Genomic DNA, 48,067 nt, shown 5'->3' with positions numbered 1-48,067 from the left:
GGGGCAAGGGGATATTGTGGGCAGAAGTGGGTATTTCAGCCTCAATTTATCTGCTAATTCAGTGATGAGAGGACGTTTAGACGCAAGAAGGACGCTGAAGAGCTTAGTTGCGGATTTGAGGATATAGACTTTGCCGCTATCGCCCTCACCACCGGAATTGCCTCCGTTTTCGATATCATCGGAGCAACCCGTAACCGCCAGCAAGAAAGCGGCAGCCGCACTTAATAAATAATTCTTTTTCATGTTTCTCATCCGTTTTTATATTTGACACTCATTATTATCATCCTACGATCACGACTCTCGTCATCAATCAGCCAGTTCCTCCCGCTTCGCGGCGATCTGCCTCAAGTTCTCCTCAACCTGCGAGGCTACGGAAGGATCGTCGGACAACTTACCCAGCAGAGCCTCCGCCTCGTCCAAGCGGTTCTCCAGCATGGCGATGGCCGCCTCCGCCAAGGTACGCTCCGCGGAATCGGAAGTCTTCGCCAGATAACGGTGGGCCGATTCCAGGCGACCCGCGTCGATCGCCGTAAGGGCGGCGTTCAGGTTCGATACCGGATCGTCCGGATACATGCGCACGGCAATCTCGAACACCTCGCGGTAAGCGTCGCTACCCGGTTCCATCGTCTGCGCCACCCGGAACATCTCGTTTAGACTCAACTGCCTAGGGTCCGAATAGATCAACTCACGGGCCTCTTCTACCGTAAACGAACGGATCGTGTAGCGCACCGCGTAATCCGAATGGCGCAAGGCTGGATAAATATCGCGCAAGAGCACCCGATACGAGGCCCCCCCGTTCAACGCCTTCAGCTTCGCCTCGCGGCGGTCGTAATCCTTCGGTTCGTCCGCACGGATGATGGCCAGCAGCTCCTCCTTGTCCGCAAGCGAGGAGTTCTCCACCCGTTTCTCCAATCCGGCCCAGTCCTCCGGCTCGAAATCCACCGTGAAACGGGCCTGCTCGAAGTGGTAAAGACCCTTCACATATTCGATCAACGCCTTGGCGCGATGCTCGGCCAAATAAGTGTTATGCTTATAGGTACCTTCCGGCGACGCGAAACCCTTGATATATACCTCCGTGATGGTAGCGTAAGGATCCTCCTTCACCGATGACACGGTCTCGAGGATCTTGCGTAACTCCGAGGGATTGTCGCGATACTCGGGATATATCTCCGTGCGGTTTACCGGGAAGTCGAGGAAGGCGCTTCCTTCCTTCACACGCTCTTTCACACGTTCCGCCTCCGGCGTGACGTAGGCCAAAAGCGGCCGCAATACCACAGGCTCCGCGATCCGGATCGGGAAAAGCGGCGACTTGTCATTACTCAACGCCTCCCAGCCGCAACCGCAAAAATCGGCTACCAGCGACACCTCCGAACGCTCCATCCACTTGGCGAAAGGAATGGAGACATGGTAATCGAACGTCTGCTCCTTCCCATTGTAACGGCGTAAGACAAACTCCCCGTTCGCTGCCGCGTCGCGCCCGGACCGGTCGTACTGGATCTGGCGGTTACGCCCGTTCACGATCACGGGAGGCAAAGCCCTTACGCTATCGCCCCGCTCGATCAGCGGCGTACAGACCAAACTCCGGTTGGCCGGTAGCGACAACTCGTCCAACGCTAGTTTCATATCAATTATCAAGCGATCGCCCACATGCTCCACCAACCGCTCCTTCACGACGATGGCGGTAGCCGTCTGCTGCGCCTGTACGGGAATCGTAGTACCCACACAACCGGCCAAACAAGCGATCCCAAGTATCATCCATCCTTGTAGATTCTTCATTTTTCAGTCCTCCATCGATTTAAAATTGGTAAATGAGATTGATCGCCGCCTGCGTAGGCCCGAAGTAATGCTTCTTGATCCCTTCTTGCTTGCGGCCGCAATTTGCGCAGGGATACTTGTCCGACTTCAAGTACAGATAGCCCACGCCCACCGTGGCCTCCAAGTTCCAATGGCGAGACAGCAGCCACGAGTATCCATAACTGATACCGGCTCCCGCGCCCCATCCCTGGTGACGCTCGCCCTCTGTACCCAGCCATTTGATATCGGCTACATTATATAATAGGTACGGAGTATGCACGCCGAGGAAATGGCCGTTAAACGTCTCGCAAAACCAATACCTCAACTCCGGGTGCAGACGCAAATGCTTCAGTGAGCGGCCATAACTCCCATCATCGTTCTTGCCGCTGAACGGATTCAAGCCTGCCTCCAACTCAAGTGTCCAATGACGGGCGAGATAAACTTCAGCCCCCAAATTAAACGTGGCAGTAGCCCAATAAGGAATATTGCTCTTGATCCCAATCATGGAGCCTTTCCCTTCGACCGGCACCCCCTGCGCTCTCGAAAGAAACGGGACTGCCAACAAGAATAGCATGAAAATCGTCTTCTTCATTCTTTCTTATTCATTATGGTTGTTAATCTTATATCTTTTCACCCTTCTGCCCCTCAAGACCCAACTTCCTAAAATCAACTAACAGCAAGAATGGCCCGTGGACTTATTTATGGAATAAGGTTTAGCGTTTCAAAAACGTTAGAGGAGAATAAGCGTTAAACAACATCTTATTGTCGTTTATATAGTATATCAATAAACCACACGGAACGTTTCAGAAAAACATGTACATGTTTTCCTGAAAAGACGTACATGTTTTTTGGAAAACACGTACATGAAATCCAATAAATATTATGGTGTTTCTATACAGCTACCAATCAATGGCTTACATATAGGCCTATCCAAACGAGCTTATTGTATTATTTGTTTTTGATATTCAGGAGGAATTTGTAGAGTATAGAAATTCCTCTTTAGTTGAGAGAGTGAATCAATGAAGGTGAATATGGTTCATTTTAAAGACATAGCTTCCCCTAAATTCCTTATTTGGTGAAAAGAACTTGACAATTTTAATGCAGAAAAGTTGTGATAATAAAATATTTATTATGTATTTTTGTGAACTAATAGGGAGGAAAAATCCGATTTACAGAGCCTATCACCTTCATGTTCGCATGAGCCAAACGTGATATATCCAATTCTTCCAGATAAAAACGAGTCGTTTTCTCCGACGAGTGCCCCAACGCCTGGCTGATCAAGGCCATCGGCATATCGCAACGTAAAGCTTCTGATGCCCAGCTATGGCGAACAACATACGACGTAAACGGATTCGGTAACCGTAAAGTTTGCCCAATCCGTTTCAGCCGGGCATTATGCCGAGCCAAGCTACGCTTATACCTCAAATGGTCCGGATTCCCGGGCGGAAGAATCGGGAACAAATACGACGATCCGGTCGCTCGCTGCCGATCCGCGTATTTCCGGATCAATTGCAACATACTACTGGTTATCTCCAACCGGATCATACGTCCTGTCTTATGACGGTGATATACCAACTCATTCCCCCGGATATTCTGCCTCGTCAAGTACGCTATATCCACAAAAGGCATCCCGCAAGCCATAAAACTGAATAAGGAAAGATCTATCGATAATTCCACTTGCGGGTCATCCACCACCTTGATCTGAGCGATTTGCTGGAACAAAGATGCGGGAATCGCACGCCTCGCCGTCATCGCACGCCGGAGTTTCAAATTCTCAAACGGATAATATGACGCAGGAATCAACGCCTCTTGGCAAGCCATATTATAAAGCGCCCGCAAACTACTGATATACGTATTTACCGTATTAGTAGCTAATCCTTTTCCCTGAAGATACGTGATGAAATCTATCACCAACGCACGATTCAAATCGGCCAAACAGAACCCCGGGTTCTTCACGAATCTTAAAAAATGCCTTACGGCCACCTCATACAACTCAGCTGTCCCTTCTTTCTTTAACTGCCGTTTCATGTCTCTTCGTTTTCCCATATAATCCATCAATGAGATTGCTAACTTTTTCTTACGTCCTCGTTTCATACTCCTTTCACTAAATTATTTATACTTTACACGAACAAATTAATTCAAATTATTACTTTTGCTCCCGAAAATAAGAAAATAGGTAACAATTAAAAGCATAAAAGCAACAATAAATAATATGGCAAACAATCGAGTCACATTCGGTAGTAAATTGGGCGTAGTACTAGCTACCGTAGGATGCGCCGTCGGATTGGGAAGCGTATGGCGCTTCCCGTATATGCTGGGAGCGAACGGAGGTGCGGCCTTCCTACTGGTCTACATACTTTTCATGATATTCTTGGGCATTCCGGTAATGATAACCGAGTTTTTCATCGGCCGGCATTCCCGCAGCAATACGGTGGGTTCTTTCAAGAAAATGGCTCCCGGTACAAAATGGTGCTGGATTGGGTACAACGGTATCTTGGCCGCATTTTTGATCTTAAGTTATTACTCGGTCGTCTCCGGTTGGACGCTTGAATATGTTTGGCAAACGCTAAGTGGCCGTTTGTATGGACAGCCGGATATAGACTATACGGCCGATTTTCAGGATTTCGCTTCCAATGTCTTCCGTCCGATCTTTTGGATGGGCGCTTTTATCGGGTTGACTCACTTCGTGATTGTCTCGGGTGTAGAAAAAGGTATCGAACGGGCCTCTAAGATCATGATGCCGCTTTTATTCTTGATCTTGCTGATCATGTGCGTACGTTCCGTGACCTTACCGAACGCTGAGGCCGGATTGCTTTTCCTTTTCAAGCCAGACTTTAGCAAATTGACTTCCTCAGTGGTCTTGAGCGCACTAGGACAGGCTTTCTTCTCTTTGAGTTTGGGTATGGGCTGCTTGATCACTTACTCCTCTTACTTCGGGAAAGATACGAATATGCAGGCCACCGCTTGGCAGGTGACAATCATTAATACGCTTGTCGCCGTATTGGCCGGTATCATGATATTCCCGGCGGTATTCAGTTTCGGCATCACCCCTTCCGCTGGTGCGGAACTCGTGTTTATCACGTTGCCGAACGTATTTGGACAATTACCGCTGAGTGGCTTGTGGTCCTGTATTTTTTATATCTTGCTAGCGATGGCGGCACTGACTTCCACGATCTCTTTACATGAGGTAGCTACGGCCTACGTTCTTGAGGAGTTCCACATGACACGCAAGAAAGCGGCTTTAATCGTTTCCTTAGGGGTATTTTTCTTAGGAATTTTCAGTTCTCTCTCATTCGGGGTGATGAAAGGATTCACGATTGGAGGCTTGGCCTTTTTCGACGCACTGGATTACCTGACCGCCAAGATCATGCTACCGCTGGGAGGTATGCTCACTTGTATTTTCGTAGGTACACGTGTCGATAAAAAAGTATTGAAAGCCGAGTTGACCAATGAGGGGACTCTTAAGTTCCGTCTTTTCGGCGCTTACGTATTCTTTATGAAATACGTGGCCCCAATCGCCATCGGTATCGTATTCTTGAACGAATTAGGGATCTTGAAATGGATTACCGGTAAATAATACCGAGAATTCCTTGTCAATAGAAACGGAACTTCTACCTTTGTCGGTGGAAGTTCCACAAATCAAAACATAAGACTATGAAATGGCGTGATTTACTTTATTTCTCCAAGGGGGAAAGGCAGGCTCTTACCCTACTCCTTTCCTTAATAGCGATGGCATGGATCGCAATTATCGGGACGGATTTCTACCGTTCCCAATTTCAAACAGTTCCATTGGTAAACACCGGAATCAAACAAGATTCCTCACGGATCTATTCGAATAAAACACCTTCAAATTCCATTCGGAAAGAAAAAGAATCCCATTCGAACGAAACTAAAATCCCTTCCGAATGGAAATCCAAACGCATCCGAAAGGAATCAAAGCCCCATTTTCCCTCTTATCCCCAAGCAGAAAAATGGCCGCAAGGAACGGTTGTCGAATTAAACTCGGCTGATACCACCGCCCTTAAAATGGTTCCGGGAATTGGTAGCGTTTTTGCCAAGCGGATCATTAAATACAGGGACTTACTAGGAGGATTTTATTCCGTGGAACAACTAGGAGAAGTATATGGTATTGACGAGGATCGCTATGAAGCGATGAAATCGTGGTTTTCCGTGGACCCGTCAGTTATTAGTCATCTATTTGTCAACCAACTGTCAGCTAAAGAACTGGCCAGTCACCCATATGTCAGTTATAAACAAGCTAGGATCATCGAAAAAATGATCCGGAAAAAAGGGAAATTACAAGGTTGGGAGGATTTATCCCTATTGGAAGAGTTTCCGGAGCACGAACAACAACGATTACGATATTATCTTTCATTCCATTGATATTTTCACTATGTTTGTAACAAAACATATTCTGTATGATCTATCTGAAGCAAGTAAAATTACTGGACCCGGACTTGGTAGCCGGCAATCCCGAGGAGCTAAAGTATCCCTATAAAGCTCCGGCGGTACGTTTTACGGAATCATTCATTTTCCGCAAGCCGGTTACTTTCCTCGTGGGAGAGAACGGGGCGGGAAAATCCACCCTGCTGGAAGCGATGATGAGTAAATATGAGGAGAGGGATGAGGAAGAACCGGGTATGCTCTATGACGGAACCGAGGCCTACAAGATTTACGCCAATGTCTTACCCGAGCATATTAAGCTGATCGAGACCCGAAAACCGGAAAAGCATTTCTTCTTCCGGGCAGAATCCTTTTTTAACCATGCGGCCGAATTGGATAGGCAAGCCCAACTGGAATTACGTAAGTACAGCAAGATCTACGCCTATAAAGCTTACGGTGGCAGGAGTTTATTGGAGCAATCGCACGGCGAGAGCTTTCTCAGCGCTTTCCTGAATTATGCCAGCCGCAATACATTATTTATATTAGACGAGCCGGAAGCCGCACTCTCTCCACAACGGCAGCTGGCCCTTTTGGTGCGTATCCATGAACTGGTGAATAACGGTTGCCAACTGATTATCTCCACGCACTCCCCGATCTTGATGGCTTATCCGAACGCGGACATTTATGCCATCGATGATACCGGAGCACACATCACCCCGTATGAGGAAACAGAGCATTACCAGCTCACTAAATATTTCCTCACGCATACGGAGCAAATGATGAAAGAACTGCTTGGGTGAGATTACTTCTCCCAAGCATTTACGATCTCGGCAATGTAAACGATATGCGCATTGCCGTTCTTCTCATCATACCAACGAGGGAAAACGCTAGGATCTAAAAACTTAGTCTCCTCGATCTCGGACTTATAGACCACTTTACATTCCAACGTAAGGCGAGCTTCCTCGAATACAGGATTACCAGCCTCCGTAAAGAACGGTGTCAACCCCGTAGCGGCCACTTTATCAATCTCCCGGCCGGATTTAGAGCCACAAATGCTATGGGCTTTCCGGTGCTCCGGTCCTAGGAAAGTAATCGTGAACTCATTTTTAGCGTCGATAAACTCACGGGTATAACGCTCCGGACGAATAAAAGCAAACACCACCGGACGGTTCCATAACACTCCCACGCCGCCCCAACTGGCAGTCATCATATTAAACTTCTCCTTATCACCGGCGCTTACCAGCATCCACTCCTTACCAATCAACTCGATAAAGTTGTCTTTGATCTCATTCGGATTAATCGCTTTCATATCTCATTTTATTTTCCCTCAAAGATATAAAATATTCCCTTATTTACCGGTACTCATTACCCCCGAGTCATTATCGGCATTATTCACTTTCTTCTGACCAGCGCTAAATTTACGGCCGAAAGAGAAGTTATAGGAAATCGTCGCCACAAACAAACGGGAACTTTCCTTGATGTAATTCGAACGGTGGAAAGAGGCGTATTGGTTCCAGTTCTCGGTCTCCTGCTTATAGTTATCCGTAAACGGATTAAAGACACGCAAGCCAACCATCAAGTCTTTATGCCTATAACCGAGCTGGATTCCTTGGATATTCTCACCCCCACTCATCGTCTCGCCCTTAAACCAGTTCCAATTCGTCATCAACATATACATGAGTGACCAATTCTTCCAAGTAACGGAAACATTCGCATCGCACCACCAGTTCGTATATCGATGCGTGTAGGTATTACCGTTACTCATATAATGGTTCATACCACCATTGACTGAAAATTGCAAGATGTCCTTGATCGGACCGACCCGCAAGTTGACGGAAGCGACAACCCGTTGCCAGTTTTTCTGATTATCCCAAGTCTGGATGATCTTATTCCCTTCCAGATATTTCTCGTCCATGATAGCGTCCGGCTGATACTCATAAGCGCCCAAGGCATTCACGTAAAACAGACCTTTGCGAAACTCGTAATTCAATTCCGTATAATAACTCATATAAGACTTCAAGTTAGGATTACCCCGCTGTATTTGCAAGGAATCGATCACTTGGTCGATAGCGCTCAGCTCACCCAAAGAAGGAGTCACATTCCCCATCGTTGATTTCAAACGGATGGAAGATTCCCCGGGCAAAGCATAAAACAAGGTCAACCGGGGACTCACCGTATAACGTTCATAATCCGCATCCTCACCCCGTTGGCTATAAGACGATCGATTCACGGTCACACCCAATGAGTAATCCAGTTTTTTCACCTTTCCCTTGAATTCCGCATATACGGAACTCTCCATCTGTTCCATATGTGTCTTATAGTTATGCCCATTGATATAACTGTTATCCGAGAAAGATTGGTTATGGCGTAAACCGCCGCTCAACCGATTACCATTCGTTAATTTCTTCTCATAGATAGCCTCGCCGATAATCGAGTATTTATCACCATCCACCACATTATTCACATCAGTCAACAATTGTTCATGTTTACTCTCTTGATAGATACGGGTCGATTTCGTTTGGTTATAAGTCCCTACCACGTTAAACACCAAGGTCTGGTTATGCTTCAAATCCCGTTGGTAATATAAATCCAGCGCAGGAGCTTGATAAGCGGATCCCGATAGATCGATCATATCCACTTTATCCTCCGGATTCGCCTTATTCATCAAGACTCCTTGATAATCCCAATGCGGTTGATGATTATTCCGGTAGCGGAACGTGGCGTTAAACATATACTTATCCGGCTTTTGATAGCTATAGTTCACATTCAGGTTATGCATGAACAAACGAGCGCGCGAAGGTTCGCCTATTTCCACACGGTTCAAGGTCGTTCCATTCGCTAAATGGAACTCTTCCTCGTTATTCCGTTTCATTCCATAGAAATCACGAGGACCGATCCGATAAGAAGCGCCCCATTCCGAGTTCTTATGATTGATCTTTCCCCAAGCATTATGTTCACCCCACATGGAATTGATACCTTGCGCCATGTCCAGACCGAAACTACCTCCCGTATCCGGCCGGCGAACGATATAATCCAGCACGATATCGGCATTGCCATAACGCAAGCCCGGGTTATCATGATATTCTATACGGATGATATCCGAGGGATTCAAGGCCTTGATCTCATCCTGCTCCACCTTCACACCATTGATACGCGCTTGGACTACCCCATTTCCCGTGGCCTTGATCTCACTGTTCAACAAATCCACCTGCACTCTCGGTAGCATCATCTGCTGCAACAAATCCATACCGTTTCCCGAAGCCTTCATCTGGCGATCCGATGGGAAGATCACTTTTTTATCGGCATGGCTCGTCTGGGCAGAGGCGCTAACCGTCACCCCGTCTAAGGATACCGCATCATCATTTAAGGATATTTCTCCCAAAGAAATATTCTTGGACAAGCCTTCCAAGGAAATATACTCCGTCTTAAAGCCTAGACTAGAGACAGATAGAATATAACTCCCTTTTTTAATCTTATTTAATAAAAAATGCCCCTTCATATCCGTAGTCGTACCCGCTACAAAAGAAGAGTCCATCGTTTGCAATACCACATTTGCAAATTCCAAGATTTCTTTGTTGCGAGCGTCCCGCACCATTCCCTTTATCTCCAAGTTCTGAGCAAAAGCTCCCTGTACCATACCACCTAGCAGTATGATCCAAATCATCATCCGTTTCATTTTTATCGTATTTTTTCCGAATATAGCAGGGTGGCCTTTCCCGCTTATCATTTGTTTCTAACTATAAGACGACAGCCGTTTGGAAAACGTTACAAGAAAATGATAAAAAAATAATATTTCGATGAATTTGCTTCGTAGATACGTATCTTTGTAACCAAACAACAGATTATAAATCATGGAGCTATTGAATAATTGGATCAACGGAGTCAACGATATATTATGGTCATACATCCTTATTATCATGTTATTGGGATGCGCCGTATGGTTTACGATAAAAAGTAGATTCGTGCAATTCCGCATGATTGGCGAGATGATCCGATTATTAGGCGATTCTGCCGGGAAAGGAGAAAAAGGGGAAAAGCATATCTCCTCTTTCCAAGCCTTCGCCGTATCTTTAGCCAGCCGTGTAGGGACCGGAAACCTAGCCGGTGTAGCGACAGCCGTAGCGATCGGCGGGCCCGGATCTGTATTCTGGATGTGGCTGATCGCTTTATTGGGTTCTTCCAGCGCATTCGTGGAGTCTACGTTAGCTCAATTATATAAAGAAAAAGGGAAAGACTCGTTCATTGGCGGTCCCGCTTACTATATGCTACATGGTTTGGGGTTACGATGGATGGGCGTATTATTTGCCGTATTGATTTCGATAACTTTTGGTTTTGCCTTTAATTCCGTACAAAGCAATACCATCTGCGCAGCTTGGGAAGGCGCTTTTGGCATCGATCATGCTTGGATCGGGGCGATTCTTACAGTACTTACGTTAATCGTCATATTCGGAGGTATTCAGCGCATTGCGAGAGTAAGCAGTATTGTCGTACCGGTCATGGCATTAGGATATATAGCATTGGCGTTGGGAATCGTACTGTTTAATATTACCCGCCTACCCGCTGTTATAGAAACCATTCTGTCAAACGCTTTTGGTTGGGAACAGGCGATAGGCGGCAGTGTCGGAGCGGCGTTGATGCAAGGGATTAAACGAGGCCTATTCAGTAATGAGGCCGGTATGGGATCGGCACCGAACGTAGCGGCTACGGCGCATGTCTCCCATCCAGTCAAACAAGGATTGATCCAAGCATTAGGCGTATTTACCGACACGCTGATTATCTGTACCTGCACGGCGTTCATCATCTTGTTTAGCGGAGCGCCATTAGACGGCTCCATCAATGGAGTCCAGCTCACGCAACAAGCTTTGAGTAACGAGGTGGGTAGCATCGGTAGTACGTTTGTCGCTTTAGCGATCCTTTTATTCGCGTTCAGTAGTATTATCGGTAATTACTATTACGGAGAAGCGAATATTCGTTTTATCACGTCCAAGAGAAGTGTCTTATTTATTTATCGTATATTAGTCGGTGGAATGGTCATGTTCGGCGCGTTGGCTAGTTTAGACTTGGCTTGGAGCCTAGCGGACGTGACCATGGGACTGATGACGATCTGCAATTTGATCGCGATCTCATTGTTGAGCCGTCAGGCGTTCCTATTATTACAGGATTACGTAGCCCAAAAGAAAGCGGGTATTAAAAGCCCTGTATTCGATAAGAACAAGATACCCGAGTTGAAAGACAAAGCGCAGTGTTGGTGATCAGACAAACGTATTGAAGTATGATAAAAAGCAAGATGATAAGCTTTTACATAGCGGTCATGATGATATGGACCTGTACGGTAAAAGCTCAAGATGATAATAAATCCCTAATCCACAAAATTGGATTCGACGTACGTCCCTCGTATGTCGCCCCGACTAGCAAATTCCTAAAAGATGATGGCTATGGAAACGGGCTTACTTTACGTAAGGCGGCTTCATTCCATTTGAAATACGGGTTCCAACTGAATCCTAACTCTAAGGAGGGCCAGCTCTATCCGCACACTTACCAAGGAATAGGCATCTCTTATAATACCTTTGGCAATCGGCAGGAAGTAGGTAATCCTTGGGCGGCATATGTTTTCCAAAGCTCCCGCATCGCCAAGATCTCTTCCCGGTTATCCTTCGATTATGAATGGAATTTCGGAGCCTCATTCGGGTGGCATCCGTATGATGAAAACAATAATTACCGTAATAAGATCATCGGTTCTAAGATCAATGCCTATATCAATCTGGGATTTTTCCTCAACGCGAAACTATCCCGTTATTGCAACCTGCTCGTCGGGGCGGATTTAACGCACTACTCAAACGGAAATACTCATCTTCCGAATGCGGGATTGAATACGATTGGCGGCCGGATCGGACTCGTCTACACGCTCAATCCTATCGAGGAAAGCCATCATGAGATAGGTACCGCACGTTCCTTACCGGCAAATCAATTATACCTCTCCAGCTTTTGGCAACGTGTCAGTTACGATGTCATCCTATATGGCGCGACCCGGGCAAAAGGAGTTATGCTTGGTGACGAGGCTCATATCTTTCCAGGTCAGTTCGGCATCCTCGGATTCAACCTCAACCCGATGTACAAATTCAACCGGTTCCTAAAAGCAGGTATCTCCCTAGACGGCCAATATGACGAAAGCGCGAATATTTATTCCGACGAGATCATCCAAGTCGGCGAAGAACCCCGATTCTACCGCCCGCCCCTACACGAGCAAATCGGTATCGGCCTCTCCGCCCGTGGCGAGTTCACGATGCCATTCTTCTCGATCAATATAGGAGTCGGACATAATTTATTTTACAACAAAGGCGATCTGAAAGGATTATACCAGATCCTAGCCCTCAAGGTATCAGTCACACGAAATTTATTCCTGCATGTCGGATACCAACTGCACAAGTTCCATAATCCGAATAACTTGATGTTGGGAGTTGGGTATAGGTTCCATAATAAATAAAAGATAATATCCCGCTTGCTAAGATTATAAAGTTCAATCGTTCATAAAATCTAAGAAAACATATCGATCAAACTTCTTTTTGAAAGTAAAATTGAAGCTGTGCCTTTCATCTTTACTTGTAAGTGGTATAGCTCTATATCCTTTTTTTCTATAATAAGCTTCGTAGAGAAGAAGTTGTCTCCCGATACCGTAACAATAGAATCTTCTAACCCTTCTATTTCCGCTTTCAATAATCCATACTCTGATGAGGCGTACCCTTCAAACTCAATATCGGCCGACATACCTTTATGAACTTTCGTGATAAACCGGTAAGGTACAAGTGCCGTCACTTCCACATACCGCTCATCTACCTGTGTAACAAAAACACTCACCGTCACATTCTCCGGATAAGGTATAAAGCATGCTACCAACGCTAAACAGACAAGCACTGTTGTCAACATCCCGATGCCGTCACGCACGATTCCACCTGGAGCCTTACCAATTATCTCCTGTACCTTCTCACTACGCAACTCTATATTATCATACTCTGCCATACGCATATACCTTTCTCATTCTCAAGACCCTAATTCCAATTGATTCTCCACTAAATTATAATAAGCACCACGTTTTTCACACAATGATTTGTGATTCCCAACCTCAACGATTTTCCCGTTATCAATCACAATGATCTGATCCGCATTTTTCACGGTACTCAGCCGATGAGCGACAACAACTACGGTCTTACCTCTATAAAAATCATTCAAGTTCCCCACGATAACCCGCTCGTTCTCGGCATCCAACGCATTAGTGGCCTCATCCAAGAAAATATATTCCGGATTTTTATAAACAGCCCTAGCTATCAAGATACGTTGTTTCTGTCCTTGACTAAGCCCAACACCATCCGGACCGATTTGTGTATTGTATTTCAATGGCAGTCTCATAATAAAACTTTTTATATTCGATATATCTACGGCCCGGAGTAACCGCCCCGCATCAATCTCTCCATCATCCACGGCAATATTTCGTGCGATCGATTCAGAAAAAACAACCCCATCCTGCATAACGACACCGCATTGACGCCGCCACCATTTCAGATTCAACTCACTAATTGGGGTATTCCCGATACAGATCTTCCCTCCTGATACCGGATAATAACCTAATAACAATTTAATCAACGTAGTTTTACCACTGCCACTGGTACCGACAATAGCGGTCACCTTCCCTCCGGGAACCGTAAAACTCACATCATCTATCGTCTTTCGGAGACTGTGCGGATCATACTTAAAATCGACATTCCGAAAAGACAAATCCCGGTTATCATCCGGATAAGTAGCCAAAGAGTCGGAATGGTCCTCCTCATTCATTTGCGCATGGATCTCATTGATACGATCCAAGCTGATCTTCACATCTTGAGACGCATAAATGAAGTTCATCAATTGTTCAACCGGCCTGTTCAACTGCCCAATAATATATTGTACCGCCAGCATCATACCCAAGGTCATCTGTCCCTCCAACACCGAGGTAGCTGCCAAAATCGTTATCAAGATATTCTTCACTTGGGTAATACATACTCCACCGGCCTCTTGTGCCTGTTTCAACTTCAAGCTACGCATTTGCAAATGAAATAATCCAGCCTGTACATCCTCCCACTCCCAACGGCGACGTTGCTCGCAATCCTGCAACTTGATCTCCTGCATAGTGGTGATGAACTGGTAAGTCTTATTATTATTCTCCGCCTGTTTCTCAAATAGTTCATAATCCAGCACCTTACGCTTACGCAAGAAAAATGCGATCCATACGCCGTACAACACGCTCCCCATCACGAAAATCAGAAATATCATCTTATCATATATCAATAGTACGATCCCGAAAACAACAAATGTCAAAAACGAGAACAAAACCGTCAATGACTGAGTTGTGAGAAATTGCTCCACCCGCTTATGATCACCCATCCGTTGTATCAAGTCTCCCATCAACTTTGTATCGAAAAAACCCATCGGGAGCTTTAGTAACTTAATAAAGAAATCCGAGATAAGGGATATATTGATGCGCATGCTGATATGGAGCAAGATCCATCGCTGGATAAAATCCAAGATCGTTTGGCTGAAAATAAGGGTAAGTTGTCCAAGCAAGATTAGCCAGATAAAGCTCAAATCCTTATGTGTGATACCCACATCAACAATCGCTTGTGTCAAGAAGGGAAAGATTAGCTGCAAAACGCAGCCTACAATCAACCCTAAGATAATCTGTCCGAAATAATATTTGAATTGCTTGAAATAACCAAGCAAAAAAGCGAAAGTACGTTTTCCCGCAGCCTGAGTAGATTCTTGTTGATAAAAAGCAGGCGTAGGCTGTATGATCATGGCAACTCCCTTATCCTCTCCTTTCGAGCGGACCGTTATCCAACGATCCACAAAATCCTTCTCCTGATATTGCATCAGACCATTTCCCGGGTCCGCCACGTAGTAAACACTTTTCCTCCCTTTTCTGGATTTGATCTTGTAAAGAACTACAAAATGATTCTGGTTCCAATGTAAGATCACAGGTAACTCAACTTTCGCTAACTGATCGATAGACATTTTTCCGCAAGTTGTTTTCAAACCTAATTCACCTGCCGCCTCGCTAATGCCCAGTAAGGATACACCGTCCTTACTGGCAAAGCATATCTTAGAGAGAGAATCTATCGAATAATTCTTCCCCAAAAAGGCACAAATCATCCGTAAGCATGCGATACCACACTGCATCGCATCGTGTTGTCGATAGAAAGGGAAACTACGCATAAGAATATTTATTTACAATCTGTTTATAACGTCTTGTCCTGCTCCCGAACCTTTGTATTTATTTCGTCCCATATTAAATTTAAACCGAACTGTTAGCCTGACAGACTCACTATCCAATTTAGCTCTTTGATAGGCAGTATTGATACCACTATACAAATCTATATTCTGTCGGCTTAAATGCCCTACATCAAACCATTGGAGATTAAAGCTCAAACGATCCTGCAAAAATGATTTCCGTAAACTTAAATCAATTTCCCCTGTCTGATTTAATATATAATTTTGTGATGCACCTTTTGTCTGATAAGAGAAATCAGCACGCACCACAAAACCTTTTGGCAAACTAAACGCATTATTGAAGTTAAACATCAACATCGGCTTATTCATAGCTTTGAAACCGTCCATCCAAGGAGTATCGAACCATTGTTTCCTAAGCCCTATATATGCCATTGGCTCCCAAAGACCAATTTTAGGAGATAAAGAGAGGGATGCGTTCAAACAATCCAGCTGTCCTTCGTTACGATAGGTTACGAACACTATTCTTGGATCCTTATCATAAGGATCTGCCACATTCAATATTACATCGTTGAATCGTTGATAATCCAAAGATAGTTGAACCCACTGATAAGATAAATCCAATCTCAAACTATGAATAATCTCCGGCTGTAACTTTGGATTTCCACCTTTATAGGAAAAACGATTTATATATACAATATTATTACTTAAATCCCCATAGTCCGGACGATGGATTTTCTCTGAATAGCTCAACTGGCTTTGAACTCGTCCTATAGGATAAGACAAAGAAACAAAAGGAAACAAGTTATCATAAGTCCGCCTAAGATCTGAATCTCCGGAAAACTTATCTTGGAAAGAATAATTCACATGCTCATATCGAACTCCCGCAGAAACATCCAGATTTCCCCAAGAACGAGTATAATCCAAGAAAGCCGTTTCCGTCTTCTCCTTTGCCACATTACCCGTACTTGGTAATATAGCTTCCTCATTTTTATAATACTCGTTTTTTTTCATGCTTGCAAATTCACCTCCAAATGAGAAATCCCCCCCCCATAAAGGATGGGATAAGATTAGTTTAGCAGCAAATAAATGAACTGAATTATCTGAAAAAGAACAAATTGCGCGATCATCAAAATGTAAGCTACTCTCCTCTGCATAATCCTCTGCATAATCTTTATTCCATAATAAATCTGCGTTAAAATCAATATTTAATTTCCCGATCATTCCTGTATAATAAGCATTTAATTGTTGTTTAGGACCTCTACGTTCATTTGTCCGACTGTTATTCTCCCAGTAGTCGTACTGACTCTCATTCGCATATACCTGACTCCTCACAAAAGACACTTTCGAGTTTTTAGGCATAGCATTGATTGAATAGCGGACTCCTGCCGAATGCCTTTCATTAAACTGATTGTTAATCCCAATATTCCCGTCATAAATATGCCGCTTATAATCCGTATCAAACGTATAATTTTGTCGCCACAACGTATCTAAGCATGTAATCTGCTCTAACGTACTTTCTTGATAAAAATTCCGCAATGTATAAGCGAATCCCCCAAATAGGTCTAATCCATTTTTGCTATATTTGAGATTAAATTGCTCCATGAGTCCGGACTTATGCGACTGTTCCACACGGGAACGTACATCCAGCCCCAACCCTTCACCAACCGGACGAGCCGTCCGAATTCGTATAACCGCTTTAACACTTGCATCATATTGGACTCCTGGATTATTCAACACTTCAACCCTAGCAATATTCTCCGATCCAAGCCTTTCCAGTTCTGACAAATCACGAACCAAGCGTCCATTCAAATAAATAGAAGGTGTACCTTTTCCAAACACGGAATAGGCACCATCTTTACCTTGTACACCGGGTATATGATTCAACACATCACTAGCTGTTCCTATTTTACTCAGCAAGGAATTTTGTACATTTGTAATTAACTTCCCATTTTTCAATTCATATACAGGACGATGAGCTATAACCACCGCTTCTCCCAACACCAATGATTGCTCTGGGATCACGATAACGCCTAGGGAACCAATCGTACAATTTCTAAAAACAGTTTGGAAACCAACAGATGATATCTTAAGTAAATAATTATCATCAGACGGAACCGGTATAAGAAAACCTCCATCCTTATCACTTACCCCTCCATCCACAAAAAAAGAATCTGTAGTCATAACAACCACATTCGCATAACTTAATGGGGCATTATTGTTATCTTTCAAAGTACCTGAGATTGCCTGAGCCCCTAAAGTGAACACAGTCATCCACCAACCTGCAAAAAATAGCAAAAACCATCTTTTTTCTTTCCCACCCATTTTCATATTGTATTATCTAATCATTATTATTAAATCTCTAAAGCGTTTCGCTTGCAATAAGAGACAGAGGAAGTAAATTTCTTGCCCTCAAAGACGGGCTTAAGTCTACAATTTTTCAATGCACATTGTTTTTTAAACTGACATTTTGGACAATCATCCAAATCATTCAGTCGAGTTATTCCTCTGAATCTATCCAATTTAGAAGATCTCCAAATATCATCTATACTTTCATGTAACAAATTTCCAATGACATATTCCTCATGATCAAAAGCATAAAAACATGGATATATATCAAGATTTTCATCCATAGCCAAAATACTATTCCCCGCTGAACAAGCGATAATATCACTCTTTTCTTTTTCTACCAAAGAAAGGTCGTCGGACAATTCAAGTCTACGACCATATTTCTTATGGGCTTCATTATACACTCTATATACTTCTTGACTCTCATCCTCACTCAAAAACAAATTTTTATTATCACCAGCTCTTCCTACGGGACGCAAACAATTCAAGAACAAGACCTCTGCTCTCAAGAAATCTAATGTAAAAGAAATCATATCCCGTATTTGATAAAAGTTTCTTTTATTAATAGAGCAAGTTATTCCAAATTTAACACCTGCATCTCTCAATCTCAATAGTTGCCGAGAAATTACATCAAAAGCTCCCTTTCCCCTAGTGAAATCATGAGTCTCACTATCCAATCCATCCAATGAAATCCCTAAATGGATATCACCCAACCGGAGGATTTCAATATCTCTATCCTTTATTAGCATACCATTAGTCAAAACAATTGTCTCAAAATGCCTTTTAGATAATTCAAGAAGAATCTGATCAAAATTAGGTACCGTGAAAGGTTCTCCTCCCGTTATTTTCAAAGTTTTCAAATTAATCCTATCAAATTCACTGAAAATGCGGGAAAATACATCTATACCATATTCTCGTATCCCAAATTTTGGAGAAGCTCCTTCAAAACAATGTTTGCAAGCTAAGTTGCAATGTTTAGTAATAACAAAATCTATTCGTCCTGGACTTATTTCTGTCAATGGTGACAAATTCTTCTTATCTTTATAAGAATCAGGTATACAAAATGATTCCTTTGTCGGAACTAATAAGTCTATGAACTCCGGATTTCTCAGAAAAACCAAAAAATCATCCATATTGATACCCATATTCTCGAATTTTTCTTTCACGTATCCCAAAGAAAGGGACGAATGTCTAAATAAATTTAGAATAAAGAATAGCTTGTATGAGAGTTCATAACGTTTTTGAATAGACTTATTATATAATGAATACTGATCATCAAGCCCTTTTCTTAGTACATAATTTTGATTTATAGTCAATTCATCTTTCATAATTTATTCTATATAAAATTCCATGGATTCAAAGCACGTTCCTCAACCCATGGAATTTAATTAATATTTACATGTATTATTTCCACATACGCCATAAAATGGATTACAAATTACGACTCCTTTTCGTCATCTTTTTTCCCATTACAACAGTTGCCGATGACAGACCCATCACCATCCTTCGCGACCTCAAACTCTGTTTTCAGAATTCTGGCCTTCCCGCCTTTAAGCAATTCTAAAGACTCATTGTCGATTGCTTCAAAAAGCTCTACAGTCATGTGTTTTGTTTCCATGTCTCTTCAAATTAGATTTTCGTCCTACTCATAAGCTTTTCGGAATTCGCTCCTATGTTATACAGATAGGTTCTGTTTCTATTTATAAATTACCGGTAAATCAAAAATCACCTAAATAATTTTGGCTCTTAATCGGATAGCCTATGTCATCAATAACATGATCTTCTATCCATATCCATTCTCCATCCACATTTACCCATTCCCCTCCACGAATCTGAGATAACTCAAATTCTGTAAGTTTTTTAAATTTCAAATTTTCCATATTCTCTGTTCTTTGTTCATAATGTAAAGGAAGAGGTTTTCAAACAAATCATTTATAACGAAAACATAATATTTATATCATTATTTTCAAACTCTTTGGTTATATTTGCGTAATCAAATCAATTATAAGATGAAAAAATTCTATTATATAACACTAATAGCCATGACTGCAATTACCTGTATACAAATAGGTTACACGAATAACCTATATAATAATTATAAGAAAAAAGAAATAATCATGATAAATAATCATTTACTGATCGCTATTGACGAGGAGCTTCATCTACGAAAATTAGTTCCTAAATCAACTGATAAACGTCTTATAACATATAAAAGATTAGAAGACATGACTCCCCAAGAAAGGGATAGCCTATTAAAGATAACCAAACCAGGGGATACGATCAATATAGATCAAGCCAGAACACAGAATATAGGCACAAGTGTTGGAGAAATGATAGGGCAGCTACGTCAAGATATGGCCTTTAGCGAAGGAAATCCTTTAAACTTAGATACCCTTAACCATATCTTCTCTGATTCTATCCCCCAAAATTTAGCCTATCGTATCGTACAATATGATAAGGATACGTTAGCCATCGATTCTGTCGGGTATAGCGGAAAGAAATCGTGGAATTATGTCTCAGAGCTATTTCCAATAGGAACCAAGGGACATGTATTCTTACAGGTTAAAGCGGCCATTCCCTGGTTTGAATTTGTCTGGCATCAATTATGGGATTTGATCACCTCTTTATGTATCATGTTGGTTACTTTCATATGTTTGGCCATCCAATTGATAGAGATTAAACGGCAGAATGAGCTATTACGTAAGCGAAAAGCTACAATAAACGGTACCATCCACGACTTAAAGTCCCCACTAAATAGCGTGGTCACGATGTTAAGCTGGTTCAAGGCCACCGAGAATGATCCGCAAAAGAGAAAAATGATAGAGACCGGGCTTTCCAGCATAAAGCATCTGGTATATACGATCGAATCGCTGCTGGTAATCGCCCGGAAAGACGAGCACCGGATCGTTCTCAATAAAACGAGGGTGGATGTCCCGAAGCTAGTGGAGAAAAACAAACAGGAATTGGCATTTCTCTATCCGGAGAAATACGAATATATCCATATCATAAATCAATTGCCGGAGGGCTTCACCGTACCGGCCGACAAGATGTACATAGACAACGTCATACGGAACCTGCTGGAGAACGCCTTGAAATACTCGGACGAGGAGGTGGAAGTGACGGTGACAATGGAGACAAAGGAGCAGATACTCGCCGTTTCCGTGAAAGACAATGGCTGGGGAATCGCTCCTCAACACCAGAAAAAGTTGTTCACCCAATTCTACCAAGTTCCTCGCGACGAGGATAAACTCCGAAGAGGATATGGAATCGGCTTGGCGCAAGCCAAATATATTATAGAGGAGCATCAAGGGGAGATAAAGGTAAGCAGCGAGGAAAATAAAGGTAGCCTATTCACCTTTACGGTCCCACTTCAATAAATCAAGAAAAACAATCGATCATGGGAAAAATAAAAGTCTTATTCATCGATGATGATATAGCATTGGGAAATGTCGTTACGGTAGCATTGGATAGTCTTGGCTATGAGACTTATTACCAGACATCCCTTGTAGCCATCCGATCTGTCATTAAAGAATTATGTCCGGATATCCTCATACTGGATGTAGAGATCGGGCAAAAGAATGGTATCGAAGCTACACCCGAATTGAGGCTTATCTTACCGGATATACCCATCCTTTTCGTATCGTCGCATACCGAAAGCTCTTTTGTGACGCAGGCATTGGATGCCGGAGGGATCGCATATCTGAAGAAACCTTTCGAGATTGATGAGTTAGTGGCTTATATCAAGAGACATACAAATACCTCATCGCATGCTTCCTTCCTACAGATAGGACAGCTCACTCTCTATACGCAAGACTATATCCTGATGAAAGGAGAACAAATCGTAAAGAGGCTCACCCTATCCGAGGGTAAATTATTGACACTCCTCGCCAATCATCCGGATGAAACCATCAGCCGACAAGAAATGGAGCAGGAACTCTGGGAGGATGGCTATACGAACGAACAAAGCTTGAATAATTTCATGGCGAAACTCCGCAAGTACCTGTCCGAAGACGATACCCTGGAACTAACCACTATACCCAAGGTAGGCTACAGGCTGGCAACAAAACATAAGCCCGGGATTTGAGCATAAGTTCCATAATCCTCGCTAGCCACTCATCGGATAATCGGGAGAAAACGCATCATACATTTTGTATGATACATTTTGTATGATATTTTCGTTATCTTTGTAAGCAAACAAAAGCGTATAAGACATGGCAACTTCTAAAGTAAATCCATTTCCTACAACAGGTTATATGGGGAGAGAATATTTTTGCGACCGGGAAGAGGAACTTTCATCCTTGAGGAAATTCGTGGAAAACGGAATGATATCTATGCGAGTCAGTCCATAAAGGAATTTACGGAAAGTTTGTCACAAGCCATTTTGCAGCAAATCCCGGAGCAGAAAAGTATTGGGAAACGCTTTCTGGATCTACTGAAAGGTTTCCATCCGATCCTTTCTTACGATGCGCTAACAGGACAACCGGAAATCAGTTTTGAGTTTACCGAACAAAAAGGTGCCGAGAAAACCTTGGCGGCCATTTTCCAGTTTCTGGAAACCCAAGATCGAAGAATATTGATCGCTATCGACGAGTTTCAACAAATAGCCAACTACCCGGAAACCAATACGGAAGCATTATTACGCTCCTATATCCAGCAACTGAAGAATGTACGGTTTATTTTCAGCGGCAGCAACAAGCATATGATGAACGAACTGTTCAACAGTGCCAAACGCCCGTTCTTCTCCAGTACGCAAATGATGCCGCTAGCCGCCATTCCCAATAACTTTTACGCTACTTTCATCAAGAATAAATTTACAGAGTCAAATCGTGAGATTAGTGACGAAGCCATTCATTTTCTTCTCACGTGGACACGCACTCATACTTATTATACCCAAACATTATGTAATCATTTATATGCGTCTTCCTTAAAACGCATCCAAGAAGAAGATGTAAGAAACATTTGTAGCGACCTCTTGTCTTCCCAACAAGCTACCTATATCCAATACAGACGATTGCTAAGCCCGGTACAATGGCAATTGCTGATAGCCATCGCGAAAGAAGAGCGAGTGTTCCAGCCCCAGTCTAAAGCCTTTCTCGCCAAATACAAGATCGGCACACCCGCTAATTCCAAGCGGGCGCTAGAGGCTTTGTTGGACAAAGAGATGATCTTCAAGGAAGAGGATTTGCGAAATAGCTGGTATCAAGTGTATGACGTATTCTTGTCCCGATGGCTGCAACTGACGTTTTAATCATAGATTAAGCAAAACAACCGTTCCGGAGCGAACACCTCATTCGCCACGTCAAGAATTTGCCCGGCGGTTATTTTCTCAATCTGGGCGAATACTTCGGGGAGGGTGTCGTAACGGTTGTAATGGAGGTAGCTTTTTCCTAAGCCAAGGAAAAGGCCCTCCCGGTTATCGCCCGACACACCCAGTTGACCGATTACCTGCTTCTTGGCGGCGGCTAATTGAGTGGCGGACAGTTTTACGTCACGTAAACGGGCTAATTCCTTATGCACCAAACGCATCGCTTTCTCACGATTCTTCGGGTCTGTCCCGAAATAGATACTGGCTAGTCCGGTATCGGTATAAGAGGTTATATTGGATTCTACGTTATAGACCAAGCCATGCTTTTCCCGCAAGGAGACATTCAAGCGGTTATTCATGCCCGGACCACCCAAAATATTATTCAACAAAAATAAAGGAATGCGCTTTTTATCGTGCATACTGAAAGCCCGGCCACCGATCAGTACATGGGCTTGATGGGTATCTTTATGGATCTGGCGTACGCAAGCCTCGATGGGGTCCGGAGCTTTCCGGATCCGTTCAGCCATAGGGAAAGAGATATCGCTTAAAGCGGATTCCGCTGATTTCAAGATCTTCTTGAAGTCTTTTCGTCCCATCGAGAAGAACACCATATTCTCCGGGGCGTAGAAACGACGCATGAAAGAACGACCGGACTCGGAGTCAAAGCGAAGAAGAGATTCCTCATCCCCTAAGATATTATGCCCGAGGGCATGACCCTTATAAAGCAAGTTCTCAAACTCGTCGAATATAAGTTCCGAAGGACTATCCTCATACGAATTGATCTCATCCAAGATGACATCTACCTCCTTCTCGATCTCCTGTTTGGGGAATTGGGAATGGAAAACCAGATCGGTCAATAGCTCAAACGCCCGGCCGAAATCCTCCTCCATAAAAATGGAATAAACAAAGGTCTCTTCCTTCGTAGTATAGGCATTCAACTCCCCTCCTACGTTCTCCATACGGTTCAGGATATGCCACGCTTTCCGTTTCTCCGTACCTTTGAAGATCATGTGTTCAACGAAATGCGCCAAGCCAAACTCATCCTCGTTCTCATCCCGTGTACCGGCGTTCACGGCGAAACCGCAGTAAGAGACCGGGGAATTAACCGGGAGATGTACCATGCGAAGTCCATTCGGCAATGTATGAGCGATATAATCCATTTTCCTTCTTGTTTGTATCAGCCCGCAAAGGTACGAAAGACTTTCCGGAAAAACATGTACGTCTTTTTCAAAAAACATGTACGTGTTTCCGGAAAAAGACGTACGTGTTTTTTTCGATCTATTTGCCTCCTTGGAAAAAATACCTACATTTGTGTAAATTAAACAGATAAGGCTATGGGAAATATCGTCCGAAAATTACCGATAGGCATACAGAGTTTTGACAAACTACGTACAGAGAACTATTTGTATGTTGACAAGACCGAGTTCATTTATCAAATGGCATACCAAGGTGTCCCTTATTTCCTAAGCCGCCCCCGGCGATTCGGGAAAAGCTTGCTGCTATCGACATTCAAGGCTTATTTCGAGGGGAAGAAAGAATTGTTCCGGGGATTAGCCATAGAGAAACTAGAGACCGAGTGGAAAGAGCATCCGGTACTTCATTTCAGCCTCAACGCCGAGTTGTACGATAGCCGCAAGGCATTGGAGAATATGCTGGAACGCCAGTTGAGGGAATGGGAAAAAATATATGATACCGGAGGAGAGGGTATCACCTATTCCGGACGGTTCATGACCATCATACGAAGGGCGGCGGAGATAACCGGAAGGAAGGTGGTCGTACTGATCGACGAGTACGATAAGCCATTACTTAGGAACCTGCACAACGAAGAGCTACAGAACGAGTTCCGGGAATTATTGACCGCCTTCTATACGGTCCTCAAAGATGCCGATCCTTGGCTGCGCTTCGTATTCATAACCGGTGTCACCAAGTTCGCGCAAGTCGGTATTTTTAGCAACCTGAATCATTTGAACGACATCAGCCTAGCCCCGCAATACGCGGCCCTTTGTGGCATGACATTGCCCGAGATCGAGGCGACTTTCCAGCCGGAGCTTCATGCCTTGGCCGAGGCGAATAAGCTTTCATACGAAGGTATCATCGAGAAAATTACACGCCGGTACGACGGCTACCATTTTGATTTCCGCAGCGGTATCGCCCTTTATAACCCGTTTAGCGTATTGAACGTGTTGAGTAAACAGGTCTTTTACGACTATTGGTTTGCTTCCGGTACCCCGACATTCTTGGCGGAGATGTTACGGAAAACGAATTACGATATACGGGAGCTGGACGGGATCGAGGTGTCCGAGGTATCCCTTTCCGACGATCGGGCGAACATCAATAACCCGGTTCCCATGATTTATCAAAGTGGATATTTGACGATTAAAAGTTACGATGAACGTTTCCGGTTATATACGTTAGGATACCCGAATGAGGAAGTTAAATATGGATTTTTGAATTTTGTCGCCTCCATGTATGCGCATTTACCGGAAACCGAGACTCCTTTTTATATCGGGAAGTTCATCCAAGAGCTGGAGAACGGAAACGCCGAGGCTTTCCTCACCCGCCTAAAGGCTTTCTTCGCCGATATCCCTTACGAGTTGAACGACCGGACCGAACGTCATTACCAAGTGGTCTTCTACATCGTATTCAAGCTACTAGGGCAATTCACCGAGGCCGAGGTACGTTCGGCCCAAGGACGTGCCGATGCCATCGTAAAAACTCCTCGCTACATCTACGTATTCGAGTTCAAGCTGAAAGGAACAGCGGAAGAAGCGATCCGGCAAATCGACGATCGAGGCTATCTGATTCCTTATACGGCCGACGAACGGGAAGTAGTCAAAGTGGGGGTCGCTTTCGACGCAACCACTCGCAACTTAGGTGAATGGCTGATTGAAAAAACATTGTAATTCTATGAGAAACATGAAAATAGCAACCTGTTTACTAACTATCACTTCCTTGGTTCTTTCCGCCTGTGGAGGAGGAGGCAACGATATAGAGAAAGCGAAAAGCCTTGCGACCACGGAAGATCTAAAGCAATACACCGAGGCCATCTCGCATGACTCCTGCCAAGGCCGTAAACCATTCTCGGAAGGGGCCGACCGTGCGGTGAACTATATCGCCCGCCAAATGAAGGAAGTCGGCCTGAAACCCATCAACGGAGATTCTTATCTCCAACAGGTTAATATCATATCCTCACGTACGCAATGCCCGAAGCCGATGGTCTTGAGTACCCCGGAAGGAAAGATCTCATTGGATTGGCTAGAGGGCTATACCGCTTTCTCCGCACGGATCGAGCCGGAGATCGATATAGACAACGCGGAACTGGTATTCGCCGGCTATGGGATCGTAGCCCCCGAGTATGGGAAAAATGATTTCGAGGGAATCGAGAACCCGCGGGATAAAGTAGCGGTCGTTATCGTAAATGACCCGGGACTCGGAAGCGACAACACGGATTATTTTAACGGTGATATCATGACCTATTACGGCCGTTGGATGTATAAATTCGAGGAGGGCGCCCGACAGGGATTAAAAGGAGTCTTGATCATCCATGAAGACCGGGGAGCAGGCTACCCTTGGTCGGTCGTACGAGCTTCCGCCCAATCTAAGATGTATGTGGACAGCGATAGCGATGCTTATCATTGCCCGCTAAACGGCTGGATCCAATTCAATGCCGCCAAGCAATTGCTAGCCGATAATGGCTACGACATTGACCAACTAATCGAGCAATCTAAATCGCCGGACTTCAAGCCCATCTCCTTGAAATCTACGGTAACCGTCTCGATGAGGAACACCTTCGACCGCCAGCAAAGCCCCAACGTAATCGGTTATATTCCCGGTAGCGGGAACACGGATGAGAGTGTTATTTATCTAGGCCATTGGGACCATCTAGGCTATGGAGCACCGATCAACGGCGACAGTATCATCAACGGCGCTACCGATAACGCCGTAGCCATCGCATGGATGCTCGAGATGGCACGTTGTCTCAATGCCTTGAAAGAGAAACCCCGCCGGAATATCGTCTTCCTCTCCCCTACTTGCGAGGAGACCGGATTCCTCGGTACGAAATACTATGTGGAGCACCCGTTGTTCCCGATCGATAAGATAGCCGCCGTAATCAATCTGGATGTCTTCCCGCTATGGGGCGAGAACAACGATGTCACGATCACCGGATACGGCAACTCCGAGCTGGATGATACCCTAGCCGAGCTAGCGAAGAAATACAACCGTTACATCATGCCCGACCCCGACGCTTATAACGGGATGTTCTATCGCTCCGACCATTTCCCTTTCGTACAAAAAGGCATCCCGGCCATGTTCGCCAAAGGTTGGAACGACAACCGCAAACAGGGTAAGGAGTGGGCCAAAGAGCATATCGCACATTATTGGGCGGAAACTTACCACAAACCGACCGACCAGACCCATCCCGACACGGATGATTACAGTGGTCTGTTACAAGAAGTACAATTATTCTTCGACCTCGGTTATAAACTGGCGCAAGATACCGGATACCCGAAATGGAAGCCGAAGTCCGAATTCGCAAACGTCTTAAAAAGATAAATTGTCTGAAATAGATGATGCCAATATCAGTAAATATAAATACTTTCGCGATCGTTATTCAGGCAGGAATGCCGTAAAACAATCAATCAACAATATGGTAAACGAAAATATCACCTCTTTATTGGAGCAGGAAGCGGAAGCGGTTCGCAACATACCCGTTACGCCCGGATATGAGGAAGCGGTATCGCTTATAGTGAAACATGTACACGACCTAGGTGGAAAACTGATCATGAGTGGAATGGGTAAAGCCGGGCAAATCGCCTTGAATATCGCTACCACCTTTAGCTCGACCGGTACACCTGCTTTTTTCTTACATCCCAGCGAGGCACAACACGGAGATCTGGGAATCGTATGCAAGAACGATATCATGTTATTGATCTCCAATTCAGGAAAGACACGTGAACTGGTGGAATTGGTAGATCTCACGAGGGGTTTGGTGCCAGACATGAAATTTATCGTTATCACCAGTAACCCGGATAGTCCTCTAGCCGCCGAGGCGAACGTATGCCTGTTGACCGGCGCTCCCAAGGAAGTTTGCCCGTTAGGCCTTACGCCGACTACCTCCACGACCGTCATGACGGTAATAGGCGATATCCTCGTGGTCGGAACCATGAAGCGTATCCATTTCACCAACAAGGATTACGCCAAGCGCCATCACGGGGGCTACTTAGGCTCCAAGAGCCGTGAGCTAAGCAAGAACGAATAACAAACCAGTATATAGATCATGAGAAAAGTCTTTGGTATAGGAGAAACCATCCTCGATATCATTTTTAGGAACGACCAGCCACAGAAGGCCGTTCCCGGTGGTTCCGTTTTCAACGGATTGATATCATTAGGTCGATTGAATGTCCCCGTATCCTTTATCAGCGAGCTGGGCAACGACCGGGTTGGCGACATGATTCGGGATTTCATGGAAGATAACCACATCACGACCGAGTTCGTAGACCGTTTCCCCGATGGGAAAAGTCCTATATCACTCGCTTTTCTGGACGACGATAAGAACGCTAATTATATCTTCTACAAGGATTACCCGGCGCAACGGCTGGAGGTGCCCCTGCCTAAGATCGAGAAAGACGATATTTTCGTGTTTGGCTCTTATTATTCCCTGAACCCGGTCTTGCGGACTCGTATGGTAGAATTTCTGCAATACGCCCAAGAACGGAAAGCGATCATCTATTACGATCCCAATTTCCGCAAGGCACACGCTCATGAGGCGATCCGCCTCATGCCTACCGTACTGGAAAATCTGGAATTCGCCGACATCGTCCGGGGCTCGGACGAGGACTTCCAGAACCTTTATGGCAAGAGCGACGCGCAGGAGGTTTACAAAGAGCATATTCAGTTTTATTGTGATCGTTTCTTAACAACTCACGGGGCAAACGGAGTCAATCTCCACACCCGTAATTTCACACGACATTTCGATTCCCCGCAAATCCAGCCGCTTAGTACCATCGGCGCCGGCGACAATTTTAACGCGGGTATTATCTACGGACTTCTAAAGTATGACGTACGCCATGCCGACCTTCCCTCTCTGGATCAGGATACTTGGGGAAAAATCATCCGCTGCGGAATGGACCTCGCCTCCGAGGTTTGCCAAAGCTATGATAATTATATATCCAAGGAGTTCGCGGCGAAGTATGTTAGTCAGTCTTAAATATCATTAATGAAGAAGCGGGAAAAACTTGTTTTACTATCTTTGTAAGGAAAGCTTATTATAATAGAAGACAATGTTAGGAAAGATTCTCTCTCTATTCGCCAGTGTGATCCTGTTAGTGGGTTGTTCCTCTAACGCGCCCGACATACGAGCGATTTGCCTACGTGATGACATCGGAAATTACGTGATAAAATGGGAAACCGATCCGGTAATGGAGGGGATTGTCAAGATGACCGTGTCCGACAACCCGGATCTTTTCACCAACGAGTCCCCGATCATTTACGCCAACATCAAGGATGGCGTGGCTACTTACATCACGAACGATAATATATCACGTAAGTATTTCCGCCTTTCTTTTAATGATAAATACGCACGGATCATCGGGGCACGCTCGGCGGTTATGGATAGCGTACAGAATTTCCGGGATCTAGGCGGTTATACCTCTACAAACGGGAAGACGGTGAAATGGGGCAAGGTATTTCGCTCCGGCGAGTTAAGCAGCTTGAGCGAATGGGACTCCATCCGATTGGATAATCTAGGGATCAAGACCATCATCGACCTCCGTACGAACCAAGAAACCCTCACCGCCCCTATCAAATATACGAAAGCAAATATCCTGCAAATCCCTATCTCGGTCGGCAAGATCGCCGATGCCCCCCAACGTGTTATCGAGGGACGAATGCGGAAAGGAGACGCCGGGGTATATATGGAAGACGAGTACCTGCAATTCGTGACAGATAATACCGATCAGTTCGCCAAGGTACTGGAACAGTTCCAGAACGAGGATAATTACCCCATTCTCATCAGTTGTTCCTACGGAAAGGATCGTACCGGGTTTCTCACCGCCATGTTACTCGCCGCCTTGGATATTCCCCGGGATGCCATCATGGAGGACTACTTGACTTCCAATCAATATATCGATACGAGTCATTTAGCTGATATCGTGAAACATCTCTCCACAGACGCCCAAGAAAGCATTACGGTATTCCTTACGGCCAACGAGGGACTCATGGACCTAGCTTTCCATAAAATCAAGAAAGAGTACGGTTCCACCGAGAAATATTTGTCGAAAGGATTACGTCTTACTGATAAGAAACGTGAAAGGCTAAAAGATATATTACTTTATTGATATGAATCCGAATTATTTACGTACCTTTGCGGCCACTGAATATTATCATATATACACAATCGCATTTTGAAAACATTTGAAGAATTAGGAGTTGCCGCACCGATATTAAAGGCAATTCAAGAGATGGGCTACGAATCGCCCATGCCCGTACAGGAAGAAGTGATTCCTTTCTTACTGGGAGAAGATAACGACGTAATCGCATTGGCACAAACAGGAACCGGCAAGACAGCCGCTTACGGCCTGCCGATCCTGCAAAAGATCAATGTCTCTCAATATCAGCCCCAAGCGCTTATCCTTTGTCCGACACGCGAGCTTTGCCTACAGATAGCGGATGATTTGAACGATTATTCTAAATACATCGATAACCTGAAGGTTCTCCCTGTATACGGAGGTTCCAGTATAGAGAGCCAGATCAAGACACTGAAGAGAGGTGTACACGTGGTAGTGGCTACCCCGGGACGTTTGATCGACTTGATGAACCGCAAGACGGTTGACTTAAGCAACGTAAAGAACGTCATCCTCGATGAGGCGGACGAGATGTTGAACATGGGTTTCACCGACAGTATCAACGAGATCTTGGCGGCTATACCGGAAAACCGAAATATGCTGCTCTTCTCCGCTACCATGCCGAAAGAGATCGCCTCTATCACCAAGAAATACATGAAGGATCCGAAAGAGATCGTCATTGGCAGGAAGAACGAGGGAAACAAGAATATCCGCGACATTTATTATATGGTTCGTGCGCAGGATAAATATCTCGCCTTGAAACGTCTAGCCGATTATTACCCGAACATCTACGGTATCATCTTCTGCCGTACCCGTAAGGAGACACAGGAGATCGCCGATAAATTGATTCAAGACGGTTATAACGCCGACTCCTTGCACGGCGAGCTGAGCCAAGCGCAACGTGACTACGTGATGCAGAAGTTCCGTATCAAGAATATCCAGTTATTGGTCGCTACGGACGTAGCCGCACGTGGTTTGGACGTGGATGACTTAACCCATGTAATCAATTACGGTCTGCCGGATGAGGTAGAATCTTATACCCACCGCCGCGGACGTACGGGCCGTGCGGGAAAAACGGGTATCGCTATCTCTATCTGCCACGTAAGGGAAAAAGGCAAGATTCGCGAGATCGAACGGATCATCAACAAGAAATTCGACAGGGGCGAGATGCCTACCGGTGAGCAAATCTGTGAGAAGCAATTGTTCAACTTGGTAGACCAAATCGAGAAAGTGAAAGTGAACGAGGAGGAAATCGCCAGTTTGATGCCTTCTATCTACCGTAAATTGGAATGGCTGGATAAGGAAGATATCATCAAACGTGTCGTATCCTTGGAGTTCAACCGGATGATCGACTATTATAAAGATAACGATGATATCGAGGTTGTAGACGAGAACGCTCCCCGAGAGAGAGGTAAACGGGGTGGCAGAGGCGAAGCGGAAGAAGGTTACACCCGTTTCTTTATCAACTTCGGAAAGACAGACGAGCTTACGCCTCCTCAACTTATCGAGTTAGTCAACAAGTGCGTACCAGGCAAGGTTCGTATCGGTCGTATCGACTTACGTGATAATTTCTCATTCTTTGAGGTAGAAGAGGGAGAAGCCAACCGTGTCATGGACTCGATGAACGGCTTCGAGGTAGACGGACGACGTATCTCCGTGGAACCGGCGCAAGCGAAAGGCGAGGGAGGAAAAGGTGGACGTAGTCCTCGTGGAGGCAGTCGTGGAGGCAATGGCTTCCGAGACAGACGGGATAGCGGTAGAGGAGGCAGAGACAGCCGCCGGGAAAGTGACCGTGGAGACCGTGGCGGCAGACGTTCCAGCCGTAGTGACGACAAACCGAAGCGCAAATTCTATGAGGACACTCCTCGTAGCAGGAAGAAACGCAAGTAACATACAACTTATACATAATTTATCAAAGAAGCGTGGTTCGTTTATTACGGATCACGCTTCTTTTATTGTATATTTACAGCCGGAAAATCACAGTCAATCACAAATTCAAAGATAAGTCACATGAAGACACTGCTTAAACATCTTTCCTGCTTTTGCCTCTTCTTTATATTCGGAGCAAACTATGCCATAGCGCAAAACTACCAACATGATTTTGACCAAGTCGTAAAGAAGGTAGATGACCTCCTATGGTACGAGAAAGTGGGCGACATCGCCCATATCGACAAAGTCTACCTTTGCGGCCCCGCCCGCTGGAAAGAAACGAATCCTACCGGGATGAGCGCCGGAAACGAACTGAAATTCTGGACTTATATCTTCATCCCTAAAAGTGTGGATCCCGACAAGAAATATCCTTTGATCGTTCTCCCGCATAGTGGTGTACATGCGGATTTCAACACGTATTACGCCCATATCGTCCGGGAACTGATCGCCCAGGAATACATCGTGGTCTCCGCTGAATACCGGGGTAGCACGGGGTATGGCAAGGCTACTTACGATAATATCGATTACGGAGGATTGGAAAACGAGGATGTCTACGTTAGTCGTAATTATATGGTAGAGAATTTCGATATCGTAGATGCCAATCGTATCGGTATCATGGGATGGAGCCACGGGGGAATGATCACACTGATGAACCTCTTCACCTACCCCGGTAAATATAAATGCGGTTTCGCCGGAGTACCGGTAAGCGACGTGATCATGCGCATGGGATATTCCACCGATGATTATCGGAAAATCTTCTCCGACGAAGGCCATATCGGGAAGACTCCCCGGGAGGATATGGCGGAATACAAACGCCGCTCACCGGTCTGGCACGCGGAAAAACTACAAGATCCCCTGCTCATCCATACCAATACTAGCGACGATGACGTGAACGTAGTGGAAGTAGAGCATATGATACGCGCTCTCAAGGCCGAAGGAAAGAAGTTCGACTACAAAATATTCGACCGTGCTCCCGGTGCCCATAGCTTCGACCGGACCGACACGAAACAAGCTTCCGAGATACGACTCGGCATCTACCAGTTCCTCGCCAAGCATCTAAAACCCAATAAGCCATTCAAATCCGTAAAAGACGTACGAAAAGCGGCCTACAAATTTAATTGATACAAACATCTAAATAACACAAGAAAGATGAAGAAACTTTTTACCTATGTTCTTATGCTTTGCGCCAGCCTATCCGTTTCGGTAGCGCAACAAATCCAGTATCCGGAGCCGATCTTGAACCCGGAGAGTTGTACGAGTATCATGGTCGGTAAAAAAGCCTCGGCGGATGGCTCCGTGATGACTAGCCACACCTGCGATAGCAATTACCGCACTTGGATGGATATCGTACCTTCCGCCTCGTACGATCACGATACGACAACCACGGTCTATACCGGACGTATGCATACCGAATATGCCGAGGGAACCCGGGGGATGATAACGAAAGGAACACTGCCCGAAGCGCAGTCTACGTATCAATTCCTCAACACGGCCTATCCTTGCCTGAACGAGAAGCAACTAGGCATCGGGGAAACAACAATCACCGGCCGGAAAGCCCTTGTCAACAAGAAAGGTATGTTCATGATCGAGGAACTTCAGCGAATCGTCTTACAACGTTGCACGACCGCCCGTGATGCCATCCGTGTGATGGGCGAGTTGATCGAGAAATACGGATATGGCGACTGGGGCGAGTGCCTTACGATAGCGGATCCGAAAGAGGTATGGCATTTCGAGGTCTTCGGCGAGGGTCCGGATAAGATCGGTGGCGTATGGGCGGCGATCCGTATCCCCGACGATCATGTAGGCGTATCGGCGAATATCCCGCGTATCTCTAAGGTCGATCCGAAAGATACGGACAATTGCATGGCTTCCGCCAACGTATTCGAGGTAGCCAAGCGCATGGGCTTCTGGGACGGAAAGAAACCGTTCCGTTTCTGGGAAGCGTATGCCGGTGGGAACTATGCCGGTGAACTGAAATCATTCAGTATCCGTGAGTTCTTTATATTGAATAAATTAGCGCCTTCCTTACGTTTATCGTATGACGCGGAAGAACTTCCCATCAGCGTAAAACCGGACCGGCAAGTATCCGTAACGGATGTGATGGCTCTCCTCTCCGAAACGTACGAGGGTACGGAATACGATATGACCCAGAACTTGAAAGTAGCCGTAAAGAAAAAAGATAGTAACGAGACCGATACGGTTATCAGTCCGGTAGCCAATCCTTGGATGACTCGGGATATGGTGAACATGTTGAATGGGTTAAAACCGGACGCCGTAAAAAGCTACCGTTTGGTTGCCGTACCACAATGCTCCTACTCTACCGTGATCCAGTTACGTGACTGGTTACCCAATGCGGTAGGCGGCGTGGTTTGGATGGCCTATGATAATCCCGGACAAAGCCCCCGCATCCCCATCTTCTGTGGGACGAAAGATCTCCCGGCTTGCTTCAAGGTTTGCGGACAGCACCGTTACCGGGAAGATGCCGCCGTATGGGCTTTCCGTCGTGCCAATAAACTCGCTACCGTACGTTGGGGAGCGACTAAAGATCGTATGAAAGCATCTATCGCCCATTTTACGGAGAAAGGGCAGACAGAACTTCCTTTCGTAGAGAGCCGTTACAAAGAGATTCTTACCCAACAAGGTGAGGAGGCCGCAAAAGAATACCTAACCGGATATACCGCCGATTTCGCCGGAGCCACGATGCTACGCTGGAGAGAAATGGGAGACTCATTCTGGACCCAATTCGAAAGAGGCTTCTAATCACCACATCCGATAGTAGAGACGAGGCACACCCCGTCTCTACAATAATAATATAAACTTAAATTCATATACAATGAGAACATTCATTCTATCATGCGCCTTAGCGTTAGGTTCCTTGAGCACATTCGCTCAAGGCTACCAATTTACGGATGTAGTAAAGGTACCCGCCACGCCAGTCAAGAATCAAGCATCCACGGGAACCTGTTGGTGCTTCGCCACGACCTCTTTCATGGAGTCGGAATTACTCCGTATGGGAAAAGGGACGTACGATCTCTCCGAGATGTTTATCGTCCGCCAGAAATACATGAACCAGTTGCAGGATAATTATGTCCGCCAAGGTAGAGGTAATATCGGTCAAGGAAGTCTCTCCCACACCTTCATGAACGCTTTCAACCAAGTAGGTATCGTTCCGGAAGAGGTGTACTCGGGTATCAACTACGATTCCGACCGGCACAATCATGCCGAGATGGTAAAATACATCAAGGCGATCGCAACGACAGCTGTGGACATGAAGAAACGCAGCCCGGAATATTACAAACTAATCGATAACCTATTCGATACCTACCTAGGCAAGCTTCCGGAGAAATTCACTTATCAAGGCAAGGAATATACCCCGAAGACATTCGCCGCCTCCCTAGGGTTGAATATGGACGATTATATCGAGCTGACAAGCTTCACGCATCATCCGTATTACCAGAAATTCGAGGTAGAGGTTCCCGATAACTGGGAACATGCGCAAATGTATAACCTCCCGTTGGATGAGATGATGCAAGTCGCGGATTATGCTTTAAATAATGGTTACACGGTATGTTGGGATGGCGACGTGAGCGAGAAAGGTTTCTCTTTCAAGAACGGTGTAGCTATCAACCCGGAGGTGAAGAAAGTAGATGATTACTCTACTACCGACCGTGCCCGCTTTGAGAAAATGGACGAGAAGGAACGTCTGGAAGAAGTCTACAAATTCGAGAAACCTTTCCCGGAAGTAAACGTTACTCCGGAAGTCCGTCAAGAAGGCTTCGAGACATTCGTCACGACCGACGATCATTTGATGCACCTTACCGGCATCGCCAAGGATCAAAACGGTACGAAATATTATATCACGAAGAACTCTTGGGGAACCGAGCGTAATACTTTCGGAGGTTACTTGAACATGTCCGATAGTTTTGTCCGTGCCAAGACGATCTATATCATGGTACATAAGGATGCGATACCAAAGGCAATCAAGTCTAAATTAGGCATTTAGAACTTTCCTATCGTATAGGATATTACAATGCCCATCGTAAGGTTGTTAGAATAGGCATTCAAAGCACCTTACAATGGGCATTATTAGCTCCTTAGAATGGGCATCCGCGGAAATCATGGATGCCCATCTCTTTTTTCTCTCATCGAACCAGCTTCAACTCCTCAATCAACCTTGGGCATTTACCCCATTTATCGATCATGAAAAGGACATAGCGGATATCTACGCCGATGCAACGTTGCAAATCCGGTTCAAAAGCGATATCACCACTCATCGCCTCCCAGTTACCGTCGAAAGCAAGTCCGATCAAACGGGCGTTTTTATCGAATACCGGGCTACCGGAATTACCACCAGTGATATCATTGTTCGAGAGGAAGCACAGCTGCAATTCCCCTTTTTCATTTGCGTAAGGTCCGAAATCACGGCTACGAACCAGATCCAGTATCTCCGGTTGTACCCAGAACTCATCGCTCGTCGGGTCCTCTTTCTCTAGGATACCTTTATCCGTTGAGTAATAATTGTACCATGCGGCATCATAAGGACGATACCCTCCGATAGAACCATAGCTTAAACGCATCGTGAAATTAGCGTCGGAAGACAAAGCTTTCTCCGGATACATCTCCTTCAAGCCCGCGAAATACAAACGTTCTCCCTTAGCGATATCATACTCCGCATCACCCATCAACTGCTGTAACTGGAAGATAGACACCAATACGGACAAGCTCAGTTCCGCCGCCGGATCTTTTCTCAATTTCTCATATTGCTTCGGATTTCTCAACATCTCGGCGATCTTGTCGTACGACAATAAGGAAGTCTTCTTAAATACATCCGCCGCATATTTCTCATAATTTCCTTTATACTTCTTATCAACGCTCGTATAAATATCCGGCAAGAACTCCGAAGATACACGTTCTTTCGCGATCTTCATCATCGCGGCCAATACCTTCTGATCCAAAGACGGCTCGTAATCCTTGAAGAACGGTTGGATACGATCCTCTAAAAAGACAGTAATCTCTTCCGGAGTAGCTCCGTTTATATCCACCGATTGCACCATACGAGCCAAACGAATAATCTCCGCTCCACTGGAAAACGCCTCATTCAAATAGGTCAACGCCTCCCTATACTTATTGGTCGAGGTATATCCTTTTTCCAGCAAATTCAAGACCTCGCCATATTTAGCGCCCCGGGCCTGATCTTTCGCTACCCAATCAGCGAAGGCCGTCTCCTCCGCACGTTTACGTTCGATCACGTTTAGATTCGCCAATCCTTTATTCATACCGATCGAGTTCTTCCAATAATTGGAGCTTCCCGCATATTTGGAGGCATATTTGATACGTACGGCGTCGCTAGCCGACATAGCCTCTTTCCAGATGCCCTGCTTGATGCCACGCACCTCGATACGGGGCTTATTACTATTCTCGATACGCTGTTGCACGCCCCAAGAACACAAATAACGATCCGTGCTTCCCGGAAAACCGATTGTCATGGCATAATCCTTATCTTGATAACCTTGCATAGACACCTCCGCTACATATCTCGGGGTATAAGGCTTATTATCCGCGTTGTATTCCGCCGGTTTATTATCCGCGTTGGCGTACACACGGAACACGGAAAAATCACCGGTATGGCGGGGCCACATCCAGTTGTCCGTATCCCCACCGAACTTACCGATAGAGCTAGGCGGAGCGAACACCATGCGCACGTCACGAAATACGTCATATACGACCAAGAAATACTTGTTATTGTTATAGAAAGGAACCACGTCGGCTGCCTGGAACTCACTATTACCCACAGAGTCACAAATCACACGACCGATAGAATCGGCGGCGGATAAACGCTGGAACTCGTCCTCTATACCGGCGATCTGGCTGTTAATACGATCGCTCACGTCTACCGTCTCTTTCAAATAACGTACCGACAAACCCGGGACCGGCAACTCCTCTTGCTTGCTTTGGGATACAAAACCATCCTTCAAATAATCATGTTCCACGCTGCTCAATTGCTGGATAGAACCGAAACCACAATGGTGGTTCGTAAAGATCAAGCCCTCGTCCGAAACCGTAATACCCGTGCATCCGCCACCGAAGATTACCACGGCGTTCGCCACGCAAGGATCCGTCTCACTATACAACTGATCATAGGATGGGGTAAAACCCAACTCGGCCATTCTCGCCAAATTCTGCTTATTCAATTCCTTCAGCACCCACATGCCCTCATCGGCATATAACTGGCCGGAAGCGGCTAAAAGCAACAAAGCCGCCCACACTCTTTTCATCAACTTCATTCTTCTCTTATTAGTCTAAATTATTCGATTAGTAACTTAATGTTTTTTACCTCGACACGGGCCGACAACCATTCTGTAATCTTTTTACGCTCAACCTCTTTCACCTTCGTCTTACTCTTCAGATAAACCAGCATGACCGTATCCGGTTTCGCCGTCTCCGTATTCACGATATAGGTATGCGAGCAAGAAGCCTCTACCACAAAGGGGAACAACACTTTCATTTCCGGGATCAACTCGGATGTCAGGCGCCCATAACTCTGGTATTTGTCAACCTGCCGTTTTAAAGAATCGATCTGGATGGTTTGCACACGCAGCACCTCTTCGCTATTCTTATACAAATCCTGCATCAACAGGCTCTTCAGCTCGTTGATATCCGTCGCTTCCTGGCCAAAGCCCTGCTGTACGATCAAATGGACATTTTTCAATCCGTATTTTGGCATTTTGGCTTTTGCGTTCGCGATCATCTCGTCTGGTACGGTTTGTCCGATCAACACCACTTTTACCTCTTTCTTCTCGCTTGTATCCGTAATCACCTTACTCAATATTTGCGTATTCGGGAAACTCAGTTCTTCGGTGACAAACGTTCGTACCCTCTCATTAAAATAACTGCTACGGATTAAGTTATAACTCAAGAAAAGACTGGGTACGATCGTAAAGAATACGATAATACCGACATAGCGGGTCACGATCTTTTCCCGTTGTTTATCCAGGAATACTTTCTTCGGATACTTCAATAAACGTACCACCACATAAGTAGCCAAGCTAATAAATACCGTATTGATAAAATACAGATAGAAAGCGCCGAAAAAGTAATATAAATTACCACTCGCCAAACCGAATCCCGCCGTACAAAGCGGAGGCATCAACGCCGTAGCGATAGCCACACCCGGGATCACGTTTCCCTTGCTTTTCGTAGAGCTCGCCACGATTCCCGCCAGACCGCCAAAGAAAGCGATCAACACGTCGTATACCGTGGGCTGCGTACGGGCAAGCAACTCGCTTTGGGCCTCACTGATCGGTGATATGAGAAAATACAAGGTAGACGTTATTACGCTGAAGACCGTAGCCGTGGCAAAATTACGGAACGACCGCTTGATCAACTCGAAATCAGAGATACCCAATCCCAAGCCGAATCCCATGATCGGTCCCATCAGCGGCGAGATCAACATCGCGCCAATGATCACTGCCGTAGAGTTGGTATTTAACCCGAGAGAAGCGACAAACGTAGCGAAAATAAGTACCCATAAGTTCGTCCCCTTAAACTCTATCCCCTTTTTAATGGATTCTATCGTCTCCAGCTCATCTTCCTTTTCCTGCCTGACGTCGAAATTACGGACAAAAAAATCCATAATCTGTTTATGTAGCAATCCTTTTTCCATGCGGTATTAATCTTGTCCCATATTTATGCAAAGATATTTCAATTGTTTGTTTTTCTAACTATCTAATCGTTTTTTTATAGTGAGATTACGTATATTTGCACTTGTAACACAACAAAAAGAGATCCTATTTGTATGAAACGATATCTAATGCTTTTATGCTTATTGTTTATGTCCTTTGTCGTTTCATCTCAAACGACAACGCCAGACTCGCTTAAAAGCGCCTTGAAAAAAGCAACCTCCGAACGCTCTAGACTGGAAATCCTTACCAATTTAATGGATATCTCACGAAACGATGACATATTAGTAAACGCTAAACAACTCTATCAGGAGGCCTTAAAAGCGAATGACAATTACTATAAGGAAGCGGCGTTGACCGAGATTCTCCGACGTTATATCAACACGGACCAAACCGATAGCGCAAATATCTACATCGCCAAGGCCGAACAGGAGCTAAAAGGAGAAGCCAGAGCCAGCCTCGTGTCGTTCATGAAAATGATACAAGATACGCGCGTCATATTCTACACATCCGGTGAACCGAGAAAGAAAGTCCTCATGAATTGCCTATTCAAGCTGGAAGAACCTGATAAATTGTCTCCCTACGAGAAAATAGCCTGCAATTATATACTTGGTATGGCTGTCAGCAACAGCATTATGGAAGAAAATATGCTTAAGGAGGACTTTAAGCAAGGAAGAGAATATTTCGACAATGTTCTGGCCGAGGCGGAAAAACTGCCCCTACGATATGCGTACAATTTCTTGCCTAACACCTATTTCATGCTATGCGCTTATGCGAGTAACCCTCAAGAACGAGGACAATATGCTACCCGTTACCTAAATACGATCTTAGGTTACTCTAACATCCCGGAGATGAGGAAACGTCCTTACGCAGTCAACAAACGTCAATTATTAAGCGCTTATTCAAACCTTGCCATTAGCGCCGAGGCTATTGGAAAGGATTTGGCGACCTCTTATTACCGTAAGTTCATGAATCTGCTGAAGGCTTATCCGGAATCAGCTAGCGCCGCCCCGGAGTATGAGCTCTACTACACCTCATCGAATTATTACCTAGGTATTAAGGACTATAAGAAATTCATTGAGTTCAGTGACTCTTTGATCAATTTCTCCAAACAGATACCGCTTTACAAGGAACATGTAATCGCCTATGTGTCCGCGAAAGCTGCCGCTTACGACAGCCTCCGGATGTACAAGGAAGCCTATGAGACATCCAAGGAATACGCTGTATTGCTAGACACCTTACGTATGCAAGAACTCAGGAAGAAAATGGAAAATCTGGAGATCGAGAAAGGGGCGAACGAGTTGGTGATCGAAAAGAGATCATTGGAATTGGAATTACAGAAAAGCAAGAAAGAGAATTACCTGTATATATCCTTATTGCTTCTAGCTTTATGCGCCGTGTTCTATATCTTTTTCCGGCTAGGCAAAATGAGATCCCTCTATCGGGCATTGCAGAAGTCTAACGAGCTGGTCTTGATAGCGAACCAGAAAGCACAAGAAAGCGAGGAGATGAAGACCGCCTTCATCCGGAATATGTCGCATGAGATACGGACTCCCTTAAACGCAATCAACGGTTTCTCGGAACTCATCACCAACGACGATATCTCCATGGACGAGAAACAGGCTTTCAGCCGTATTATCTATGAAAACTGTTACCACTTGACTTCCATGCTGAACAATCTCCTTGAGATCGCCCAGCTTGATAGCGGCAATGATTCCCTTCCTCTTGTTCCCACACGTATCCATGAGCTTTGTTTACATGAGATGCAACAGGTAAAGAAATATCAAGAGAAGCCGGAGATCAACTATGTGGTGGAAGGCGATAAGGAGAATGATATGGTCTTGACCAACCGTGCTTATTTCAGTTTGATCATCTCGCATCTGCTGGCAAACGCGAATAAATTCACGGAGAAAGGAAGCATCACGCTTTCATACCATCTGGATAGCGGAGCCAATCTAGTGACCCTATCGGTAACAGATACGGGTTGCGGCATCCCTCAAGACAAACAGGAATGGATATTCGAGCGTTTCACGAAGACCAATGATTTCATTCCCGGCTCTGGCCTGGGGCTTTACCTATGTCGCTTGATCGTTAACCGGCTAAACGGTAAGATAAAGACAGATCCGTCTTATACGAAAGGCTCACGCTTCGTTATCACGATGCCAATCGCCACGCCGTCCAAGCCCTCCGAACTTACCGATTAACGAAAGAAACGTCCTACGTACGGGAGTTCTCGTAAAGGTAAATCCCTTTTAATCATAAATGCGATGAATACGCCTAATAAGATCGTGCGGTATCCCAACCGGAGCCATTCAGACTGTATCGGCAGTGCCATGCCTGCCACGTATAACACCGTCGCCACTCCGAAATAAAGAAACGCGGATTTCAAGTCGTACTCGATCGGGAATTTCTTTTGTCCTACAAAATAGGATAAAAGCATCATCAATAAATTACAAAAGAACGATGCCCACGCACAAGCCATATAACCGTACGAGGGACCGAACAGCAAGATGATAGAGACCGTGGCCACACATCCGATCGTGGAGAAATAGGCGCCCCATCGTGTCTGGTCGATCAGCTTATACCATAAGGAGAGGTTGAAATAAATACCGAAGAACAACTCGCCCAGCATCACGATCGGCACTACCCGTAATCCGGGATAATAGGCCGGCCCGACAAAGTACTTCAAGATATCGATATAGAACATTACCCCGAGGAAGATAAACAAGGCGAATATGATGAAATATTTCATCGCTTCCGAGTAGGCTTTCTTATTATCATCGCTCTTGTTTTTAGCGAAAATAAACGGCTCATAGGCATACCGGAAAGCCTGCGTGAACATCACCATCACCACGGCGATCTTGAAGCATGCGCCGTATATACCCAATTGCTCGTTCGCATACTCCTTATCATCAAACAAGAATGGAAACAGGATCTTATCTGCCGTCTGGTTAAAGATACCGGCAATACCTAGAATGAGGATCGGGAAGGAATAACGCAAGATTTGTTTCAATACCGTTCCGTCTACTTTCGCCCGTATGCCCGGCAAGATATCCGGGATCAAAAGCAATAAGGTTATCAGTGTCGTAAACACGTTCGCCACGAATACATAGCCTACCCCATAATCCGGACGATAGAACCAGCTTATCGCCTCCGGATAGTGCGTATGCAACCACGGACAAGTGATCAAGAAGAATATATTCAAGATAATATTCAAGAAAATACTCAGCAACTTAATCCCGGCGAAACGCCATGCTTTCCCCTTATACCGAAGATAAGCGAACGGAATGCAACAAAAAGCGTCTACCGCCACGATACCCGCCATCATCCCGATATACTCCGGATGGTTGCCATATCCCAAGCCGGCACTAATAGATGGTAACAAGGTGAAAACCGCTACGCTAAACAGCGCCGAACTTCCCAGCAAGCAATACAGCACGGAAGCATACACCCGCATCGGCTCTTGCTCCTCTTTTTTGTTGATGAAGCGGAAAAAACCCGTCTCCATGCCATAAGTAAGCAAGACCAGCAACAGGGCTGTCCAACCATATAAATTCGTCACGATCCCATAATCCCCTGTCCCGGCCAACACACGTGTGTACATCGGCACCAACATCCAATTCAGGAAACGCCCCACTATACTACTCAATCCATAAACGGCTGTCTCTTTAGCGAGCCGCTTCATTCCTCCTGCCATATCGTATCTGTCTAATCAAATAAAAAACCTTGTTCCCCCACCCGGCTACGTCCCAGATGGGTATAAGCTAAATCGGTGACCTCACGGCCACGGGGCGTGCGTTTGATAAAGCCCTCTTTGATCAAGAAAGGCTCGTACACTTCTTCTAGCGTTCCGGGGTCCTCGCCCAAAGCCGTGGCGATCGTCGTTAATCCGACCGGGCCTCCCTGGAATTTATCAATGATCGTCGTCAGCAACTTATTATCGATCTGATCCAAGCCATACCGGTCTATATTCAACGCCTCCAGAGAGAAGCAAGCGATCGCCTTATCGATATCTCCGTTCCCCTTCACTTGAGCGAAATCACGCACACGGCGCAATAAAGCGTTGGCGATACGAGGCGTACCCCGGCTACGGGAAGCGATCTCCCTAGCGGCGTTCAACTCACATTTTACATTCAAGATATTAGCACTACGGAGCACGATCTTCGTCAGCGTCTCCATATCATAATACTCCAAGTGCATATTGATGCCGAAACGGGCACGCAGCGGACTAGTCAGCAAGCCGCTACGGGTCGTAGCGCCAATCAATGTAAACGGAGCCAAATCGATCTGTATCGAGCGAGCGCTTGGTCCTTTATCGATCACGATATCGATCCGGTAATCCTCCATAGCGGAATACAGGTATTCCTCCACGATCGGGCTCAACCGGTGAATCTCATCGATAAAAAGCACGTCGTTCTTCTCCAGCGAGGTCAATACCCCGGCCAGATCTCCCGGCTTATCCAGCACCGGCCCCGACGTGACCTTGAAACCAACCCCCAACTCGTTCGCTATAATATTCGACAACGTCGTCTTTCCCAACCCGGGAGGTCCATGCAAAAGCACATGATCCAGCGCCTCCTTACGCATGCGGGCAGCCATGACGAACACCTTCAGGTTCTCCACCACCTTCGCCTGCCCGCTGAAGTCACGGAGCGAAAGCGGCCGAAGCACGTTCTCGTACTCTCGTTCGTTTTCCGGCATCCGGGCATCCCTTATATCAAAATCATCTTCCATATTCACGTTCATTGACTTGCAAAGATAATGTTAAACAACACATTCACGAAAATAGATGTATAAAATATTTTTCTAACAGTGAGAAAAGCATATGTTTGCTAAAGGGACACCTTTAAAAACATACTACCATGAAACTTATACTCACAATCTCTGCGATGATCCTGTTCCTGATAACGGGATGCGAAAGTGGTAAGCAACCGGCTAACGACTTTTTAACCGTGGATATCACGGCAAATTATCCGAAGAAGGAACTGATTCTTCAAGACTTTTTGGATGTGGAATACATCCCATTAGAAACGAATGAGGAATTCATAACCTCAGCCAGCATGCAAGCCATCGGCAAAAATCTCATAATCCTTAGAAACAAGAACGGACAAGACGGAGATATATTTATCTTCGACCGGACCGGAAAAGGCCAGAGAAAAATCAACCGCAGCGGCCAAGGTAGCCAAGAATACACGAATATCGGGTCTATTGCCCTCGATGAGGAGAAAGGTGAGCTGTTTATCAACAACTACTATTCGAGCCAGTTTATCGTATACGACCTGTCCGGAAACTTTAAGCGAACTTTAAAATACGATAAAGATTTTAATTTCAATAGCGGGAAGATATACAATTTCGATCAAGACAACTTAATCTGCTACGATGAGATTGGCAATTATAAAAATCTGAGAAAAAGCGCATTTTGGCTCCTGTCCAAACAAGACGGGAGCATTGTCAAGGAAATCGAACTCCCTTATGAGCATAAGATATCACCGTTTTTATCAAAAGGAATTTGGTCCGCAGGACCTCGTAATACCGAATTAATTTCCCAAAATGGAAGTTGGGTCTTAATAGAGCCATCTACAGATACGATTTATAGTTATTCCCAAGATCACTCTATCAAACCCTTTATCGTAAGGACTCCACCTATCCGCTCTATGGCCCCGGAAGTATTTCTTTATCCAAGTATTCTTACCGACCGGTATTATTTCATGCAAACAACAAAGAAACAATGGGATTTTGAGAAAGAAACCGGATTCCCCAGAACCGACTTGGTATATGATAAACAAGAGGACGCTATCTTTGAGTGTGTCGTATATAATAACGATTTCGTAGATCAGACACCCGTTGATATGTGGTACGAACACGGAATACTAAAGATCATCAATAACGATGGGATCGCTTTCATAAAGAAACTAGAAGCCAATGAGTTGGTGGAAGCCTACGGGAGAGGTAAGCTGAAAGGCCGCTTGAATGAGATCGCAGCGGGATTAAATGAGGAATCCAACCCCGTGATTATGGTGGCTAAGTATAAGGAATAAAAACTTCTTACTTATTGTCTATTTTTCCAGACTTGTTTTTTATTCGTACATGTTTTTCGGAAAACACGTACGTGAATTCCCAAAAACACGTACGTGAATCCGTGAAAACATGTACGTGTTTTTACGTAAATCCGACAAGCATATTTATCCATCTTACTATCAGTGAGTTATAAATCGACTTCATAGTAAGATATTATTGTTGAAAATTTACTTCTAAAGATACGGTTCCTCTCCTATATTTTATGTAACTTTGCTTATAAGTCGCATAAAATATAGGACGATATGAACCAGACAATTTATCCCATCGGCATACAGAACTTCGAGAGCCTTCGCAAAGATGGTTATCTCTATATTGATAAGACCGCCCTAATCTACCAATTAGTAACAACCGGACGATATTATTTCCTCAGCCGCCCCCGACGCTTCGGGAAAAGCCTGTTGCTGTCCACGCTGGAGGCCTATTTCCAAGGAAAGAAGGAGCTGTTCGAGGGACTGGCAATGGAGAAATTGGAAAAAGACTGGATAAGATACCCCATCTTACATTTGGATTTAAATGCGGAGAGATATTCTGACCCTGGGGCATTAGAGAGTATATTACGACGTTATCTGAACCTTTGGGAAGACCTGTGGGGGAAAGACGAGAGAGAGATAACACCATCCGATCGTTTCACCGGCGTGATACGCCGTGCCTATGAGAGAACAGGACGGAGAGTGGTCATACTGGTAGACGAGTATGACAAGCCTTTGCTACAGGCGATCGGGAATCTGGAGTTACAGGAGGCCTACCGCTCTATACTGAAAGCGTTTTACGGCGTTCTGAAGAGCATGGACGGATATATCCGCCTAGCGTTCCTGACCGGCGTGACCAAGTTTGGCAAGGTGAGCGTGTTCAGCGACCTCAACAACCTAATGGACCTATCAATGGACGAACGCTACGTGGAGATATGCGGCATCACCGAGAAAGAGATCCATACTTATCTGGAAGACGAGTTGAAGGAACTGGCCGACACGCAAGATATGACCTGCGAGGAAACCAGCCGAAAGCTCAAGGACCGCTACGACGGCTACCATTTCGTGGAGAACTCCATCGGTATGTATAATCCTTTCAGCTTATTGAACACCTTCGCCAGAAGGAAATTCGGTGACTACTGGTTCGAGACCGGAACACCCTCCTACCTCGTGGAGCTGCTCAAGCACACCCATTACGACCTCTACGAGATGGCCAACACGGAGACCGACGCCGATGTGCTGAACAGCATCGACTCCGCCTCGAACAATCCCATACCCGTCATCTACCAAAGCGGGTATCTAACCATCAAGGGCTATGATCCTGAGTTTGGCATTTATCGACTGGGTTTCCCGAACAAGGAGGTGGAAGAAGGTTTCGTCAAATACCTACTTCCTTTCTATACGAGCATACAAGCCTCTAAGACCCCCTTCGAGATCGGACAGTTCGTTCGGGAGATACGGTCTGGCAATTACGACGCCTTCTTCCACCGCCTCCAAAGCTTCTTCGCCGACACACCCTACGAGGTGATCGCCGGGCAAAAGCCGGAGCGAGACACGGAGCTGCATTACCGGAACGTCCTCTTCATCGTCTTCAAGCTGGTCGGCCTGTACACGCAAGTGGAGTACCATACCTCGAACGGGCGTATAGACCTCGTATTGCAAACCGATCGCTATGTATATATCATGGAGTTCAAGCTCAACGGAACCGCCGAGGAGGCCCTGCGGCAGATCGAGGAGAAAGGCTACGCCCTACCCTTCGCCGGAGACGACCGGGAAGTCTTCAAGATCGGCGTGAACTTCTCTTCCGAGACCCGCAATATCGAGAAGTGGCTGGTTGGGTGAAAAAGTCATGTTTTTATCCAGTGACATGATACAGATTTACTTCACACGTAATTAACAATTAAAAGAACGTGTGTAACATGTCAAACAAGTTAAGAGAACGTAAAAATTACAGCATGGAGTTCAAGCTCCGTATGCTGAAGG

The 48,067-nt window shown here is 45.3% G+C and carries 36 protein-coding genes and 1 pseudogene; 20 read left to right on the top strand and 17 right to left on the bottom strand.

Going from position 1 to position 48,067, the window contains the following annotated elements; genetic code table 11:
* The 4 genes and pseudogenes from NBH16_RS17850 to NBH16_RS17835 form a co-directional block, all read right to left on the bottom strand.
* A pseudogene (locus NBH16_RS17850) lies at positions 1 to 252 on the bottom strand (hypothetical protein); the annotation flags it as partial.
* A 54-nt stretch (positions 253 to 306) separates the two neighbouring features.
* Complete coding sequence (locus tag NBH16_RS17845; protein WP_250788919.1) at positions 307 to 1,776, bottom strand: DUF3868 domain-containing protein; 1,470 nt, start codon at positions 1,774 to 1,776, stop codon at positions 307 to 309.
* 19 nt (positions 1,777 to 1,795) lie between these two features.
* Positions 1,796 to 2,386 (bottom strand): DUF3575 domain-containing protein, encoded by a 591-nt coding sequence (locus NBH16_RS17840; RefSeq protein ID WP_005863920.1) that lies wholly within the window; start codon positions 2,384 to 2,386, stop codon positions 1,796 to 1,798.
* A 554-nt stretch (positions 2,387 to 2,940) separates the two neighbouring features.
* Positions 2,941 to 3,888, bottom strand: a complete 948-nt coding sequence (locus NBH16_RS17835; RefSeq protein ID WP_250788918.1) for a tyrosine-type recombinase/integrase — start codon at positions 3,886 to 3,888, stop codon at positions 2,941 to 2,943.
* Between the two features lie 118 nt (positions 3,889 to 4,006).
* On the opposite strand from NBH16_RS17835, the gene NBH16_RS17830 reads away from it, so the two are divergent.
* The 3 genes from NBH16_RS17830 to NBH16_RS17820 all read left to right on the top strand — a co-directional run bounded on the left by NBH16_RS17830 (position 4,007) and on the right by NBH16_RS17820 (position 6,977).
* Positions 4,007 to 5,371, top strand: coding sequence for a sodium-dependent transporter (locus NBH16_RS17830; protein ID WP_005863916.1), 1,365 nt, complete (start codon positions 4,007 to 4,009; stop codon positions 5,369 to 5,371).
* Positions 5,372 to 5,448: 77 nt separating this feature from the next.
* Positions 5,449 to 6,177 (top strand): ComEA family DNA-binding protein, encoded by a 729-nt coding sequence (locus NBH16_RS17825; RefSeq protein ID WP_122297806.1) that lies wholly within the window; start codon positions 5,449 to 5,451, stop codon positions 6,175 to 6,177.
* Positions 6,178 to 6,212: 35 nt separating this feature from the next.
* A complete protein-coding gene (locus tag NBH16_RS17820; RefSeq protein ID WP_008773277.1) occupies positions 6,213 to 6,977 on the top strand; it encodes an AAA family ATPase in 765 nt (254 codons plus the stop codon).
* A gap of 2 nt (positions 6,978 to 6,979) precedes the next feature.
* On the opposite strand, the gene NBH16_RS17815 is transcribed toward NBH16_RS17820, so the two are convergent.
* Both NBH16_RS17815 and NBH16_RS17810 read right to left on the bottom strand, forming a co-directional pair.
* Positions 6,980 to 7,486 (bottom strand): flavin reductase family protein, encoded by a 507-nt coding sequence (locus NBH16_RS17815; RefSeq protein WP_122144400.1) that lies wholly within the window; start codon positions 7,484 to 7,486, stop codon positions 6,980 to 6,982.
* A 39-nt stretch (positions 7,487 to 7,525) separates the two neighbouring features.
* Positions 7,526 to 9,853, bottom strand: a complete 2,328-nt coding sequence (locus NBH16_RS17810; protein WP_250788917.1) for a TonB-dependent receptor — start codon at positions 9,851 to 9,853, stop codon at positions 7,526 to 7,528.
* Positions 9,854 to 10,028: 175 nt separating this feature from the next.
* Here NBH16_RS17810 and NBH16_RS17805 point away from each other — a divergent pair, with 175 nt between their 5' ends.
* Both NBH16_RS17805 and NBH16_RS17800 read left to right on the top strand, forming a co-directional pair.
* A complete protein-coding gene (locus NBH16_RS17805; RefSeq protein WP_005863901.1) occupies positions 10,029 to 11,429 on the top strand; it encodes an alanine/glycine:cation symporter family protein in 1,401 nt (466 codons plus the stop codon).
* A gap of 20 nt (positions 11,430 to 11,449) precedes the next feature.
* A complete protein-coding gene (locus NBH16_RS17800) occupies positions 11,450 to 12,661 on the top strand; it encodes an acyloxyacyl hydrolase (protein ID WP_250788916.1) in 1,212 nt (403 codons plus the stop codon).
* 50 nt (positions 12,662 to 12,711) lie between these two features.
* Here the strand turns inward: NBH16_RS17800 and NBH16_RS17795 are convergent, their stop codons facing one another.
* The 6 genes from NBH16_RS17795 to NBH16_RS17770 form a co-directional block, all read right to left on the bottom strand.
* Complete coding sequence (locus NBH16_RS17795; RefSeq protein ID WP_034526594.1) at positions 12,712 to 13,194, bottom strand: hypothetical protein; 483 nt, start codon at positions 13,192 to 13,194, stop codon at positions 12,712 to 12,714.
* Positions 13,195 to 13,215: 21 nt separating this feature from the next.
* Entirely contained in the window at positions 13,216 to 15,420 is a 2,205-nt protein-coding gene (locus tag NBH16_RS17790; RefSeq protein WP_122144403.1) for a peptidase domain-containing ABC transporter, read from the bottom strand.
* A gap of 12 nt (positions 15,421 to 15,432) precedes the next feature.
* Complete coding sequence (locus NBH16_RS17785; RefSeq protein WP_158556954.1) at positions 15,433 to 17,757, bottom strand: outer membrane beta-barrel family protein; 2,325 nt, start codon at positions 17,755 to 17,757, stop codon at positions 15,433 to 15,435.
* Between the two features lie 29 nt (positions 17,758 to 17,786).
* Positions 17,787 to 19,109, bottom strand: coding sequence for a radical SAM/SPASM domain-containing protein (locus NBH16_RS17780; RefSeq protein WP_250788915.1), 1,323 nt, complete (start codon positions 19,107 to 19,109; stop codon positions 17,787 to 17,789).
* Positions 19,110 to 19,219: 110 nt separating this feature from the next.
* Positions 19,220 to 19,399 carry a hypothetical protein gene (locus NBH16_RS17775; RefSeq protein ID WP_008778878.1) on the bottom strand — a complete coding sequence of 60 codons (180 nt, stop codon included), beginning with the start codon at positions 19,397 to 19,399 and terminating at the stop codon, positions 19,220 to 19,222.
* A gap of 100 nt (positions 19,400 to 19,499) precedes the next feature.
* On the bottom strand, positions 19,500 to 19,661 hold the full coding sequence (locus NBH16_RS17770; protein ID WP_008778879.1) for a bacteriocin: 162 nt from the start codon (positions 19,659 to 19,661) through the stop codon (positions 19,500 to 19,502).
* Positions 19,662 to 19,898: 237 nt separating this feature from the next.
* Here NBH16_RS17770 and NBH16_RS17765 point away from each other — a divergent pair, with 237 nt between their 5' ends.
* The 3 genes from NBH16_RS17765 (at position 19,899) to NBH16_RS17755 (ending at position 23,029) form a co-directional block, all read left to right on the top strand.
* Entirely contained in the window at positions 19,899 to 21,158 is a 1,260-nt protein-coding gene (locus tag NBH16_RS17765) for a sensor histidine kinase (protein ID WP_250788914.1), read from the top strand.
* A gap of 20 nt (positions 21,159 to 21,178) precedes the next feature.
* A complete protein-coding gene (locus NBH16_RS17760; protein WP_048926895.1) occupies positions 21,179 to 21,865 on the top strand; it encodes a response regulator transcription factor in 687 nt (228 codons plus the stop codon).
* Positions 21,866 to 22,051: 186 nt separating this feature from the next.
* A complete protein-coding gene (locus tag NBH16_RS17755; RefSeq protein ID WP_121961345.1) occupies positions 22,052 to 23,029 on the top strand; it encodes an AAA family ATPase in 978 nt (325 codons plus the stop codon).
* Here the strand turns inward: NBH16_RS17755 and NBH16_RS17750 are convergent.
* The gene (locus NBH16_RS17750; RefSeq protein WP_122379031.1) at positions 23,026 to 24,246 is read right to left on the bottom strand and encodes a M16 family metallopeptidase; all 1,221 of its coding nucleotides are present in this window, start codon (positions 24,244 to 24,246) and stop codon (positions 23,026 to 23,028) included. The genes NBH16_RS17755 and NBH16_RS17750 overlap by 4 nt on opposite strands.
* A 174-nt stretch (positions 24,247 to 24,420) precedes the next feature.
* Between NBH16_RS17750 and NBH16_RS17745 the strand changes: the two genes are divergently transcribed.
* The 9 genes from NBH16_RS17745 to NBH16_RS17705 all read left to right on the top strand — a co-directional run bounded on the left by NBH16_RS17745 (position 24,421) and on the right by NBH16_RS17705 (position 36,361).
* On the top strand, positions 24,421 to 25,989 hold the full coding sequence (locus NBH16_RS17745) for a PD-(D/E)XK nuclease domain-containing ATP-binding protein (protein ID WP_122383012.1): 1,569 nt from the start codon (positions 24,421 to 24,423) through the stop codon (positions 25,987 to 25,989).
* Positions 25,990 to 25,993: 4 nt separating this feature from the next.
* Positions 25,994 to 27,640 (top strand): M20/M25/M40 family metallo-hydrolase, encoded by a 1,647-nt coding sequence (locus NBH16_RS17740; protein WP_250788913.1) that lies wholly within the window; start codon positions 25,994 to 25,996, stop codon positions 27,638 to 27,640.
* A gap of 94 nt (positions 27,641 to 27,734) precedes the next feature.
* Positions 27,735 to 28,346: an SIS domain-containing protein gene (locus tag NBH16_RS17735; RefSeq protein ID WP_005860581.1), complete on the top strand. Its 612-nt coding sequence runs from the start codon at positions 27,735 to 27,737 to the stop codon at positions 28,344 to 28,346.
* 18 nt (positions 28,347 to 28,364) lie between these two features.
* A complete protein-coding gene (locus NBH16_RS17730) occupies positions 28,365 to 29,294 on the top strand; it encodes a carbohydrate kinase family protein (RefSeq protein WP_005860579.1) in 930 nt (309 codons plus the stop codon).
* Positions 29,295 to 29,367: 73 nt separating this feature from the next.
* Entirely contained in the window at positions 29,368 to 30,423 is a 1,056-nt protein-coding gene (locus NBH16_RS17725; RefSeq protein ID WP_005863891.1) for a tyrosine-protein phosphatase, read from the top strand.
* A gap of 123 nt (positions 30,424 to 30,546) precedes the next feature.
* On the top strand, positions 30,547 to 32,319 hold the full coding sequence (locus tag NBH16_RS17720; RefSeq protein ID WP_048926899.1) for a DEAD/DEAH box helicase: 1,773 nt from the start codon (positions 30,547 to 30,549) through the stop codon (positions 32,317 to 32,319).
* 120 nt (positions 32,320 to 32,439) lie between these two features.
* On the top strand, positions 32,440 to 33,480 hold the full coding sequence (locus NBH16_RS17715) for an alpha/beta hydrolase family protein (RefSeq protein ID WP_048926900.1): 1,041 nt from the start codon (positions 32,440 to 32,442) through the stop codon (positions 33,478 to 33,480).
* 27 nt (positions 33,481 to 33,507) lie between these two features.
* Entirely contained in the window at positions 33,508 to 35,118 is a 1,611-nt protein-coding gene (locus NBH16_RS17710) for a dipeptidase (RefSeq protein WP_121772798.1), read from the top strand.
* Between the two features lie 73 nt (positions 35,119 to 35,191).
* Positions 35,192 to 36,361 (top strand): C1 family peptidase, encoded by a 1,170-nt coding sequence (locus NBH16_RS17705; RefSeq protein ID WP_048926902.1) that lies wholly within the window; start codon positions 35,192 to 35,194, stop codon positions 36,359 to 36,361.
* 139 nt (positions 36,362 to 36,500) lie between these two features.
* On the opposite strand, the gene dpp7 is transcribed toward NBH16_RS17705, so the two are convergent.
* Complete coding sequence (dpp7, locus tag NBH16_RS17700; protein ID WP_349213355.1) at positions 36,501 to 38,633, bottom strand: dipeptidyl-peptidase Dpp7; 2,133 nt, start codon at positions 38,631 to 38,633, stop codon at positions 36,501 to 36,503.
* Between the two features lie 29 nt (positions 38,634 to 38,662).
* The gene (locus NBH16_RS17695; protein WP_048926904.1) at positions 38,663 to 40,021 is read right to left on the bottom strand and encodes a TIGR00341 family protein; all 1,359 of its coding nucleotides are present in this window, start codon (positions 40,019 to 40,021) and stop codon (positions 38,663 to 38,665) included.
* A 132-nt stretch (positions 40,022 to 40,153) separates the two neighbouring features.
* Here NBH16_RS17695 and NBH16_RS17690 point away from each other — a divergent pair, with 132 nt between their 5' ends.
* Positions 40,154 to 42,241, top strand: coding sequence for a sensor histidine kinase (locus tag NBH16_RS17690; RefSeq protein WP_250788912.1), 2,088 nt, complete (start codon positions 40,154 to 40,156; stop codon positions 42,239 to 42,241).
* Here the strand turns inward: NBH16_RS17690 and NBH16_RS17685 are convergent.
* Together NBH16_RS17685 and ruvB are read right to left on the bottom strand one after the other, a co-directional pair.
* Positions 42,238 to 43,734 carry a lipopolysaccharide biosynthesis protein gene (locus NBH16_RS17685; protein WP_122145562.1) on the bottom strand — a complete coding sequence of 499 codons (1,497 nt, stop codon included), beginning with the start codon at positions 43,732 to 43,734 and terminating at the stop codon, positions 42,238 to 42,240. The genes NBH16_RS17690 and NBH16_RS17685 overlap by 4 nt on opposite strands.
* A gap of 11 nt (positions 43,735 to 43,745) precedes the next feature.
* Positions 43,746 to 44,771: a Holliday junction branch migration DNA helicase RuvB gene (gene ruvB, locus NBH16_RS17680; protein ID WP_010182716.1), complete on the bottom strand. Its 1,026-nt coding sequence runs from the start codon at positions 44,769 to 44,771 to the stop codon at positions 43,746 to 43,748.
* Between the two features lie 128 nt (positions 44,772 to 44,899).
* On the opposite strand from ruvB, the gene NBH16_RS17675 reads away from it, so the two are divergent.
* Complete coding sequence (locus NBH16_RS17675; RefSeq protein ID WP_195205687.1) at positions 44,900 to 46,075, top strand: DUF4934 domain-containing protein; 1,176 nt, start codon at positions 44,900 to 44,902, stop codon at positions 46,073 to 46,075.
* Between the two features lie 282 nt (positions 46,076 to 46,357).
* Positions 46,358 to 47,926, top strand: a complete 1,569-nt coding sequence (locus NBH16_RS17670) for a PD-(D/E)XK nuclease domain-containing ATP-binding protein (RefSeq protein WP_196009299.1) — start codon at positions 46,358 to 46,360, stop codon at positions 47,924 to 47,926.
* Positions 47,927 to 48,067 lie beyond the last annotated feature (141 nt).

It is taken from the genome of Parabacteroides sp. Y3-G-102 (assembly GCF_023656845.1).
In the GTDB taxonomy this organism is placed as follows: domain Bacteria; phylum Bacteroidota; class Bacteroidia; order Bacteroidales; family Tannerellaceae; genus Parabacteroides; species Parabacteroides distasonis.
Note: the sequence above shows the minus strand (reverse complement) of the source record. Positions and strands in the feature narration are given on the sequence as shown.

What these genes read in the sequence shown, in the direction of transcription:
- NBH16_RS17845 (WP_250788919.1), bottom strand. Translation starts at nt 1,776, where the DNA reads ATGAAGAATCTACAAGGATGGATGATACTTGGGATCGCTTGTTTGGCC.
- NBH16_RS17840 (WP_005863920.1), bottom strand. Translation starts at nt 2,386, where the DNA reads ATGAAGAAGACGATTTTCATGCTATTCTTGTTGGCAGTCCCGTTTCTT.
- NBH16_RS17835 (WP_250788918.1), bottom strand. Translation starts at nt 3,888, where the DNA reads ATGAAACGAGGACGTAAGAAAAAGTTAGCAATCTCATTGATGGATTAT.
- NBH16_RS17830 (WP_005863916.1), top strand. Translation starts at nt 4,007, where the DNA reads ATGGCAAACAATCGAGTCACATTCGGTAGTAAATTGGGCGTAGTACTA.
- NBH16_RS17825 (WP_122297806.1), top strand. Translation starts at nt 5,449, where the DNA reads ATGAAATGGCGTGATTTACTTTATTTCTCCAAGGGGGAAAGGCAGGCT.
- NBH16_RS17820 (WP_008773277.1), top strand. Translation starts at nt 6,213, where the DNA reads ATGATCTATCTGAAGCAAGTAAAATTACTGGACCCGGACTTGGTAGCC.
- NBH16_RS17815 (WP_122144400.1), bottom strand. Translation starts at nt 7,486, where the DNA reads ATGAAAGCGATTAATCCGAATGAGATCAAAGACAACTTTATCGAGTTG.
- NBH16_RS17810 (WP_250788917.1), bottom strand. Translation starts at nt 9,853, where the DNA reads ATGAAACGGATGATGATTTGGATCATACTGCTAGGTGGTATGGTACAG.
- NBH16_RS17805 (WP_005863901.1), top strand. Translation starts at nt 10,029, where the DNA reads ATGGAGCTATTGAATAATTGGATCAACGGAGTCAACGATATATTATGG.
- NBH16_RS17800 (WP_250788916.1), top strand. Translation starts at nt 11,450, where the DNA reads ATGATAAAAAGCAAGATGATAAGCTTTTACATAGCGGTCATGATGATA.
- NBH16_RS17795 (WP_034526594.1), bottom strand. Translation starts at nt 13,194, where the DNA reads ATGGCAGAGTATGATAATATAGAGTTGCGTAGTGAGAAGGTACAGGAG.
- NBH16_RS17790 (WP_122144403.1), bottom strand. Translation starts at nt 15,420, where the DNA reads ATGCGTAGTTTCCCTTTCTATCGACAACACGATGCGATGCAGTGTGGT.
- NBH16_RS17785 (WP_158556954.1), bottom strand. Translation starts at nt 17,757, where the DNA reads ATGGGTGGGAAAGAAAAAAGATGGTTTTTGCTATTTTTTGCAGGTTGG.
- NBH16_RS17780 (WP_250788915.1), bottom strand. Translation starts at nt 19,109, where the DNA reads ATGAAAGATGAATTGACTATAAATCAAAATTATGTACTAAGAAAAGGG.
- NBH16_RS17775 (WP_008778878.1), bottom strand. Translation starts at nt 19,399, where the DNA reads ATGGAAACAAAACACATGACTGTAGAGCTTTTTGAAGCAATCGACAAT.
- NBH16_RS17770 (WP_008778879.1), bottom strand. Translation starts at nt 19,661, where the DNA reads ATGGAAAATTTGAAATTTAAAAAACTTACAGAATTTGAGTTATCTCAG.
- NBH16_RS17765 (WP_250788914.1), top strand. Translation starts at nt 19,899, where the DNA reads ATGATAAATAATCATTTACTGATCGCTATTGACGAGGAGCTTCATCTA.
- NBH16_RS17760 (WP_048926895.1), top strand. Translation starts at nt 21,179, where the DNA reads ATGGGAAAAATAAAAGTCTTATTCATCGATGATGATATAGCATTGGGA.
- NBH16_RS17750 (WP_122379031.1), bottom strand. Translation starts at nt 24,246, where the DNA reads ATGGATTATATCGCTCATACATTGCCGAATGGACTTCGCATGGTACAT.
- NBH16_RS17745 (WP_122383012.1), top strand. Translation starts at nt 24,421, where the DNA reads ATGGGAAATATCGTCCGAAAATTACCGATAGGCATACAGAGTTTTGAC.
- NBH16_RS17740 (WP_250788913.1), top strand. Translation starts at nt 25,994, where the DNA reads ATGAGAAACATGAAAATAGCAACCTGTTTACTAACTATCACTTCCTTG.
- NBH16_RS17735 (WP_005860581.1), top strand. Translation starts at nt 27,735, where the DNA reads ATGGTAAACGAAAATATCACCTCTTTATTGGAGCAGGAAGCGGAAGCG.
- NBH16_RS17730 (WP_005860579.1), top strand. Translation starts at nt 28,365, where the DNA reads ATGAGAAAAGTCTTTGGTATAGGAGAAACCATCCTCGATATCATTTTT.
- NBH16_RS17725 (WP_005863891.1), top strand. Translation starts at nt 29,368, where the DNA reads ATGTTAGGAAAGATTCTCTCTCTATTCGCCAGTGTGATCCTGTTAGTG.
- NBH16_RS17720 (WP_048926899.1), top strand. Translation starts at nt 30,547, where the DNA reads ATGGGCTACGAATCGCCCATGCCCGTACAGGAAGAAGTGATTCCTTTC.
- NBH16_RS17715 (WP_048926900.1), top strand. Translation starts at nt 32,440, where the DNA reads ATGAAGACACTGCTTAAACATCTTTCCTGCTTTTGCCTCTTCTTTATA.
- NBH16_RS17710 (WP_121772798.1), top strand. Translation starts at nt 33,508, where the DNA reads ATGAAGAAACTTTTTACCTATGTTCTTATGCTTTGCGCCAGCCTATCC.
- NBH16_RS17705 (WP_048926902.1), top strand. Translation starts at nt 35,192, where the DNA reads ATGAGAACATTCATTCTATCATGCGCCTTAGCGTTAGGTTCCTTGAGC.
- dpp7 (WP_349213355.1), bottom strand. Translation starts at nt 38,633, where the DNA reads ATGAAAAGAGTGTGGGCGGCTTTGTTGCTTTTAGCCGCTTCCGGCCAG.
- NBH16_RS17695 (WP_048926904.1), bottom strand. Translation starts at nt 40,021, where the DNA reads ATGGAAAAAGGATTGCTACATAAACAGATTATGGATTTTTTTGTCCGT.
- NBH16_RS17690 (WP_250788912.1), top strand. Translation starts at nt 40,154, where the DNA reads ATGAAACGATATCTAATGCTTTTATGCTTATTGTTTATGTCCTTTGTC.
- NBH16_RS17685 (WP_122145562.1), bottom strand. Translation starts at nt 43,734, where the DNA reads ATGGCAGGAGGAATGAAGCGGCTCGCTAAAGAGACAGCCGTTTATGGA.
- ruvB (WP_010182716.1), bottom strand. Translation starts at nt 44,771, where the DNA reads ATGGAAGATGATTTTGATATAAGGGATGCCCGGATGCCGGAAAACGAA.
- NBH16_RS17675 (WP_195205687.1), top strand. Translation starts at nt 44,900, where the DNA reads ATGAAACTTATACTCACAATCTCTGCGATGATCCTGTTCCTGATAACG.
- NBH16_RS17670 (WP_196009299.1), top strand. Translation starts at nt 46,358, where the DNA reads ATGAACCAGACAATTTATCCCATCGGCATACAGAACTTCGAGAGCCTT.